Source organism: Nostoc sp. (assembly GCF_036917275.1).
Classification (GTDB): domain Bacteria; phylum Cyanobacteriota; class Cyanobacteriia; order Cyanobacteriales; family Nostocaceae; genus Nostoc.
This window is the reverse complement of sequence record NZ_JBALDF010000003.1, coordinates 1-51451: the sequence shown is the minus strand read 5'-3', so window position 1 is coordinate 51451 and position 51451 is coordinate 1. Positions and strand designations below refer to the sequence as shown.

The 51451-nt window shown below is 43.4% G+C and carries 44 protein-coding genes and 6 pseudogenes; 35 read left to right on the top strand and 15 right to left on the bottom strand.

Annotated features, from left to right (window positions below; genetic code table 11):
- Positions 1-470: pseudogene (locus V7K35_RS01025) on the top strand (hypothetical protein); the annotation flags it as partial.
- Positions 471-651: 181 nt separating this feature from the next.
- On the top strand, positions 652-1263 hold the full coding sequence (locus tag V7K35_RS01020) for a L,D-transpeptidase (RefSeq protein ID WP_335075626.1): 612 nt from the start codon (positions 652-654) through the stop codon (positions 1261-1263).
- Between the two features lie 501 nt (positions 1264-1764).
- On the opposite strand, the gene V7K35_RS01015 is transcribed toward V7K35_RS01020, so the two are convergent.
- From V7K35_RS01015 to folD, 3 genes are all read right to left on the bottom strand, one after another.
- Positions 1765-2220 (bottom strand): divergent PAP2 family protein, encoded by a 456-nt coding sequence (locus V7K35_RS01015; protein WP_298919701.1) that lies wholly within the window; start codon positions 2218-2220, stop codon positions 1765-1767.
- Between the two features lie 451 nt (positions 2221-2671).
- The gene (gene crtE / locus V7K35_RS01010) at positions 2672-3604 is read right to left on the bottom strand and encodes a geranylgeranyl diphosphate synthase CrtE (RefSeq protein ID WP_335075624.1); all 933 of its coding nucleotides are present in this window, start codon (positions 3602-3604) and stop codon (positions 2672-2674) included.
- 147 nt (positions 3605-3751) lie between these two features.
- The gene (folD, locus tag V7K35_RS01005) at positions 3752-4630 is read right to left on the bottom strand and encodes a bifunctional methylenetetrahydrofolate dehydrogenase/methenyltetrahydrofolate cyclohydrolase FolD (protein ID WP_334796688.1); all 879 of its coding nucleotides are present in this window, start codon (positions 4628-4630) and stop codon (positions 3752-3754) included.
- A 299-nt stretch (positions 4631-4929) separates the two neighbouring features.
- On the opposite strand from folD, the gene V7K35_RS01000 reads away from it, so the two are divergent.
- The 5 genes from V7K35_RS01000 to V7K35_RS00980 all read left to right on the top strand — a co-directional run bounded on the left by V7K35_RS01000 (position 4930) and on the right by V7K35_RS00980 (position 9418).
- Positions 4930-5400: a hypothetical protein gene (locus V7K35_RS01000; protein WP_335075622.1), complete on the top strand. Its 471-nt coding sequence runs from the start codon at positions 4930-4932 to the stop codon at positions 5398-5400.
- Between the two features lie 28 nt (positions 5401-5428).
- Complete coding sequence (locus tag V7K35_RS00995; RefSeq protein WP_335075620.1) at positions 5429-5866, top strand: NUDIX hydrolase; 438 nt, start codon at positions 5429-5431, stop codon at positions 5864-5866.
- A 101-nt stretch (positions 5867-5967) separates the two neighbouring features.
- Positions 5968-7071, top strand: a complete 1104-nt coding sequence (locus V7K35_RS00990; protein WP_334796692.1) for an AI-2E family transporter — start codon at positions 5968-5970, stop codon at positions 7069-7071.
- A gap of 333 nt (positions 7072-7404) precedes the next feature.
- Positions 7405-7947, top strand: coding sequence for a methanogen output domain 1-containing protein (locus V7K35_RS00985; protein ID WP_335075618.1), 543 nt, complete (start codon positions 7405-7407; stop codon positions 7945-7947).
- A 79-nt stretch (positions 7948-8026) separates the two neighbouring features.
- Positions 8027-9418 (top strand): ATP-binding protein, encoded by a 1392-nt coding sequence (locus tag V7K35_RS00980; protein WP_335075617.1) that lies wholly within the window; start codon positions 8027-8029, stop codon positions 9416-9418.
- A 306-nt stretch (positions 9419-9724) separates the two neighbouring features.
- Here V7K35_RS00980 and V7K35_RS00975 read toward each other — a convergent pair whose 3' ends face one another.
- Positions 9725-10891, bottom strand: a complete 1167-nt coding sequence (locus V7K35_RS00975; protein ID WP_335075615.1) for a transporter substrate-binding domain-containing protein — start codon at positions 10889-10891, stop codon at positions 9725-9727.
- Positions 10892-11115: 224 nt separating this feature from the next.
- Between V7K35_RS00975 and V7K35_RS00970 the strand changes: the two genes are divergently transcribed.
- From V7K35_RS00970 to V7K35_RS00950, 5 genes are all read left to right on the top strand, one after another.
- Positions 11116-11247, top strand: coding sequence for a hypothetical protein (locus tag V7K35_RS00970; RefSeq protein ID WP_334796695.1), 132 nt, complete (start codon positions 11116-11118; stop codon positions 11245-11247).
- Between the two features lie 342 nt (positions 11248-11589).
- A complete protein-coding gene (locus V7K35_RS00965) occupies positions 11590-12771 on the top strand; it encodes an RNA-guided endonuclease InsQ/TnpB family protein (RefSeq protein ID WP_335075613.1) in 1182 nt (393 codons plus the stop codon).
- Between the two features lie 53 nt (positions 12772-12824).
- Complete coding sequence (gene mutS, locus V7K35_RS00960; protein ID WP_335075612.1) at positions 12825-15419, top strand: DNA mismatch repair protein MutS; 2595 nt, start codon at positions 12825-12827, stop codon at positions 15417-15419.
- A gap of 202 nt (positions 15420-15621) precedes the next feature.
- Positions 15622-15774, top strand: a complete 153-nt coding sequence (locus V7K35_RS00955; RefSeq protein WP_335075610.1) for a hypothetical protein — start codon at positions 15622-15624, stop codon at positions 15772-15774.
- A gap of 234 nt (positions 15775-16008) precedes the next feature.
- Entirely contained in the window at positions 16009-16395 is a 387-nt protein-coding gene (locus V7K35_RS00950; RefSeq protein WP_334796701.1) for a hypothetical protein, read from the top strand.
- Positions 16396-16544: 149 nt separating this feature from the next.
- On the opposite strand, the gene V7K35_RS00945 is transcribed toward V7K35_RS00950, so the two are convergent.
- A complete protein-coding gene (locus tag V7K35_RS00945; protein ID WP_273763982.1) occupies positions 16545-17417 on the bottom strand; it encodes an FkbM family methyltransferase in 873 nt (290 codons plus the stop codon).
- Positions 17418-17992: 575 nt separating this feature from the next.
- Entirely contained in the window at positions 17993-19282 is a 1290-nt protein-coding gene (locus V7K35_RS00940; protein ID WP_335075608.1) for a lipid-A-disaccharide synthase, read from the bottom strand.
- A 102-nt stretch (positions 19283-19384) separates the two neighbouring features.
- Here V7K35_RS00940 and V7K35_RS00935 point away from each other — a divergent pair.
- The 6 genes and pseudogenes from V7K35_RS00935 to V7K35_RS00905 all read left to right on the top strand — a co-directional run bounded on the left by V7K35_RS00935 (position 19385) and on the right by V7K35_RS00905 (position 27825).
- Positions 19385-20179, top strand: a pseudogene (locus V7K35_RS00935) (Rpn family recombination-promoting nuclease/putative transposase).
- Between the two features lie 507 nt (positions 20180-20686).
- Positions 20687-21270 (top strand): annotated as a pseudogene (locus V7K35_RS00930) (hypothetical protein).
- 448 nt (positions 21271-21718) lie between these two features.
- Positions 21719-25702: a magnesium chelatase subunit H gene (locus V7K35_RS00925; protein ID WP_335075606.1), complete on the top strand. Its 3984-nt coding sequence runs from the start codon at positions 21719-21721 to the stop codon at positions 25700-25702.
- 55 nt (positions 25703-25757) lie between these two features.
- Complete coding sequence (locus V7K35_RS00920; RefSeq protein WP_335075604.1) at positions 25758-26333, top strand: Uma2 family endonuclease; 576 nt, start codon at positions 25758-25760, stop codon at positions 26331-26333.
- 11 nt (positions 26334-26344) lie between these two features.
- Positions 26345-26656 (top strand): HigA family addiction module antitoxin, encoded by a 312-nt coding sequence (locus tag V7K35_RS00915; RefSeq protein WP_335075602.1) that lies wholly within the window; start codon positions 26345-26347, stop codon positions 26654-26656.
- A 332-nt stretch (positions 26657-26988) separates the two neighbouring features.
- Positions 26989-27825, top strand: coding sequence for a HEPN domain-containing protein (locus V7K35_RS00905; RefSeq protein WP_335075630.1), 837 nt, complete (start codon positions 26989-26991; stop codon positions 27823-27825).
- Between the two features lie 180 nt (positions 27826-28005).
- On the opposite strand, the gene V7K35_RS00900 is transcribed toward V7K35_RS00905, so the two are convergent.
- Positions 28006-28128 (bottom strand): hypothetical protein, encoded by a 123-nt coding sequence (locus V7K35_RS00900; RefSeq protein WP_335075600.1) that lies wholly within the window; start codon positions 28126-28128, stop codon positions 28006-28008.
- 58 nt (positions 28129-28186) lie between these two features.
- On the opposite strand from V7K35_RS00900, the gene V7K35_RS00895 reads away from it, so the two are divergent.
- From V7K35_RS00895 to V7K35_RS00880, 4 genes are all read left to right on the top strand, one after another.
- Positions 28187-28411, top strand: coding sequence for an addiction module protein (locus V7K35_RS00895; RefSeq protein WP_162399555.1), 225 nt, complete (start codon positions 28187-28189; stop codon positions 28409-28411).
- Positions 28408-28704 carry a type II toxin-antitoxin system RelE/ParE family toxin gene (locus tag V7K35_RS00890; protein WP_335075597.1) on the top strand — a complete coding sequence of 99 codons (297 nt, stop codon included), beginning with the start codon at positions 28408-28410 and terminating at the stop codon, positions 28702-28704. The genes V7K35_RS00895 and V7K35_RS00890 overlap by 4 nt, the downstream gene beginning before the upstream one ends.
- A gap of 114 nt (positions 28705-28818) precedes the next feature.
- A complete protein-coding gene (locus V7K35_RS00885) occupies positions 28819-29037 on the top strand; it encodes a hypothetical protein (RefSeq protein WP_335075595.1) in 219 nt (72 codons plus the stop codon).
- Positions 29038-29039: 2 nt separating this feature from the next.
- Positions 29040-29351 (top strand): type II toxin-antitoxin system PemK/MazF family toxin, encoded by a 312-nt coding sequence (locus tag V7K35_RS00880; protein ID WP_335075593.1) that lies wholly within the window; start codon positions 29040-29042, stop codon positions 29349-29351.
- A 471-nt stretch (positions 29352-29822) separates the two neighbouring features.
- On the opposite strand, the gene V7K35_RS00875 is transcribed toward V7K35_RS00880, so the two are convergent.
- Positions 29823-31088, bottom strand: a complete 1266-nt coding sequence (locus tag V7K35_RS00875) for an HhoA/HhoB/HtrA family serine endopeptidase (protein WP_335075591.1) — start codon at positions 31086-31088, stop codon at positions 29823-29825.
- Between the two features lie 271 nt (positions 31089-31359).
- On the opposite strand from V7K35_RS00875, the gene V7K35_RS00870 reads away from it, so the two are divergent.
- The 3 genes and pseudogenes from V7K35_RS00870 to V7K35_RS29565 form a co-directional block, all read left to right on the top strand.
- Positions 31360-31551 carry a hypothetical protein gene (locus V7K35_RS00870; protein ID WP_335075589.1) on the top strand — a complete coding sequence of 64 codons (192 nt, stop codon included), beginning with the start codon at positions 31360-31362 and terminating at the stop codon, positions 31549-31551.
- 55 nt (positions 31552-31606) lie between these two features.
- Entirely contained in the window at positions 31607-32503 is an 897-nt protein-coding gene (locus V7K35_RS00865) for an ATP adenylyltransferase family protein (RefSeq protein ID WP_335075587.1), read from the top strand.
- Between the two features lie 108 nt (positions 32504-32611).
- Positions 32612-32920 (top strand): annotated as a pseudogene (locus V7K35_RS29565) (response regulator); the annotation flags it as partial.
- 24 nt (positions 32921-32944) lie between these two features.
- Here the strand turns inward: V7K35_RS29565 and V7K35_RS00860 are convergent.
- Entirely contained in the window at positions 32945-33148 is a 204-nt protein-coding gene (locus V7K35_RS00860; protein ID WP_335075632.1) for a hypothetical protein, read from the bottom strand.
- Here V7K35_RS00860 and V7K35_RS00855 point away from each other — a divergent pair.
- From V7K35_RS00855 to V7K35_RS00845, 3 genes and pseudogenes are all read left to right on the top strand, one after another.
- A pseudogene (locus tag V7K35_RS00855) lies at positions 33062-33499 on the top strand (PAS domain-containing protein); the annotation flags it as partial. The gene V7K35_RS00860 and the pseudogene V7K35_RS00855 overlap by 87 nt on opposite strands.
- A 441-nt stretch (positions 33500-33940) precedes the next feature.
- Positions 33941-37621: an ATP-binding protein gene (locus V7K35_RS00850; RefSeq protein ID WP_335075628.1), complete on the top strand. Its 3681-nt coding sequence runs from the start codon at positions 33941-33943 to the stop codon at positions 37619-37621.
- Positions 37618-40389, top strand: coding sequence for a response regulator (locus V7K35_RS00845; RefSeq protein WP_335075585.1), 2772 nt, complete (start codon positions 37618-37620; stop codon positions 40387-40389). Before V7K35_RS00850 ends, V7K35_RS00845 begins: the two co-directional genes overlap by 4 nt.
- Positions 40390-40931: 542 nt before the next feature.
- On the opposite strand, the gene V7K35_RS00840 is transcribed toward V7K35_RS00845, so the two are convergent.
- The 3 genes from V7K35_RS00840 to V7K35_RS00830 form a co-directional block, all read right to left on the bottom strand.
- Positions 40932-41678 (bottom strand): phycoerythrobilin:ferredoxin oxidoreductase, encoded by a 747-nt coding sequence (locus tag V7K35_RS00840; protein WP_335075583.1) that lies wholly within the window; start codon positions 41676-41678, stop codon positions 40932-40934.
- A 68-nt stretch (positions 41679-41746) separates the two neighbouring features.
- Positions 41747-42481 carry a 15,16-dihydrobiliverdin:ferredoxin oxidoreductase gene (locus V7K35_RS00835; protein WP_335075581.1) on the bottom strand — a complete coding sequence of 245 codons (735 nt, stop codon included), beginning with the start codon at positions 42479-42481 and terminating at the stop codon, positions 41747-41749.
- A gap of 248 nt (positions 42482-42729) precedes the next feature.
- On the bottom strand, positions 42730-43305 hold the full coding sequence (locus tag V7K35_RS00830) for a phycobiliprotein lyase (protein ID WP_335075580.1): 576 nt from the start codon (positions 43303-43305) through the stop codon (positions 42730-42732).
- Positions 43306-43481: 176 nt separating this feature from the next.
- Here V7K35_RS00830 and V7K35_RS00825 point away from each other — a divergent pair, with 176 nt between their 5' ends.
- Positions 43482-44306 carry a pentapeptide repeat-containing protein gene (locus V7K35_RS00825; protein ID WP_335075578.1) on the top strand — a complete coding sequence of 275 codons (825 nt, stop codon included), beginning with the start codon at positions 43482-43484 and terminating at the stop codon, positions 44304-44306.
- A gap of 96 nt (positions 44307-44402) precedes the next feature.
- On the opposite strand, the gene V7K35_RS00820 is transcribed toward V7K35_RS00825, so the two are convergent.
- Positions 44403-44603, bottom strand: a complete 201-nt coding sequence (locus V7K35_RS00820) for a hypothetical protein (protein ID WP_334785555.1) — start codon at positions 44601-44603, stop codon at positions 44403-44405.
- A gap of 140 nt (positions 44604-44743) precedes the next feature.
- Positions 44744-45406, bottom strand: a complete 663-nt coding sequence (locus V7K35_RS00815; RefSeq protein WP_335075576.1) for a HEAT repeat domain-containing protein — start codon at positions 45404-45406, stop codon at positions 44744-44746.
- Between the two features lie 81 nt (positions 45407-45487).
- Here V7K35_RS00815 and V7K35_RS00810 point away from each other — a divergent pair, with 81 nt between their 5' ends.
- The 6 genes and pseudogenes from V7K35_RS00810 to V7K35_RS00790 all read left to right on the top strand — a co-directional run bounded on the left by V7K35_RS00810 (position 45488) and on the right by V7K35_RS00790 (position 50500).
- Positions 45488-46087 carry a phycobilisome protein gene (locus tag V7K35_RS00810; RefSeq protein WP_335075574.1) on the top strand — a complete coding sequence of 200 codons (600 nt, stop codon included), beginning with the start codon at positions 45488-45490 and terminating at the stop codon, positions 46085-46087.
- Positions 46088-46597: 510 nt separating this feature from the next.
- Positions 46598-46741, top strand: a pseudogene (locus V7K35_RS29560) (phycobilisome rod-core linker polypeptide); the annotation flags it as partial.
- Between the two features lie 453 nt (positions 46742-47194).
- Positions 47195-47731 carry a phycobiliprotein lyase gene (locus tag V7K35_RS00805; RefSeq protein WP_335075572.1) on the top strand — a complete coding sequence of 179 codons (537 nt, stop codon included), beginning with the start codon at positions 47195-47197 and terminating at the stop codon, positions 47729-47731.
- A 242-nt stretch (positions 47732-47973) separates the two neighbouring features.
- Positions 47974-48603 carry a chromophore lyase CpcT/CpeT gene (locus V7K35_RS00800; protein WP_335075570.1) on the top strand — a complete coding sequence of 210 codons (630 nt, stop codon included), beginning with the start codon at positions 47974-47976 and terminating at the stop codon, positions 48601-48603.
- The gene (locus tag V7K35_RS00795) at positions 48597-48935 is read left to right on the top strand and encodes a CpeR family transcriptional regulator (RefSeq protein WP_335075568.1); all 339 of its coding nucleotides are present in this window, start codon (positions 48597-48599) and stop codon (positions 48933-48935) included. The genes V7K35_RS00800 and V7K35_RS00795 overlap by 7 nt, the downstream gene beginning before the upstream one ends.
- A 557-nt stretch (positions 48936-49492) precedes the next feature.
- A complete protein-coding gene (locus V7K35_RS00790; RefSeq protein WP_335075566.1) occupies positions 49493-50500 on the top strand; it encodes a phycobilisome rod-core linker polypeptide in 1008 nt (335 codons plus the stop codon).
- Between the two features lie 536 nt (positions 50501-51036).
- Here the strand turns inward: V7K35_RS00790 and V7K35_RS00785 are convergent.
- Positions 51037-51451: WD40 repeat domain-containing protein (locus tag V7K35_RS00785; RefSeq protein WP_442939659.1), on the bottom strand; the 415-nt coding region annotated here is incomplete at its 5' end.

Here is a 51451-nt window from a genome sequence, read left to right as displayed (position 1 = left end):
CGGCAACTCCAGACCAACCTCCGGCAACTCCAGACCAACCTCCGGCAACTCCAGACCAACCTCCGGCAACTCCAGACCAACCTCCGGCAACTCCACAGCCAACTCCGGCAACTCCACAGCGACCTCCCGCCGCAAAACCGAACGAAATCCCTGCAACTCAAGACCAACCTCCGGCAACTCCACAGCCAACTCCGGCAACTCCAGACCAACCTCCCGCTAAACCGGACGAAACCCCCGTAAAACCAAACCAACCCCCTACAAAACCAGACGAAACCCCCGTAAAACCAGACCAACCTTCAAATCCTAATTCAAATCCAGGTACAAGACCAAGACAAGAAACCCCAACTCCAACACAAGACTCAGGTGGAAGACGAAAACCAAGACAAAAAGCCCCAACTCCAACACAAGAACCAGGCTCAACTCCAAACTCCCAACCAGCACCTTCATCTCCTATAAGAGCACGAGGATAAAACTTTTTTGATTTGCGATATTTAGTAATTTGGAAATTCAGAATTCAGAATTCAGACTTCAAGCTAGTTGATATCTGAGTTCTGAATTCTTACTAATGACTAAAAGTAATTATAATATTAGTAATTAATACAACGAAAAATGATTTGTAGTATGTATTTTTGTAGAACTTTCAAGTTTAGTTTGACAACAATAGTAGCACTGATCTCGCTTCAATCATACGCCACTGCTCAGGTTACTAATAGTAGTCAACCAAACTTTTCTCAAGTTTCTCCTCAAGTTGAATCAAACCCTGTACCATTACGGTTAAATCTTTCTAACTACTCTGAGCGAAAGCGCCGATTATTACTCAAACTCCAGCATCCCATACAGCCAATAATTCCCAACACTTCTAAGCAAGAAATCCATTTGCTACTTAAACTTAATGAACGAAAAGTTTACGTTTATCGGGGTAACAGTTTACAAGCTAGTTACCCAGTAGCTATTGGTAAACCTGGATGGGAAACACCTACAGGCAAATTTAAAATTATTCACATGGTGCAAAACCCAGCTTGGGAAAACCCTTTCGTTCCTAATAGAGAAATTATTCCTCCAAGAAACTCAAATAATCCTCTAGGAGAACGTTGGATTGGATTTTGGACAGATGGAAAAGATGAAATTGGATTTCATGGTACTCCGAGTGTAAAATCTGTTGGGCAAGCAGTTTCTCATGGTTGCGTTCGGATGTATAATCATGATGTACGTAAACTCTATGAATTGGTGAAAATCGGAACACCTGTACTAGTGACTAAATAACGCAAAAGAAAGAGCTAATAAATTGATTTTCAAATTTTTAAACTTAATTTGGTTTATTATGGGAAACATTACAAAAATGATGGATTTTATCAGACATCAGCTGACATGAAGTGCTAACTAAACCATATAGTTTAAAACTTTGCATTTTGTGAGAGCTACGTTAAATCTGCCGCAATTAGATAGTCTGCGAGTATAACATTAGCGTTTGCATTTGTAGGTCGTAATTTTTAAGCATTACTGCTGGCATTTAAATAAAATTAAGTTTTCTGGAATACTGATGTGTACTATCAGGGTGGTAATTTGTCAACTGACCGAATCTTGAATTTTAAATTCAAAATTTAAAAAGGTTTTAAGTAAACATATTTGTGGAACAAATTCAAAATCCTCAAGTTATTAAATTTATTCATCGGGTAAATCTAAAATTCTAAATCCAAAATCGGTTGACGAATTACCAGTTACCAATCACAAATAGCTGCTCAAACAAAGATTCATTGACCGAGCTTAATAAGCAGACCTAGCTAACCAATAGATGGTTATACCCAAAGCCGACCCAGCTATTACCTGAACAGGTGTATGTCCGAGTAATTCTTTCAGACGGTCTTGGCTAAAGTCTGGTTTTTCATCAAATAATTCATCAATCATTTGATTAAGGATGCGAGCTTGTTTACCAGCCGCTTGGCGAACTCCAGCTGCATCATACATGACGATGATGGCAAAAATTGTAGCAACGGCAAAATCAGGAGATGCCCAACCAAGTGTTTGCCCTACACCAGCAGCTAAAGCTGTAACTAAAGCTGAATGGGCACTGGGCATACCTCCGGTTGTCACCAAAACACGCACATTCAGTTTGCGATGTTTAATGATTTCGATTACGAGCTTTAGTGCTTGAGCAATTAAACAAGCTACCAGAGCAACCAGCAGCACCCGGTTGTCTAAAATGTTGCCTATGTCCTGCATGGTATTTTGGTTAGGTTAGTAAATATTAGCAGCAGTTGTTGGTTGAGGAAACATTTAGATTCAACCTAAAATCCAAAATTAACTTAGTACATCACGGCGGAAACAGACCAATTATTCAAAATAGCCTAAAAGCTTATTTTATAAGCTTTTTGAATTTTGAATTCCGCTGGGCACAAGTAGTACAGCATGGTGTAAATAAACCACCCATTCCAAATCAATGAAACGCTTGCGGTAGAGGATTTCCGTTAGCGTAAGCGTAGTATTAGCAAGTCTTACCTACGGCACGCCAAGGGCAATGGCGTAGTGTAAAGCCTGCGGCATGGCAACTCTTAGAGACGCAAGCTACGCGTAGCTTGCTTCCCCGCAGGGGTACGCTTAGAGCGAGCCAGACGTTACGCACGGTCGCTATCGAGCATCACCAGCATCACATTCCGAATTCCGCAAAGCGGTACTAGTTATTGCGGCTGATAATAAAATGAGCGATCGCTTTGAGTGACTTGGCTCTCTCTCCAAATGGTTCTAATTCCGCACAAGCTGCTTTAACTAGCTCTTGGGCTTTTGAGCGCGATTCCTCAAGTCCCCAAATACTGGGATAGGTCACTTTCTTCGCTTTTTGGTCTTTACCAGCTGTTTTGCCTAATTGCTCTTGAGTAGCAGTGATATCTAGAATATCATCTATGATTTGGAATGCTAGCCCAATATTTTGAGCATAACGAGTCAATCGCTGCACATCTTCAGGTGATGCCTCAGTTATAATCCCGCCACAAACTACGCAAGCTTCCAAAAGGGCGGCTGTTTTGTGTTTATGAATGAAATTTAGGGTTTCTAGGGAAATATCTGATTTACCTTCCGACTCTAAATCGACAACTTGACCGCCGACCAAACCACCTGCCCCCAGGGCCCGACCAAGACGGGCAATTACCTGCAAGACTAGCTCTCTCTTAACGCTTTGAGGGGTTTGCATAGCAACAAACTCAAAAGCGAGAGCCAACAAGCCATCCCCAGCCAAAATCGCCACATCTTCGCCATAGACTTTATGATTCGTCAGCTTCCCGCGACGGTAATCGTCATTATCCATCGCCGGCAGGTCGTCATGAATCAACGACATTGTGTGGATCATTTCCACAGCACAAGCCGTTGGCATGGCCATTTCGATGGTTCCACCCATCATTTCACAGGTAGCAAGGCAAAGAATGGGACGTACACGCTTTCCTCCAGCTAATAACGAGTAGCGCATCGCCTCATAAATCTTTTCTGGATAAATGATGGGGATAGCCTGATCCAAAGCAGTATCACAAAGCTTTTGTCGCTCTTTTAGATAAGCTGCTAAGTTAAATGTGGCTTCCTCTGGTGGTGTCTTTTGAACGTTATCAGTTGCTACCATTCTTAAATTCCTGACATTTTGGGATTTTTGTCTTATACGTCACAATTTTAAGGTGCTGTGGCGCTGAAAAAATGAAGAGTTAGGAATTAGGAGTTAGGAGTTACCAATAAGAATTCTTAACTTTTAACTGATCACTCATCACTTTCTTTATTGTCTTACCGCCCTAGAATAGCTGGCAAATGTATTTTGCAACAATATGGCTACAGTCATAGGACCAACACCACCAGGAACAGGGGTAATAAATCCTGCTACAGCAGAGGTTGATTCAAAATGGACATCGCCAATTAAGCGACTGTTGCCACTAGCATCGGTGACGCGATTCATTCCCACATCTACCACAACAGCGCCCGGTTTCACCATATCAGCAGTGATCAGTCCGGGACGACCTACTGCTGCAATTAGAATATCAGCATTTTGGGTGATGGTTTTGAGGTCATGCGATCGCGAGTGAGCGATCGTGACTGTGGCATCAGCTTCTAGTAGCATCAGCGCCATCGGCTTACCCACCAAAATACTCCGTCCCACCACTACTGCCTGTTTTCCCTGCAAAGGAATGTCATATTCTTGTAAAAGGCGCATAACACCTGCTGGAGTGCAGCTGCGTAAACCGCTTTCTCCCCTAACTAGTCGCCCCAAGTTAACTGGGTGCAGTCCATCAGCATCTTTATCGGGATCAATTTGATGTAGCAGAGTTACAGCATCCAAGTGGTTAGGTAAGGGCAGCTGCACAAGAATGCCATCCACCCGTTCATCGTGGTTTAGTGCAGCTATCACCTCTTCTAACTCCCCAAGAGTAGTTTGGGCGGGAAAATGCTTACCAAAAGAGGCCATACCAACTTTAGCGCAGGCTTTTTCTTTATTACGTACATAAGCCGCCGACGCTGGATTATCGCCAACCATCAGCACTGCTAAACCAGGCGGGCGAACAATTTTTGGTTGTAATTGTCTAATGCCAACAGAAAGTTCTTGCTGAATTTTTGCAGCTATTGCTTTACCATCAAGGAGTTTGGCAGTTTTTGTTTCCATGAGAATTCTCAGCTATATTGCCTTTTGGTCAAAACTCAGCCGCTTCTAATCTAGGCGGAGTCAACAGTCCAAAATCCAGAGTGAAAATATTGATTTTTTACTCTGGACTTTTGACTATTATTATCTTCCTGTTTGATGTCGTAGCGTTTTCTCACAGTAAATCGATAATGTTTATTTTCTCAGATCAACGACGTTATCTGAAGAATAAAGAATTAAGGATGAAATTCAAAACATTTTTTTGCTCAGTTGAGAGGATGTTTCTGAAACCGCAGAGAATAGTATAAATGGGAACTGACCTGATGAAACTGGCGACAAAGCAAGCAGTGAAGCAAAAATTTGCTCAATCGGTGGCTTTCATGCAACAAAGGAGAAATTTGTCCCTTTCATTCTTGTATGGGCAGAGTATTGTTTCTTACCGCCTGGGGTTGATTTTTTTGGTGGTGGGACTTTGTAGTTGTGGTAGTTTAACCTCGTCTGGGTTGAATGGGACTAATTTTAAAATTGGTAGCAATGTCACCCCAATTCGAGAGATTAAACTAGAACAAGACAATCAGGCTACAGTTTACATTCAAGGTCAGGTGGAAAAGCAAGCTCCTCTGATCAAGCAGTGGGCTTATCAAATTAATGATTCAACTGGCAAAATTTGGGTTATTACCAATCAGAAGAATCTGGCCAAGGGAGCACAAGTGGTGATTAAGGGTAAAGTTCGTTACCGAAGTATCCCCTTAGCTGATAAAGAATTGGGGGAAGTTTATCTAGAAGAAGAATAATCAGCAATTAAAAATTAAAAATGAACATATGAATAATCAGCCGATACATGTGGCGATCGCAATTCTTTACCAAAAAAATAAATTTCTCATGCAACTGCGGGACAATATCCCCGGTATTCTCTATCCTGGTTACTGGGGACTCTTTGGCGGTCATATCGAACCTGGTGAAACGCCGGATATAGCAGTGAAGCGAGAAATTTTGGAAGAAATCGGCTATAATTTACAATCCTTTGTTGAATTTGGCTGTTATTTTAACGAAAGAGTAGTGCGTCATGTTTTTCATGCACCACTCTTGGTGGAATTAAATCAACTGGTTTTGAATGAAGGCTGGGATATGGGGTTATTGACCCTAGAAGATATTAACCAAGGTAACTGTTATTCGGAAAACGCTGGCGAAGTGCGACCTTTGGGGAATGTGCATCAGCGAATTATATTGGATTTTATCGAGACAAATCAACAGACTTAATTGGGCATAGGGTATGGGCATATAAGAAAACTTTTTTCTAGTCCCCAGTTCCAATCCCCAAAAGCCAAAATAAAGTTATAACTCTTGTGGAGTCATCACTAATGCAATCAGTAAACAAACTACCGCGATGGTTAACTATAGGATTGGCATTTCCGATTATTATTCTCAACGGCTGGCTATTACTCCAGGTTGTACAGTATTTTCAACCCTTGATTAGTATTATTGCTGCCGCCATCCTACTAGCTTTTGTATTGAACTATCCAATCCAGTTTCTTCAGGAACAAGGGGTAAAACGCAACCTAGCGATCGCAGGAGTGTTGCTTTTGACTGTGGTGGTTTTAGTGGGTTTAGGCATCACTTTGGTTCCCCTGATTATCCAACAGATCAACGAGCTAGCTAATATTTTGCCCAGTTGGATTGATTCTGGTACTGAACAACTGCAAGCTTTCCAGGATTGGGCGTTAAGTCAACAACAGCTTCCGATTAATTTAAGTGGTTTATTCACCCAAGTTCTCGATCGATTATCTAACCAACTTCAGTCCTTCACTGGGAGAATTCTCGGTTTTGCCGTCGATACCATTGGTATTGTCCTCAACGTTCTGCTGGCGGTAGTGCTGACTATCTACTTAATATTGAATGGCGAACGCCTTTGGGACGGAGTTTTTCAGTGGTTTCCCCGTAGCATTGGGTTAAAAGTACGGGAATTACTGCGAGAGGATTTCCACAATTACTTCATTGGTCAAGCAACATTGGGGGCTGTGTTAGGGGTGACAATTACACTGGTGTTTTTGGCGCTGCAAGTTCCCTTGGCTTTACTTTTTGGTATCGGTATTGGTTTGTTTTCTCTTTTCCCCTTTGGTACAGGAGTAGGTATCGCCATAGTAAGTTTGTTGGTGGCGTTGCAAAACTTTTGGCTAGGAGTTGAAGTCTTAGGTGTAGCTGTTGCAATCGACCAAGTTAATTCTAATTTTGTTGCACCTCGAATTCTTGGTAATTTGACTGGCTTAAATCCCGTCTGGGTAGTGATTTCTTTGTTGTTGGGAGCAAAGTTGGGAGGAGTGTTAGGTTTGTTAATTGCGATCCCTATTGCCAGTTTTATCAAGGATATAACAGACAGCTGGCGGGCTGGAGAGTTTAATAAGCTAAATGATATCGTGTCAGAACCTGTAAAAATCATTACTGAGAGAGCAGGAACTTATAGTTAAAATTCAAGATGTAAGTGAAGGAAAGCTGATAATGTTGACTATTTATAAAAATGTCTATCCTTTGCTTATTTAGAAGTTACGTTTAATTTTTTCTCAGATTCACCGTGACGAGAAAAATTTCTATTGCAGTGAAATAATTTTTATACTTTAGATGCGTTTGCCCTAATTTCTGCGTGGGGATAATAGGGACTTAAGCTAGAAGAGACTTTGCAAAACCGGGAATTGTCGCAACGACAAACTTTAATTTTTCTTAATAAAGACGATAAAAAGTTACTTGAAAGGCATTTAGGGGAACTCTATAACTGTAGTTCCAAGATTGTGTCTTCAAAATTTATGACCAATACACTTAACCACTCAATAGCTACACTTAATCTTTCTTTAGAACGCGATATATTTTTACGTACATTAATCAGAGAATTATCTGGCACATTGCAGGACGTAGTTGGCTTAGAAGAAGCCTCTGGATTTATCAGCGTAGTTGGTGAAAGGATGGGTAGGCAGATTAATCAAGATTACAAATCTGCCCTGGAAGTCTCCAACCTTTCTCGTAAGCAGGTAGTTGATGTCTTGATTGATTTAAAAAGACGAATCCAGGGCGATTTTTATATAATTGAGCAGAATGATGAAAAAATTGTCTTTGGCAATCGCGTCTGCCCATTTGGCGAAAAAGTGCTGAATCGCCCTGCCATGTGCATGATGACTTCAAATGTCTTTGGGACGATCGCAGCTAATAATCTGGGATATGCGAAAGTAGAATTGCAAGAGACCATAGCACAGGGTGCTTCTGGATGTAGAGTTATTGTTTACTTAAAACTTACAGAAGAGGCAGAAGATGCAGAAGGTCGAGAATACTTTAAAGGACCAGAATCGGTGTAAACCCTTCAGCACTGAACTAACTCTAGGATAAAAACTTAAGTGCAGATATGTAAAGTAAAGTTGAACCCCGAAAACCCCCATGACTCCTGAACAATTTCTTGAATTTGCCAGAGTTTTACCAGAGCCTTTACTTCTGGTGAGTGGAGAGGGTCAATTGTTAGCTACCAATCAACCAGTAGCAGAGATACTGGGTTTACGCCGTCAAGAACTGCGGGGGAGAATGCTCTTTGAATTTGTAACTGAGTCTACTAACGATGTTGTAAAGTACTTGCAAGCCTGTTCAAGTAGCAGAGCAATGGTTATTGGCTCTTTGACTTTACGAAAGAATGATGGACAAACGTTAATATGTCGTAGTCAAGGAGCCGTTATTCAACCTTGGTCTCCTGAATCTTCAGCTTTAATTCTTCTGCGTTTGGAAAAGAGAACTTTATCCAGCAGTAATTTCGTTCTCCTGAACCAGAAAATCGATGAGTTAGCAAAAGAAGTTCATAGACGTAAAGAAGCGGAAGAAGCACTCAAAAAAGCAAATCAAGAGTTAGAAATTCGGGTTGAGGAACGTACAACAGCTTTACAAGAAACACTAAGCGAACTAAAACTTACTCAAACTCAACTTATCCAAGCTGAGAAAATGTCTAGTTTAGGACAGATGATCGCTGGTATTGCCCATGAAATTAATAACCCCGTGAGTTTTATTTATGGAAACCTTCACCACGCCTATCAATACACCCAGGATTTACTGAAATTGGTGCAAATTTATCAACAACTTTGTCCCATTCCTCCCCCAGAAATCCAAGATGAAATACAAAAAATAGATTTGGATTTTTTGATTCAAGATATAATTAAACTCTTCCATTCAATGAAAGTAGGAACAGAACGAATTAAGGAAATTGTTAAATCTCTACGTAACTTTTCCAGACTTGATGAAGCAGAACTTAAGCAAGTTAATATCCATGAAGGAATCGATAATACTTTAATGATTTTAGAGCATCGCCTGCAAGCTAGGCATGATAAGTACCCAGAAATCAAAGTCATCAAAAAATACGGTCAACTGCCGAATGTAACTTGCTATGCTGGTCAACTCAACCAAGTATTTATGAATATTCTTGTTAATGCGATCGATGCGCTGGAGGCATCAGCGAACAATAGTCAGTGGTCAGCAGTAAATCCCCAAACAACTGACAATCAAAAACTGATAAATAATAATCCCCAAATTCAAATAAAAACTGAGTTAATCGATGAAAAATGGATAGCAATTAGTATTGCTGATAATGGTTTGGGGATAAATGAACAAGTTCGTTCAAAGCTATTTGATCCGTTTTTCACCACTAAAGCTGTGGGCAAAGGTACTGGACTAGGGCTATCTATAAGCTATCAGATTATAGTTGAAAAACATAAGGGAGAACTTAGGTGTTTTTCTACACCGGGAAAGGGTGCAGAATTTGTCATAAAGATACCTATTAGCTTAGTCTAATATAAATCCCCTGCATATGCTAATACGGTTCAGTTAAGGCTGAAAATCATGTAAATTAAGCATTGTTCCCAAACCTTAAAATTGAGTGTGGTGCATCTCAAAGATTTCGCGTTGGTGTGTCCTGATATAGAAAGTGCTGACCTACTTCTGATGAAAGCACACCTTGGGCTAAGTTCCGTGAGCAAATTATTCTTTGGGAAGAGGAAAAATTGAAATCCTAAGAACCACTTATAGGGCGAAGCAGCCGGAGAAAAGGATAAAAAATCATTGAGCGATCGCACCATAAACTAAAAGTGAACCTGTTGTTCAATTGGTGCTAAACCACTTTTGATAAAGCTTTTGATAAGTGCCGTTTTCTTGTAGTGTTAGTAGGGCTTTATTAACAGGCTTTCGATAGGGACTATTTGCCCCAAAGACAACGCCGTAGTTCTCCTTGCGAAAAACACTGCCAATAACTTTTACTTTTCCTTTGCCTTCACCAGACGCGTAGTAAAGGAGAACAGGCGCGTCAAAAACAACTGCATCTGCCTTTTCTTGTAAGAGTGCATCATAAGCTTGGGCAACCTTATTGAACTCTAGAACCTGAATGTTTTGTTCGTGCAGGTAAGTTGCCGATGTACTATTGATGACAGTAGCGACACGCTTGGACATCAGGTCATCTGGACCTTTAATATTTCCCTGTAGTTGATCCACCGTTAACGAAGTAGTAACTGTAGCCGTGAAGTAGGCAACAAAAACAACACTGGTAAACATCCAGACTACAGCTACTACCCGTCCGATTACACTCTTAGGCATTTCGTCAGCTTGGGTAGCCAAGGTTGCAGCTGCCCACCAGCAAGCTTTGAAAATACCAGGAAAGTAGGACAAAGTTGGAATCATTCCTTCAGAACGGTGGCGCTCAAAAAACCAGACAATGTGAGCTGGCACAAGAATAATTACCAAAATGATGCCAACAAGCTGTATTAGGGCAGGTGAGAAAATCACTGCTAATAAACTTGGTACTGATCTGACACCATTCTCATGATTTAGTACTAAAATTTGAAGTCCTGATTCAAACATCGGTTGAGAGAAATCAAAGTCTTTATCTCGCTCGGCGGTGATAGATATATTGCCAATTCCTACGTCTGCCTTACCAGACTTAATAGCAGACAGCAAATCTTGAGTAGTTGGATTGACAAATATCTCGGACTTAACATTCATCTCCTCAGTGATACTATGCCAAAGATCAATGCTAAATCCAGTGATTTGACCGTTTTTCTCAAAGACGAAGGGTGTGGCTAATCCCGTCGCCACACGTAGAGGTTTCGTTGGTTTTTGGGCTGACACCTGACTCGGCATTAGCACCAACACCAAAAATCCAACTCCCAACAACTTCCAGCAATTCAGGATCAGGGACTTACTGGTTTGGTTTTTTGTGTTCTTTCTTCCACACTTACGATCTGACAGATTTAAGGAAAAGATTACTACACTCATTCAACTATCCGAATTAAGCTTTTATTAAAGGCGCTTTCCCATCAATTGTCTACTAAAACAACCACAAAAAAAACCGATCTGCCTTATAGTAAATTGATCGCTTTTCTTGAATCCTACACCATGCTATCTCCAATTGATTCCACTGCTACACCTTGGGAACATCTGAGAAATAGAACAGAAGATCATCTTTGGATTTTAGATGCTGTGAATTTTGAAGATAAGCGGTGCCACTTGATGGTGCAAATAATGGAAGCGTAGTTTATGCTGATATTGATATTTTAAGAGAATTTTATAGGGAAGATGGAATTGAGCGTTTGATGGCACAATATCAGAATATAGAGCAAATTTATAAGTAAACTTTGTATATCTAGTTAAAGACAGCTACCCGTCATTCAAAAAATGGCAAGTATGAAAAAAGAACTAAAAGGACACACGCTCTAAAGCTTTTAACGTTGTTGAATGTAACTAAGGTTCGTCAAGCTTCGCCATACTGCGTTCGCCTGTTTACTACACTAGCTGCAACAAGGGGTAGATCAGCAAGGTAATATGACGAAGGGTAAAAAATCCTTGAGCGATCGCTCCTCAACTTTCACGAAACACCTCGCGCCGTGGAAGCCCCTGCTTTCAAGCATGGGGGTAAGGCGCAGGCGAATTTATTGCCGTGAAAAACATTTGTCACATGTGATATAATTTAATGTATGGAACAAGTGTTGACATTGGTTTGCAAGCTTAACCCCACCCCTGAACAAGTTGCCCAAATAGAGGCAACTTTGAAGGCGTTTGCAGGTGCTTGCAACTATACCAACGAGCAAGTCAAACCCCAGGTAACGAGCAAAACAACTATTCAGAACTTGGTCTATCAAGACTTGCGCTCGTTGTTTGGGTTGTCTGCTAATTTGGCAGTCAGAGCTTGTGCCAGAGTGGGGGCAAATCGCAAAACCGCCAAGCAGAAAAATAAGTCGGTTAAATTCTTTAAGCCAACTAGTGCCGACTACGACGCTAGAATTTTTGCTTTTAGAGAGAAAGACTGGACTGTTAGCCTTACTTTGTCCAAAGGCAGGGAGCATATCAAATTGGATGTGGGTAACTACCAGCGAGGTAAGCTCAAAGGTACAAAACCGACATCGGCGCAGTTGTGTAAGCATCGGGATGGTTTATACTACATTCATATTCAAATCAAAGATAAAGTGCCCCAACCACTTAAACCAAATAATGTGATTGGTGTGGATTTTGGGCGTAGGGATATCGCTGTAACTAGTAATGGAGACAAGTGGGACGGCAAACAAATAAATGAGGTTTGGGATAGATACGCCAAAATTAGAGCTTCTCTCCAACAAAAGGCTACGAAAGGCACAAGGTCTACTCGCCGTAGGGCAAGGCAGATTTTCCAACGGCTGTCGGGGCGTGAGAGAAGATTTCAACAGTGGCTCAACCATCAAATCACCCATCGAATTATTCAACAAGCCAAGTACACCGCATCTATTGTTGCTATTGAAAACCTGACTGGAATTAGGGAGCGCACCAATACTCAACCCAGAAGTAAAGTTGAGCGCAGACGATCTAATTCTTGGTCGTTTTATCAATTACGATATTTCCTTGAGTACAAGAGTATTAAAGAAGGCGTGGAAGTAATTGCTGTGCCACCTGCCTACACAAGCCAAACCTGCCACCAATGCTTGCACATTGGGTTGAGGTCTGATAAACGTTTCAAGTGTAGTAATTGTGGATGGCATGGTGATGCTGATTTGAATGGTGCAAAAATGATTTCTTTGTTGGGGCAATCTGTAAGCTTGCCTGGAGGTTCGGGTTATTTGTGTTGTAATCTAAACACTGATAGCTCAGGGCTACTACAAAGCCCTGCCCTAAAGGGCAGGGGTTAGCTTACGCTATCATCGAATATTGTGGGATTCCCGTGCGTAACTCAATAGCATCTATGACCGCTTCTCACTCTGAAACTCCATCTACCAAACCCGACGCGAGTACTTTTATTTCCGACCATCGACAGGTAGACCGCAGTAAGCTAAGTCAAATGTATCTGCACTATGTCGAGACGAAGGATAAATATCCTCACGCAGTATTGCTGTATCGGGTAGGAGATTTTTTTGAATGCTATTTCCAAGATGCTGTAAAACTAGCGCAAGAATTGGAATTAGTTCTCACTAGTAAGCAAGCTGGGGAACAGGGACGAGTGGCGATGTCTGGTGTTCCACACCACGCTTGGGAACGCTACACGACGATGCTGGTAGAAAAAGGTTATGCAGTGGTAATTTGCGACCAAGTAGAGGATGCTTCTGAAGCTGCTGGTAGATTGGTGCGGCGAGAAGTAACGCGCATCCTGACTCCTGGGACTTTGCTGGAAGAGGGAATGCTCAAATCAAGTCGCAATAACTACTTAGCAGCAGTAGTAATTGCCGCAAATCATTGGGGTTTAGCCTATGCAGACATCTCTACAGGGGAATTTCTTACGACTCAAGGTAGTGATTTAGAACATTTGACACAAGAATTAATGCGCTTGCAACCTTCAGAGGTGTTAGTTCCCACAAATGCGCCCGATTTGGGGAGTTTGCTGCGTCCAGGAGAAACTTCGCCACATCTCCCACAGTGTTTGCCACCATCATTTTGCTATAGTTTGCGATCGCAAGTTCCCTTTTCGCAAGCCGAAGCTAGACCTAGATTATTGCAGAAATTTAAGGTGCGATCGCTCGAAGGACTCGGTTGTGATCATCTTCCCCTCGCCGTCCGCGCAGCTGGTGGTCTTCTGGAATATCTGGAAGATACCCAAAAGGAAAACCCAATTTCCCTCCAGAAACTTCGGACTTACACAGACAAAGACTATCTAATTGTTGACAATCAAACCCGGCGTAACCTAGAAATTACCCAAACTGTCCGGGATGGCACTTTTCACGGTTCTCTACTCTGGGCACTAGATAGAACTAGTACAGCAATGGGTGGGCGGGCTTTACGGCGGTGGTTATTGCAGCCACTACTCGATATTAAAGGCATTCGAGCACGTCTTGATACCATCCAAGAATTGATGGAAAATACGCCCCTGCGTCAAGATTTGCGGCAGTTGTTACGCCAAATTTATGACCTGGAACGACTCACAGGAAGGGCGGGTTCTGGTACAGCTAATGCTAGAGATTTAGTAGCTTTGGCAGATTCTCTCTCCCGCTTACCAGAATTATCCCACTTAGTAACTGAGGCGCGTTCTCCTTTCCTCAAAGCTTTGCAGAAAGTCCCAAGTGTGTTGGAAGAATTAGCAGAAAAGTTACACGCGCATCTTGTAGAGTCGCCACCCATACTAATCAAAGAAGGTGGATTGATTCGCCCTAGCGTAAATTCCCTATTAGATGAAAGAAAAGCGACTGTAGAAGCAGACCAGCAATGGATTGCCAATTTAGAAGTTGATGAGAGGACTAATACGGGAATTTCGACACTGAAGGTAGGATTTAACAAAACTTTTGGTTATTATATCAGTATTTCCCGCACCAAAGCTGATCAAGTACCTGCTAATTACATCCGCAAGCAAACCCTGACGAATGAAGAACGCTATATCACCCCAGATTTGAAAGAACGAGAAGCCCGGATTCTCACGGCGCGGGATGATTTAAATCAGTTGGAATATGAGATTTTTACGGCGTTGCGGGAAGAGGTAGCGCAAGAAGCGGAGGTAATTCGCAATCTCTCTCGGGCTGTGGCGGCGGCGGATGTGTTGTGTGGTTTGGCTGAGTTGGCGGTGCATCAAGGTTACTGTCGTCCAGAAATGTTGTCAGGAAGGGAGATAAACATTGTTGATGGCCGTCATCCAGTAGTGGAACAGTCTTTACCTGCTGGTTTCTTTGTGCCGAATTCGACTCAACTAGGGAGTGGGGAATTGGGAGAAGAAATTAGTGAAGAAGAAATTTCCCCACTTCCTGATTTGATTATCCTCACGGGGCCAAACGCGAGTGGCAAAAGTTGTTATTTGCGTCAGGTGGGATTAATTCAGTTAATGGCACAGATTGGTAGTTTTGTGCCAGCTAAGTTTGCCAGATTGGGAATATGCGATCGCATTTTCACTCGTGTAGGTGCAGTAGATGATTTAGCAACTGGTCAATCTACGTTCATGGTGGAGATGAATGAAACCGCAAATATTCTCAATCATGCCACATCTAGGTCGCTGGTGTTGTTAGATGAAATTGGTCGGGGAACGGCAACTTTTGATGGTCTTTCCATAGCTTGGGCGGTGGCAGAATATATAGCAGTGGATATTCGGGCGCGAACGATTTTTGCGACTCACTATCACGAGTTAAATGAACTAGCTAGTATTTTGCCGAATGTGGCTAATTATCAAGTCACGGTGAAAGAATTACCCGACCAAATTATCTTTTTGCATCAAGTCCAACCGGGAGGCGCTGATAAGTCTTATGGAATTGAAGCGGGAAGATTGGCGGGTTTACCAGCAGTGGTGATTCAACGAGCAAAACAAGTTATGGGACAAATTGAGAAACACAGTAAGATTGCGATGGGGCTGCAAAATCTGGATTGATGTCTTACCGTATTTCCTTAACATTGTAGTCCGATGCATTAACAATGCGGTCGGCGCATTAACATTGTAAGCCGACGCATTAACAATAGACCTCTTGCAAAAATCCTTGAATCACCCCTCCCCAACCCTCCCCTTATGAAGGGGAGGGGGCAAGATTTAAAGTTTCCCCCCTTTATAAGGGGGGTCTATTCGAGGCTTGAAGATGAGCAACTCCTACAGCATTTGTCTTACCAAAATTGGTAACAGTGCAGCGTTTAGGCTACCAACTGAGTTTTATCAAGAGCATCTTCAGTTTGCCGATGTAGAAGGTTGGACAGAGGTAAATAAGTTGGCACAATCAAACCTAACTGTGTGAAGAAAAGTAAACAAGGCTTAAACCCTTTTTTCCTTCTGCTAGAAAGCCCCCTGCTTTATTCCAACAAGAATTATTTACGCCGACCTACTTAGATGTTGATATCCTAGTTTAAAGGAGCGGAGTAATTGCCAAGTAGTTGAAATCTTGTCAACCTTTATGCTTAAAATTGCACAAGAGGTTTATTTAGCATCTACTGACAGCTAAAGTCAACCCTTTGCAGTACTCCCATAAGCCATGCTGACTGAAATTTTCCCTTTCCGTTTTGAATTAGATCCGATCGCGATCGCAGGAGCGAGTTTGTGGTCATTGGCGCTATATCTAGCTTTCAACCCAGTCAGTGAATGGGTAATCGAGCAACTTAACCGCTGGTTTAACTTTGCAGAGCGATCGCTTTACACCAGTCAGTCAGAATTTGAAAGGACTCGTAAAGCCAGAGAATCCCAAAACGCTTTTTACGCTTCACTGTTTAGCATTGTGCCTTTTCTAGTCATTGGCGCTTTATTCAGCTGGGGTGTGGAAATCAGTTTAGGTCGCAGTTGGGCAATTAGCACAGGCATACTAGCCTGTATTGGTTGCGGCATTTATGAACTAGGGCGAAGAGATGGACAGTCTTCGGATTAGCAATAGTAATACAAAGCGACAGCTCCGGTGAAGTAAGCTGTCGCCTCTATAAACTAGGGTTTAGGTGTGGTCAAAGCCATCAGCAAACCTTAACCTCAGCTAAATTTATCCCTTTTTTCCGATTACCTATTGACAGATGTGCAATTATCTTAACCTGTCACTAAATCATCTTTATGAATTGCTAGAATATTTCCTCGCTGACCTTCAGGAGATTCAAAACTGAACAGTTCGCCTGTATTTTTAACTTTGAAAAACTGGTAACCAAGTTCCTTAAGAAAATTGAAGGCTCCATCAGCTGACAAATTAAGTCTTGCGCTTGTCTGAGAACTGATCTCAAATATAACTTTGGGTTTCATCCGGCTAAATAATGAAGTTGCACCCCGAAAAACAAGTTCCTCTGCTCCCTCTACATCCATCTTGATAAAATCCACTCGCTCAATCTCTTCATGAGCCAACACATGATCGAGAGTAGTGATCGGAACCTCTTCAAAACTTATCTCTTCACTTTTATCTGATCCCAAAGAATAACTCGTAGGAGCATTTTCAATATGATACAACTTAGCTGTACCTTCTTCTTCAGAAAGTGCTGATTTGAATAACTTGACGTTAGTCACGCTGTTGATTTCTAGATTATGCTCAATACTTTTTAAAGATTCTACTCCTGGTTCAAAGGAAAGAACTAATCCAGAATCTCCGACTAATTTGCTAGCCAACAAGGTATAAATACCACAGTTGGCTCCTGCATCTATGAACACTTCACCTGATGAAAGGGTGCGCTCAATATAACCTAATTCAGGCTCATAAGTATCACGGAAAACAAAGAGACTAGTATTCCCTGTTCTATAAAAAGCAGGCGGTAAAAAAAAGCGAACATTCCACTTTTTAACTAAAATCGTTTGTGGAATAGAAAGCTGACAAACTATCCACCAATATATTAAACGGAAAGTAACTTTCAGAGGGGACTCTTTAAAAGCCCTATGATTTGTGAAATAATTAAATTTCCTTCGTAAACTTGATATCATAGTAAGTCTTATACCTCCCTATCTATACTTCAAAAACTTTTCATGAAAGCGGCTTATGGCATAGGAAAGCATTGGTAACACATCTCATGCCCCATCGCCCCTTATCCCCAGAGGGGGTATCAAGTTTCCCATGCCCTGTTACTGCATTCTCAATTCCAGAAGATGGTATGATTGTACCTATTTCCCAGTAAGTGACCTGGATCACATTATTTATGTGCTCAAATTCACTTACTGACAAATATTTTTATAGTATAGTACCTATTGCACAAATATTTAATGAATTAAATTTGTGACTGGATGAACCAGATTTTTGAAGTTAAATCACATATTTAGCCTACGTAGGCAGGCTAAATATGTGAGCCAGTGACTTTGAATTTCAGGGGATAATCTGATTTATGCAACAGGTCTATTAAAAAGTACACATATGAAGGCCTTAGTACGTTACGGCGTAAATAGAGCAACCATTTTAAATCCCTAAAAAGCTTATTCCATAATACTTTTGACTTTTGACTTTTGATTTTTGACTTCCGCCTTGCGGTATTAGTGCCTCTGCACCCTTTGGTTGTGTCCAACCCCTACTTGCCAATTTCCTCACAAACAATCTGTGCTATCCTTTGTGCTGCGCCGTTTTCGCCACGAACGCTATGTAGTTTGCTTCGCATCTCATCCAATTTTTCTGGATGAACTAATAAGTCTAGTACCATTTCCCCAACTTCTTGCGGTTCGATTTTACCCATAAGTTCAGGCACTATCTCTTCCTGTGCCCAGATATTTGGCCACGCTAATAAACCTTTATTTTTCACGAGTCTCAGGAATAGCCAATTAATCACCTTCGCAAAGGTGGTACCTACCCCCGGCAGATTTGCCAACAACCCAGGTAAACCATCCCAAGAACGCATAGCATCAAGTTGCTGCGTTGGTAGCAAAACAATCATCGGCACTCCTAAAGCACCGAGTTCAGCAGTGTTTGCCCCTACAGTAGTCAAGCAGATGCAACACTGGGATAATAAGTCATAGGCAGGGTTTTCTTGCCAAAGTTCCACAGTTAAGCCCCTTGCTGTTTTGAAAAATGCCTTGCCTCTAGCGTCTTTTGGAACAATTAAGTCAGCACCACCAAAGCTAAAAATTTCAGCAATAGAGTTCTTTTGGGGATCAGCAAAACGAGCTAACATTTGTAAATCCAAAGTCGGCGCTACAGGAATCACAAACTTGGTTTGGGGCCTTTTTGCGTGAACGTATTCAGCAATGCCTAAAGTTAATGGCACTCCTTGGGCTAATTTTGCCGCTTTTGACCCAGGCAATAAACCAATCAATTCAGTTTTGAATGATGAAGTGATAGGCAGAGGGGAATTTGAATTAAGGCTTTCCCCAGCTTCACCTGCTGCTTCTAGCATCAAATCACCGACAACGGTGAATTTGTGAGCATATTTCTGGGGGACACGGGCAGCAACTTCGGGTTTCATCACGCCAAAGCGATCAATCCAGTTATGCCAACGGGCTTCCCATTCAGCGTAAATCACTGTGCGATATCCGAGCTTTTTGCCTATGACTACGGGAAAAATTTGATCGCCACCGAGGAAAACAACTACACCGTGACTTCTCCAGTCCCAATTTTCAAATGTTTTGCCCCGAAGCAAAAATTGCCAAAAATGCTCTGCTTCTTGTACTCTGTCTACTTCTGGGTAAGAAAGTGCGATCGCAGCTTCTTTTCCACTAGCATTTGAGCAAGGCGATAATACCACAGAAATCCTCACCACAGAAGGGTCATTCCCTAGTTCTTGTCGCAACGCCTTCACTACTGGACGCACCCAGGTTGTTACCTCACCTGGGCCATTTGATAGGATGAGAATATCTACTTGAGTCATTAGTTAATGGTCAGGAGTTAGGGGTCATTAGTGAAGAGGGAAATATTACTTAATTCGTTCCTAAATTCTAGAGGCACAATATTACCGATATAATTGCAGGTTATGTTCGATAACGTCTGCAAGTTTCTCGCAGAGTCATTTTCAGCCGACTTTGCAACATGGTTATTCGGTGAACCAATTACACTTACCGAACTTAGTCCATCTGAATTATCCCTCGAACCCATCCGCGCCGATGCACTAATTTTATTGCAGTCGGATGACGTTGTTCTCCATCTTGAATTCCAAACTGTACCCAAAGCCGATATTCCCTTTCGGATGAGTGATTATCGTTTGTGAGTGTATCGAAAATTTCCTTATAAACGAATGCGTCAGGTAGTTATTTACCTGAAACCAAGCGATTCTGAGCTAGTTTACCAAACGGAATTTGTTTTAGAAAATAGCCTGCACAGATTTGAAGTAATTCGACTTTGGGAACAGCCAACCGAAGTATTTTTCAGTTCTCCAGGTTTGCTACCGTTTGCAGCTTTAAGTCAAACCGAAGATAAAACACGAACTTTAGAAGAAGCTGCCCAAGTTATTGAAGCACTAAACGACACTCGAATCCGTAGTAATGTTGCTGCATCAACAGCAGTATTAGCTGGGCTAGTATTAGATAAAGAATTGATTAAAAGAATTTTGCGGAGTAACATTATGCGCGAATCTGTGATTTATCAAGATATTTTGCAAGAAGGGCTTGAACAAGGATTAGAACAAGGGCTTGAACAAGGTATTGAACAAGGTATTGAACAAAAAGCTCAAGAAATTGCCATCAAAATGATTAACAAAGGTATCGATATTGAAACAATAGTAGATGTCACAGGTCTAACTATTGAACAAGTTCAACAATTACAGGTTTAAACTCTCGGTAATCAAGCCGAGTGATATTATGCGCGAATCTGCGATTTATCAAGATATTTTGCAACAAGGGCTTGAACAGAGTATTGAACAAAAAGCTCAATAAATTGCCGTAAATATGAGCAATAAAGGAGTAGCGATGCCATCGCATTAATTGTCAGCGTTACTGATTGAAATATTCAGCTTTATAGAACTTACGCACACTCTAGGAATTCTTGGCGTTCTTGGCACGGCAGTTGCTTCAAGTCGGCAGAGCCGCCCAACGCACTGCCTCGTCTTGGCGGTTCGACAAATTAAGCTTTTGGGCGATTTTCGCGTAAGTCCTACTTTAGCAATTGCGAACTAAAACAGATGATGATCAAGCTCAGTGACATCATCCACGAATCGGTGATTTATCCTAAATTTTATATTTTGCAAGTTGGCGATCGCTCTTGTTGATCCCATTCCCAAAAAAACACCTATAAACACGATAGCATCATACTCAGAGATTAATATTTAATCATATTGATAATGTTTTATAGCGACTTTTCGCTCTCAAAAGTGAAACGCGACTTTAACTTAACTACGGTTGAAAGTGGACGGTTTTTACCTGAAACGCAGTCCGTAGAACCTAGTTTTTACCTCAAAGAAGCACTAAGCGAAGGACTACCACTAGCAACAGCAACTGGTTCAGAAAAAGCTCGCTCCGAGTTAATTATTAGTCCTATCCTTGTAGAAGTTCGGAAAATTCTTGAACGCAAAGTCAGCTTTTTTTCGGGTGAAGATTTTACCGTCGCATCAGAGCTTGGCTTAAGTGGAGTGTGTGATTTTTTAATTAGCCGCTCACCCGAACAAATATTTATCGAAGCTCCTGTAATCGTGATTATTGAAGCAAAAAAAGTGATTTAAAACCGGGTTTAGGGCAATGTGCAGCAGAAATGATTGCCGCACAAAAATTCAATGAAATTAATAATATACCAATTAAGACAATTTATGGTAGCGTCAGCAGTGGTATGGCTTGGCGATTTTTGAAATTAGAAAGGCAAACACTGAGTATTGATTTGAACGATTATACTGTTCCTCCAGTGGAAATACTATTGGGAATGTTGGTTTAGATGGTACGAGAAGGTTAGATATTTTTATCTTTGTACCGTAGTGTCTTTGATTAAAACAGGATCGCTTCAAAGGTAAGAAAAGCTGTACCGTCAGATACCTGATTTATCAAACAGAATAGAGGCGTCAGTCGTCAGAATTCAGCAATGTTTTCTGTACGATAAGAGCGGATGAATAAACTAATATCTTTAAATAACTATTTAGCGATTAAGGTACAAATATATTACAAAAAATTTACAAATAAATGAGCAAATACTTTTACACACAGTCAACAAATACAAAGAAATATTTCGTTTTTTATATCGATTTGTGTCAGATAGACGATAAAATGCCCAGTGGGCAAGCGTTTTCTGATAAAAAACACATATTGCCAATAAGTAAGTTACCTGTGGCTGCTGATGCCGCTAGGAACTTGCAGTAGAGAACACGCATCAAAGGAGCCGAGGAAGCATGTTCACCCACGTCAAGTCCACCATTAGACACATTGCGCCTGATAATTTACGCGGACGTAATTTAATCAAGGTGGTCTATGTCGTGCTTGAGTCCCAGTACCAGAGTGCATTGTCGCAAGCGGTTCGCACGATTAACGCGAGCAATCCTAACTTGGCGATTGAAATCAGCGGGTACTTGATTGAGGAACTCCGCGACCCAGAGAACTACCAGGAGTTCAAACGAGAAATTGAGAGTGCGAATATCTTCATCGCTTCCCTCATTTTCATCGAAGACTTAGCACAGAAAGTAGTAGCAGCAGTAGAACCACACCGCGATCGCCTGGATGTTTCCGTTGTCTTTCCCTCCATGCCAGAAGTAATGCGCCTAAATAAAATGGGCACTTTTTCCTTGGCACAGTTGGGTCAGTCAAAAAGTGCGATCGCTCAATTCATGCGGAAACGTAAAGAAAAATCCGGTGCGGGATTCCAAGATGGGATGCTGAAGCTTTTGCGAACGCTGCCGCAAGTGCTAAAGTTCCTACCAATGGATAAGGCACAGGATGCCCGAAATTTCATGCTCAGTTTTCAGTATTGGCTAGGTGGTTCTCCAGAAAATCTGGAAAACTTTTTGCTGATGCTAGCTGATAAATACGTATTTAAAGGTTTAGAGAACCAAATTGCACCTTCGACGTATCAACAGCCGGTGGTTTATCCCGATTTAGGGATTTGGCATCCTTTGGCTAGCAGTATGTTTGAAGATGTCAGAGAGTACCTCAATTGGTATACAGCTCGTAAGGATATTTCTAGCGATCTAAAAGATCCCTTAGCTCCTTGTGTCGGGTTAGTATTGCAACGCACTCACCTAGTTACAGGGGATGATGCCCATTATGTAGCAATGGTGCAGGAGTTGGAAGCACTAGGCGCACGGGTATTACCTGTGTTTGCTGGTGGTTTGGATTTCTCTAAGCCTGTGGATGCCTACTTCTATGAACCAAATACCAACATCCAGTTAGTAGATGCAGTTATATCACTGACCGGTTTTGCTTTAGTGGGTGGCCCAGCTAGACAAGATCATCCCAAAGCAATTGAGTCACTCAAACGCTTAAACCGTCCTTACATGGTGGCGTTACCTTTAGTCTTCCAAACCACTGAAGAGTGGATGGATAGCGATTTAGGTTTGCATCCAATTCAAGTAGCTTTGCAAATTGCGATTCCTGAATTGGATGGGGCAATTGAGCCGATAATTTTATCGGGTAGGGATGGGACTACAGGGAAAGCGATCGCCCTGCGCGATCGGGTTGAAGCGGTAGCTGAACGCGCCTTAAAATGGGCTAGTCTTCGCCGGAAGCCGAAGCTTGATAAAAAAGTTGCGATCACCGTTTTCAGTTTCCCACCAGATAAAGGCAACGTCGGAACCGCCGCTTACTTGGATGTATTCGGCTCAATCTATGAGGTGATGAAAGCCCTCAAAAATAACGGTTACGACTTACCCGAATTACCAGAATCAGCCGAAGCGTTGATGCAAGAAGTCATCCATGACGCCCAAGCGCAGTACAACAGCCCAGAACTCAACATTGCTTACAAAATGTCGGTTCCTGAGTATGAGGCACTCACCCCCTACTCTCAACGCCTAGAAGAAAACTGGGGCCCACCTCCCGGACATCTCAACAGCGATGGGCAAAACCTGCTGATTTATGGTAAGCAATTCGGTAACGTCTTCATCGGTGTCCAACCTACATTTGGTTACGAAGGCGATCCGATGCGGCTGTTGTTCTCCCGTTCAGCTAGTCCTCACCACGGTTTTGCTGCCTACTACACTTACCTAGAGCAAGTTTGGAAAGCTGACGCTGTACTGCACTTTGGTACACACGGTTCCTTGGAATTCATGCCAGGTAAACAGATGGGGATGTCTGGTGATTGTTATCCAGATAACTTGATTGGCTCAATTCCGAACTTGTATTACTACGCAGCCAATAATCCGAGTGAGGCGACAATTGCCAAACGTCGGAGTTATGCCGAAACAATTTCCTACTTGACACCTCCGGCAGAAAATGCTGGTTTGTATAAAGGTTTAAAGGAACTCAGCGAGTTAATTGCTTCCTATCAAACCTTGAAAGATAGTGGGCGCGGTGTTTCCATTGTCAACAGCATCATGGATAAATGCCGGATCGTGAATCTGGATAAGGATATTAACCTGCCAGAAACCGATGCCAGAGACATGAGTACCGACGATCGCGATAATATCGTTGGCAACGTCTACCGCAAGTTGATGGAAATCGAATCACGGTTGCTGCCTTGTGGTTTACACGTGATTGGGAAACCACCAAGTGCAGAAGAAGCGATCGCAACTCTCGTCAATATCGCCAGCTTGGATCGTCAGGAAGAAGGACTTCAAGGCTTACCGGGAATTATCGCTAACAGCATTGGGCGTAATATTGACGATATTTACCAAAGTAATGACAGAGGCATTTTAGAAGATGTCCAATTACTGCAAGATATCACTTTGGCAACCCGTGCAGCAGTTACCGCCCTTGTCCAAGAGCAAATCGACGCCGAAGGACGAGTTTCTCTGGTTTCCCGGTTGAATTTCTTCAACATGGGCAAAAAAGAACCTTGGGTAGAAGCATTGCATAAAGCAGGTTATCCCAAAGTTGACACCGCCGCCCTAAAACCCCTACTTGAGTATTTGGAATTCTGCCTGCAACAAGTTTGTGCCGATAACGAACTAGGAGCATTACTCAGAGGCTTGGAAGGCGAGTACATTTTACCTGGCCCTGGTGGCGATCCCATCCGCAACCCCGATGTATTACCCACAGGTAAGAATATCCATGCACTAGATCCGCAATCCATCCCAACAACAGCAGCAGTACAATCAGCCAAAATCGTTGTAGATAGGCTTTTGGTACGTAACAAGGCGGAAAATGAAGGTAAATGGCCAGAAACCATCGCCTGCGTCCTTTGGGGAACCGATAACATCAAAACTTACGGTGAATCCCTAGCCCAAATTATGTGGATGGTGGGCGTGCGTCCGGTTCCCGATGCCTTGGGACGGGTGAACAAGTTGGAATTGATATCTTTAGAAGAGTTGGGAAGACCCAGAATTGATGTGGTAATCAACTGTTCTGGTGTATTCCGTGATTTGTTCATCAACCAAATGAACCTGCTAGATCAAGGCGTGAAGATGGCAGCTGAGGCGGATGAACCCTTAGAAATGAACTTTGTTCGCAAACATGCTTTGCAGCAAGCTGAGGATATGGGGATTAATCTGCGTCAAGCAGCGACGCGCGTTTTCTCCAATGCTTCTGGTTCTTACTCGTCAAATATCAACTTGGCGGTAGAAAACAGCACTTGGGACAGCGAAGCCGAGTTGCAGGAAATGTATCTCAACCGGAAATCCTTCTCCTTCAATTCCGATAACCCCGGAATCATGGACGAATCCCGGCAGATTTTTGAAAGTACTTTGAAAACTGCTGATGCAACTTTCCAAAATTTGGATTCTTCCGAGATTAGCTTGACAGATGTTTCCCACTACTTCGATTCAGATCCCACTAAGCTTGTGGCAAGTCTGCGGGGTGATGGTAAAAAACCAGCATCTTATATTGCAGATACAACCACAGCTAACGCCCAAGTGCGGACATTATCAGAAACCGTGCGCTTGGATGCGCGTACCAAATTGTTAAATCCCAAATGGTACGAGGGGATGCTGTCTCACGGTTACGAAGGTGTGCGTGAACTCTCCAAGCGGTTGGTGAATACAACAGGTTGGAGTGCGACAGCCGGCGCTGTGGACAACTGGATTTATGAGGATACTAACGAAACCTTCATTAAAGATGAAGAAATGCAGAAACGGTTGCTGAACCTTAATCCCCATTCTTTCCGTAAGATTGTATCAACTTTGTTGGAAGTGAATGGACGCGGTTATTGGGAGACTAGCGAGGATAATTTAGATCGTCTGCGCGAGTTGTACCAAGAAGTTGAAGACCGGATTGAAGGGATAGAATAGAACTAAAGGGGCAGGCGTGATGCCTGCCTTAATCTTTCAAATCCGGGATACCATTATGAATGCTTTAACCGTTAATCTTAAACCAGCATTGGAACTGACAGATGAGCAATTTTTTCAGATATGTCAGGCAAACCGGGACTTGAAATTTGAACGCGCCGCAAGCGGAGAACTAATAATTATGCCACCAACGGGGGGAGAAACAGGAAATAAAAATGCAAGAATCACTCAACAATTAATGAATTGGACTGATACTGATGGTACTGGCATCGCTTTTGATTCTTCTACTTGTTTTAAATTACCTAATGGTGCAGATCGTTCCCCTGATGCTGCTTGGATAAAATTGGAAAGATGGGATGCTTTAACTGGTGAGCAAAAAGAAAAATTTCCCCCTATTTGTCCTGATTTTGTAATTGAGTTACTTTCCCCAAGTGATAGTTTGAAGATTGCACAAGACAAGATGAGGGAATATTTAGATCATGGTGTGCCTTTAGGTTTCTTAATTAATCGTAAATCTCGACAAGTTGAGATTTATAGACAAGGCCAAAAGGTTGAGGTGTTAGATTCTCCTGCTACGTTATCAGGAGAAGATGTTTTAAAGGGTTTTGTATTGAATTTGGGCATGATTTGGTAAGATTTACAATTATGGATAATTGGCAAGATATTACTGATGATAGATTAGTAAGACCAATACATCCTGGCGAAGTAATTGCAGATATTTTAGATAATTTAGATATTAATACCGTAAATTTTGCAGAAATTTTAGGAGTATCTAATCAAATAATTCAGGAAATTATTAATGGTAACAGATCAATTACAGTAGATATAGCAATACGTCTTGGTAAAGCTTTAGCAAATGGGCCAAGACTTTGGCTTAATCTTCAGCAAAAAGTTGATCTTTGGGATGCTTTGCAAAGCCATAAAGAAGAATATGAGCAAGTCACGACATTGGTTTAGCAGAAATTGTGAAGAATTATTTTTTGGCAAGTGGAGATTTATCAGCAAGGACAAGAGGTTGAAGTGTTGAAAGCGCCTGTTACTTTATCAGGAGAAGATGTTTTACAGGCGTTTATTTTAAATATTGAAGCGATTTGCTAACTAAATAACAAAGCAAGATTAATGACAAATTTAGACCCACGAGCAATATAAATTATTGATGAATTGCTTGCCAATACTGGTTATGATGTAGCTTCAGACTTAATGAATGATGATACAATAACAGGTCTAATATCTATTAGTGGTTCAATAAATTGGGGACTTGATACCACGGAAATGTTGAGGCTTGGTTTATAGAACCAAAAAAAATCAGTTTTTCTGCTGATATTTATTTAGATGCTACACCAGATGAGGAAACATCAATTTTAGGAACTTCTATTTTAGCAGAAATCCACGGCAAAGCTGTTCAAAAAGACGAAAATTGGGAGATATTTGAATATGAAATACTAGAAGCTGACTTTTACCCACCTAATGAATATGATGAATACTATTCTTCAATAATTCTATCAAATACTAATTTTCATAGAACTTTCCAAGAAGATTTAGAAACAATTGAAGCTTTACTTTCTGCTGAAATAACTGCTAACAAGCAACAACCTTTACATCAGCTTATAATACTCGATAAGGATAAAGTACAACAATATTTGTTTAGATTGCTTCATATTAATGTGATTACCGCTTTAGAGACTTTTTTATCAGATGCTTTTATTAATACGGTTCTAAAGGATCGTAGATTGATTAGAAAATTTGTTGAGTCGAATTCGGAGTTTAAAAAACATAATTTTTCTTTAAATGAGTTATTTGTTAAGATTGATAAAATTGATGATGAAGTTAAGAAATATCTATCATCACAAATGTGGCATAACCTGAAAAAGGTTAGACCAATGTACAAAGACACTTTTAATATAGAATTTCCAGAAGATTTGAAGGAACTTTTTAAAGCAATAGAGAAGAGACACTATTTTGTGCATCGTAACGGTAAGTCAAAGGACGGAGAAGAAATAACACTTACTCAGAAGGATATAGAAGAATTAGTGGCAGAGGCTCGAAAGCTCGTAGACTATATTGATGAGCAATTTGTAAACAACAATATAATTGAAAACAACAATATAAATGGTTTTGATTTCTAAAACATAGAATAAGCGGTCTAACAATTCAGTTGCAGCGGACGGTTAAAAGCCGCGAGTAAGCTACGCTAACGCACTACTCTTCCACAACAGGCGATATCTAACCACAAGCCGCTACGCGTCTACGCTTTATTTTTAAGGTTTTCTGCAAGGCGATACCTACGGTGAGCTTCGCTAATGCACTCACTCTTCCACAACAAGCGATCGCATTATTTTTGAGGTTTTCTGCAAGGCGTAGGCGTAGCCCGTCGTAGACATCGCTCTATTAGGCAGCAAAGCAGATGCAGCGTTTGATTTGATGGACAAAATCTTGTCCGCTATATTTAAGGTGTACCAGTTGCTTCCTCACTCCAAGTTAATCAGTATGGATATCACAGCTACTTTGAACGAAATCGCAACTCTTAGTGTTGAAGATAGAATCCGTATTGTGCAGGCAATTTGGGATAGCATCGCAGCAGAGCAAGTTTACCCTGATTTAACTGATGCACAAAAGCAAGAACTCGATCGTCGAACTGCTGACTATGATTCAAATCCAGATAATGTGCTGACTTGGGAGGAAATCAAAGCATCAATTAAGGGGCAGCAATGAATTATGTCCTGGTGTTTCGCCCAGAGGTTCGAGAAGAACTTAATGATGCACACAGTTGGTACGAGAGCCAGAAACCCGGTCTCGGTGACCAGTTTTTAGACTGTGTAGACGAAACGGTGAATCGAATTTCTCAGATGCCAGAATCCTATGTAATTGTCTACGCTGATATTCGACGAGCAGTAGTGCGACGATTTCCCTATGCTGTGTACTATCGGATTGTGTCGAGCCGAGTAATAGTGACGGCAATTTTTCATGGTCGCAGAGATCCAAAATCGTGGCAGACGCGAACCTAATACTATAATTACGGGCGATGTCTAACGACAAGCCGCTACGCATCTACGCCTTGTTTTTGAGGTTTTCTGTAAGGCGATCGCTCCTCATAAACTATCGAAGCATAAAATTAAAGCATGACTGTTCATAAAACAGATATGCTAAAAACACTTTGGGCTACTGTTCGGCATGGAAAAATCGAATTGCTGGAGTCAGAGGAATTACCGGAAGGGACAAGAGTGCTAGTGACGCTGCTTCCTGATGATGAAACTGAATTTTGGTTTCAAACCAGTCAAACATCACTTTCATCAGTTTGGGATAACGCTGAGGATGATGTCTATGCCCAATTACTCTAAAAATGACATCATTTTGGTTCAGTATCCCTTTTCTGAATTTGTCCAGTTCCAAAGTTAGATCTGCTGTTGTTGTAAGTGCGCCGCATATTTCTCAAGACATCCTAATTACACCCTTGACGAGCAAAACTGGAGCATTGCTAGAAGGTGAGTTTGTCTTGTCTGAATGGGCAGCAGCAGGGCTAAACGTGGCTACAGCAGTCAAGAGAGGATTATACACAGTGCATAAAAGCTTAGTTGTCAAAGTAATTGGCAAGTTAACTGATGCTGATGCTGAACTGTTAGAGCAATCTTTGCGGTGTTGGTTGGGGTTGTGATAGTATTGGCAACTTTGCAAAATTGAGAATTAAATCCCTAGATAAAGCGATATCTTCTCTTCGAGACGTTACGCGAACGGTAAGCTCCGCTAACGCTCACTCTTGCACAGCAGGCGTACGCATTTGCTATTTCGGCGTACGCATTTGTTATTTCGGCGTACGCATTTGTTACTTCAGCGATCGCATTTGCTATTTCGGCGTACGCATTTGTTATTTCAGCGTACGCATTTGTTATTTCGGCGTACGCATTTGTTATTTCAGCGTACGCATTTGTTATTTCGGCGTACGCATTTGTTATTTCAGCGTACGCTTATGGTGCTTCACCAGAGTAAAGGGCTTACTGACTTGGGGATACTGTTCAAACAGTGTTTATGTACTACTGTCACCCAGATATTACCAAGTCAGAAGCCCCAGATTTTTAAGACTACTTATTTACTACTCAAAATCGCTCAAAACGTTTTAGGAAAGCGATTATTGTACTTGTTGTATGGGAAAAGCACCAGGTTGTACAGCTACGTTAAGATTCTGTCCATTGCGACGTAATTCCATCCGTAAATCGCCCCCGACTTGGCTATTTTCTACTGCCTTTTGGACACTGCTGGCATCTGTGACTGATTGTCCGCCAAGCTTTTGGATCACATCACCAGCACGTATTCCTGCTTTAGCAGCTGGCGAATTTGGCATAACTTTTATAACTAATACACCTTTATCTTCATTTACACTCAAACCGCTATTGGGATCTGAATTTATATTTTGTTTTAACTGAGGCGTTAACCCTACCATCTGAATTCCCAGGTAAGGATGTTCTACTTTGCCTGTAGCTATCAGTTGACTGGAAACGTGTTGTGCTGTGTTGATAGGAATAGCAAAACCTAATCCTTGTGCGCCCTGGATAATGGCTGTATTCATCGCAATCACCTCACCACGGTAATTTAGCAGGGGGCCGCCAGAGTTACCGGGATTAATAGCTGCGTCAGTTTGAATATACTCTACTCGCTTATCGGGAGCACCAATTAGATTGCTACTGCGTCCTGTAGCACTGATGATTCCAGTAGTTACTGTATTATCTAGGCCAAGAGGATTACCGATCGCGATCGCCCATTCTCCTGCTTGCAGTTTATCTGAGTTACCCAATGCTACTAACGGTAGATTGTCTGCCTGAATCTTGACAACAGCAACATCGGTCAACTCGTCTTTTCCTAATACCTTGCCTTTAAAGCTACGTCCATCCTTGAGTGTTACTGTTACCGTATCAGCACCATCTACTACGTGGGCATTGGTGAGAATACGACCATCAGCACTAATAATAAAACCTGAACCAGTACCCCGTTCTACCCGATTCTGTTGTTGTGGTAGTTGAGAACCAAAGAAGCGTTGAAAAAATGGATCGTTAAATTCATCTGGTATCTGGGTTTTTACGGTTCGGGAAGAGTCAATTCGCACTACAGCTGGCCCGACCTTTTTTACCACCTCTATAACAAAGTTAGGATCTGTGGCGGCTGGTAATGGAGGAGCAGCATTTACTCGACTCACTGCCAAATTAGATGCACTTTCAGACACCTGCTGAGGATGTCCAGCCATATAGCCACCTGCCAATGTCATACCTGATCCCAGCAGCACCAACGATAGAGAGGCAGCAGCCTTTTTCCAGGGCGCTCGATTATGGTATTTGGCATCAGCAGTGTTATGTGAAATACTATTTAATGGGTGTTCTCTGTCGCGAGATTCGTTTTGCATTGCTGTCTGGAAGGATATTTAAATGTATTACTAATGTAGATATGATTTGTGACAGTTTTGTTGCAGAAATATTGCGTTGTTGTGAAAGGTTTGGTATTTTACTTATCGCATCTTACAGCAGGTTTCATGTATTTGAACCACATCTGTCGTTGGGGCGCAAGGTCTTGCGCTCCAACCACGTGGTCTATTTAACCTGAAAATAGCTGTAACAACTGTATTGGAATACAGTCATTCGTAGGGGTGCAAAGATGTGCATTGGTATCAACTTCAGATGAAAGTCTGCCTAGAACAAGCTTTTAGAGATTGTCTCGTTCCCAGTCTCCGACTGGGAATGCCTAATGTGGGGGCTGCCGCCTCCCTTACTCGCGGCAGAGCCGCAATTGAAGAGCATTTCCAGCCTCTGGCTGGAAACGAGGTTTTAAATAGCTGTAACTCAACTGGATTGGAATATAGTCATTCGTAGGGACGCACAGATGTGCGTCCCACTTGCGTATTAACTCAATATTTAAAGGAATAAAATGGCACAGGGTAAAATCTTACTTAAGCCTGGCACTTTATGGACAAGTGTGAAAGAACAGACTGAACATGCTTTACAATGTGGGGCGTTGCTGTCGATACCGACGGAATTTGAATTTATCGAACAGGATAACGTGCGCTTTTTAGTGCGGATTTTGTCTAACCTGAATCGCAAAAAAGCAGCTAAGGAGAAACAGGAAAAACAATCTGCCACCTCTAGTCAAGAATTTAATCCTTTTTTGCCCTACGAAGAGGATTTATTTGTAGCGGATATCTCCGATACCCATGTATCTATTTTAAATAAATTCAATGTTGTTGATTATCATTTGCTAATTATCACCCGTGCTTTCGAGGAACAGGAAAGCTTACTTACCCTGGAAGATTTTGCGGCTATGTGGGCTTGTTTAGCTGATTTCAATGGTTTAGCATTTTACAATAGTAGTAAAACCGCAGGTGCAAGTCAGCGACACAAGCACTTGCAATTAATGCCGCTACCACTTGCACCTTCAGGGCCACAGATACCTATTGAACCTCTGCTAACATCAGCACAATTTCAGAACTCGAACACAACTTTACCAAAACTTCCTTTTGTACATGCTTTCGCACCCCTAAATTCCAATTGGGTGCAATCCCCATTCGTAGGGGGCCAAGCAATAGAGCAACTTTATCGGACTTTGCTACATGCTGTGGGTTTGGATGCAAGGCAATCTGGTGCTTATAATCTGCTAGCGACACGAGAATGGATGTTAATCGTACCGCGATCGCAGGAGCATTTCCAATCTATTTCTGTAAATTCATTAGGATTCGCTGGTGCTTTGCTAGTGCGGAATCCAGCAGAAATGGAAATTCTCAAAGCCCAAGGGCCGATGACTATCCTGAAGAATGTTGCTATATCCTAATTAAGTTGGTGCGATGTCACATTTTCTGACGAGGGAGTGCCAAGAGAAGAAACCGCCCAGCCCACGCACTTGTCACTAGGTACTACCAAAACAGCAGAAGGAATAATAATGTCAGCATTTCAGTTTCTCTTGCTCGAAGCTAATCTAACTGATGCAGAAGTGGTGCAAGCCACGCTATTTGAGGGCGGTATTAACTGTGAAATACTGCGAGTAGAGACTCACGCTGACTTTATTAGAACACTGGAAACCGAGGAAATCGACTTGATTTTGGCAGACTATGCCTTGTCTAGTTTTGATGGGATTGCGGCACTACCGATCGCCCGTCGCCTACGTCCTGAGATACCGTTTATTTTCATCTCTGGCAGTTTGGGCGAAGAATTGGCGATTGAAGCGATCAAACAGGGCGCGACAGATTATGTACTCAAGCAACGCTTAGGGCGGTTAGTGCCATCGGTACAACGGGCATTGCAGGAAGCGCCGGAACTTGACAAAGATACCATCGATCGCAAACAAGCCGAAGCCGCCCTGCACCAGACCCAGACTGAACTGGTCGATCGCATGGTTGAACTGCAACAGGCAACGCCCGGCGACCTGGCGCTTGCCGAAATCGTCACGCAGTCCGCCGCCGTGATCATCAACAGTCACTTCGAGGCTCAGGAACGCGCCCGCGCCGAAGCAGCCTTGCGCGAATCCCAAGCGCGGTTGCAGTCGATTGCCAACCTCGTCCCCGACCTGCTTTGGGAGAGCGAACCAGACGGCTCAACCAACTGGTACAACCAGCGCTGGATGGAATACACGGGGCAAACCTTCGAGCAGGCGATCGGCTGGAGCTGGACGCAGTGGATTCATCCCGACGACAAGGCAGCGTCCGTCCGCCGTTACCGTGAAGCAGTAAAACAGGGCGTGCTGCTTCAACAGGAACATCGCATCCGCGGACACGATGGAGAGTATCGCTGGTTCGTTGTGAACGCATTCCCGTTGAAGGATGAAAGCGGTAAGGTCATTAAGATGTACGGCGCGGCAACCGATATTCACGAAGCGCGCATCGCACTGGAAGCTCTGCGAAAATCGGAACAAAAGTATCGATCGCTATTCGACTCGATCGACGCAGGTTTCTGTATCTTCGAGATGCTCTACAACGATGCAGGCGAGGCGATCGATTTTTGCTACATCGAGACCAATCCAGGCTTTGAGCGGCAAAGTGGGCGCAGACCGCAGCCAGGGCAGACAATGCGGGAACTCTTCCCGGAAGCCGAGGATATGTGGCTGAAGGACTACGCGGAGGTTGCCCGCACCGGACAGGCGAAGCGGTTCATCGACTTCCACGCAGACCTTGATCGCTGGTTTGATGTCTTTGTCTTTCCGACAAGCAACGGCAAAAACCAGCTCGCGGCACTCTTCAGCGATGTCACAGACAAGAAGCGGGCGGAAGCCGCGTTGCGCGAGAGCGAGGAGAAATACGCCGCACTGTTGGCGGCATCGCCGGTTCCGTTCATGGTGCTGGAACCGAACCCACCGGATTTTACCATCACCGCCGCGAACGAAGCCTATTTCGCCGCCACCCTGACCACGCCCGAGGGACTCATTGGACGCAGGCTTTTTGATGTCTTCACCGACGACCCGAACCGCCCAGGCGATCATGGGTCGGAGGCGCTCGCACTCTCCCTGGATCGCGTCCTGACATCCCGACGACCGGACGCGATGGCTCGCACGCGATGTGACATTGTGACTCCTGACGGCGGGTTCGAGCCGCATTGGTGGCTGGCGATCAACGCGCCGTTGCTCAATGCCTCCGGCGAGGTCACCGCCATCATTCACCAGGTCACTAGGGTGACCGAGCTGCACCTCGCCCAGGAGGCGGAGCGGAAGAACCAGGAGCGGCAGGTGTTTCTACTGCAAATGAGCGATGCAATGCGATCGCTTGCCGATCCGCTTGAGATTCAGGAAACGGTCACCCGAACTGCCATGAATCACTTTGGGGCAGATCGGTGCTACTACTGCGAAATTGAGGACGGCAATGCCATCATTTGGCGGGACGCAACTCGTGAAGGGTTGCCGACCGTTGCTGGGGTGTATCCATTGAGCAGCTTTGCCATCTTGCAAGCAGCGATCAATTCAGGTCATCCTTTTGTGGTTCAGGATGTCTATACGACCGATAGAGTAGACGAAGATATCAGGCAGCTTTGCATCCAGTTGCAGGTCATTTCCTTTATCGATGTGCCGGTGATTAAAGATGGCAAGCCAGTCGGTATACTCTGTTTGGTTCAAAGCACACCCAGAGACTGGACTGATCTGGAAGTAGAACTGACGGTAGAAACCGCCGAACGCACCTGGGCAGCGGTCGAACGCGCCCACGCCGAAGCAGCCTTGCGCGGATCGGAAGCGAAATATCGCACGTTATTCGAGTCAATCAACGATGGCTTTTGCACCATTGAGGTGATTTTTGATCAAAACGAGAAACCGATTGACTATCGCTTTTTGGAAATTAGCCCCTCCTTTGAACGACAAACAGGACTGGCAGACGCGCTTGGTAAACGGGTGCGCGAACTGGCTCCAAACCACGAAGAGTATTGGTTTGAAATTTATGGCAATGTTGCTTTGAGCGGTCAATCCGTTCGCTTTGAGAACTATGCCAGAGAGTTGCAGCGCTGGTTTGAGGTTTATGCATTCTCCGTTGGAGAACTCGAAGACCGACAGGTTGCCGTTGTTCTCAGTGTCATCAACGATCGCAAACAGGCCCAAGCCAATCAAATCCAACTGATTCGAGAACAAGCTGCCCGTGAACAAGAACGCCAACGCGCCGAGACTCTTGCAGAACTCGATCGCGCTAAAACCCTCTTCTTCAGCAACGTTTCTCACGAATTCCGCACGCCACTAACTCTGTCACTCGCTCCCCTGCAAGATGCCCTGAGCGATTCTGCCAATCCCTTACCTCCCGCACAACAAGAACGGCTCCAACTCGCCCACAGCAACAGCTTGCGTTTGCTGAAATTAGTCAATACCCTACTCGACTTCTCCCGCATCGAAGCCAACCGCCTGAATGCAAACTACGAACCCACCGACTTATCCACTTACACGGCTGAACTGGCAAGTGTTTTTCGCTCGGCGATTGAGAATGCCAATTTAGAGTTAGTTGTAGATTGTCCCCCCCTACCCGATCCCATTTACGTAGATCGCGAGATGTGGGAAAAGATTGTGTTGAATCTACTCTCCAATGCCTTAAAATTTACCTTCGAGGGGATCATTTCTGTCTCGCTCCAACCCAAAGCAAACACAGTTGAATTGATAGTCAGCGACACGGGCGTAGGTATTTCCGCTTCGGAACTGCCTTACCTCTTTGAGAGGTTCTATCAAGTCAAAGGCGCGAAGGGGCGCAGCTATGAAGGCTCAGGCATTGGCTTGTTTCTGGTGCAGGAACTCGTCAAGCGGCATGGCGGCGCGATCGCAGTTACGAGCGCAGTAGACCAAGGTACAATCTTCACCGTCACTATCCCCACCGGAATCGCCCATCTACCCGCCGACCAAATTTGGGTTGCCTCGACACTGGCATCATCGGCTGTAACGGCGAATGCTTTTGTTGAAGAAGCCTTACATTGGCTACCTGAAGAAAGCACAGAATTTCAGAACTCGGAGGTTCAAGCTCAGAACTCGGAAGTTCACGCTCAGAACTCGCAAGTTCAAGCTCAAAGCTCGGAAGTTCACGCTCAGAACTCGGAAGTTCACGCTCAGAACTCGCAAGTTCATGCTCAGAACTCGGAAGTTCAAGCTCAGAACTCGCAAGTTCATGCTCAGAACTCGGAAGTTCATGCTCAGAACTCGCAAGTTCAAGCTCAGAACTCGCAAGTTCAAGCTCAGAACTCGGAAGTTCATGCTCAGAACTCGGAAGTTCATGCTCAGAACTCGGAAGTTCAAGTTCAGAACTCGGAAGTTCATGCTCCAAGCTCCAAAAGAGCGCGTATTCTCCTGGTGGATGACAACGCCGACATGCGCGGCTATCTCAAGCGGTTGTTAAACCAGTACTACGAGGTGGAAACTGTAAATGATGGGTTAGCCGCACTGACTGCGATCCTGCGTGGTGGAAGTGCCATCTATGACTTGGTGTTAGCAGATGTGATGATGCCGAGAATGGATGGCTTTGAGTTGCTGCGATCGCTACGGGCTTCACCAAATACCCAGACAATCCCGATTATTTTGCTCTCTGCTCGTGCTGGTGAAGAATCACGGGTGGAGGGTTTAGAAACTGGGGCAGATGACTATTTAATTAAACCCTTCTCGGCACGAGAATTGTTAGCGCGAGTCAATGCCAACCTTCAACTGGCACAACTGCGACGCGAAGCGGTTTACCGCGAACAGGTGATGCAAGCAGTACAAACACTCAATGAGCGCTTGGAGCAACAGGTGAAAGCTCGCACGGCTCAACTAGAAGCCATCAACCAAGAACTGGAGGCGTTTTCTTCCTCGATATCCCACGACTTGCAAATACCGCTACGCTACATCAGCAGCTTTGCCGAACAGTTGCAAGCCAAGCTCAATGCAACCCTTGTCGATGCATCCAGTTTGCAGATTCTCAACATTATCACGCAATCAACTCTTCAGGCAGAAAAAATGGTAGACGACTTGCTGGAATTTTCCCGCCTGGGACAGACAAAAATGTATTTGACTACTGTTAATATCACTCAATTGGTGCAACAGGTGCGAGAACAATTGCAGCTAGAACTGGTGGGGCGATCGCTTCACTGGGAAATTGAGCCATTGTTAACCGCAAAAGGCGATTCGGCACTGCTGCGGCTAGTACTACAAAATTTGTTGTCGAATGCCGTCAAGTACACCCACAATAACAGCGAAGCTGCCATCAAAATTGGTAGGATCGAACAGGAGCAGGAAGTGATTTTCTTTGTCAAAGATAATGGTGCAGGGTTCGACATGAAATACTGCGATCAACTATTTAGCATATTTCAACGCTTGCATTCCCAGGAGGAGTTTCCTGGCACGGGAGTCGGGCTTGCCACTGTACGGCGGATCATTCATCGACATGGCGGACGCATCTGGGCAGAAGGCGCAATCGACCAGGGCGCAACGTTCTACTTTTCGCTGCCGAAACGTGAGGCGCAATTATGACAGCACTGCGGTTTCTTTTGCTGGAAGACAACCCCCTTGATGCAGAGGTGATATATGTCACCCTGACCGATGGCAGCGCTAATTTTGAACTGCTCCGGGTAGAAACTCGCGCTGAGTTTGTGAAGGCATTAGAAGCCAATGCCTTTGACTTGATTTTGGCAGACTATGCCTTGCCCGGTTTTGATGGCATTTCCGCCTTGAAAATTGCCCAGAAGCTTTGTCCTGACACGCCCTTTATTTTCGTCTCTGGCAGTATGGGCGAAGAACTGGTGATTGAAGCGCTGAAACTGGGAGCCACCGACTATGTGCTAAAGCGCAACTTACGGCGGTTGGTACCTTGTGTCCAACGGGCGCTGCGAGAAGCCCAAGAAAAGCGCGATCGCCAACTTGCCGAAGCCCGCTTGCGTCAAGTCGCCGCTAAACTACCTCATGGCGCTGTGTTCATTGTGGATCGAGATTTGCGCTACCAGCTTGCAGAAGGCGAAGCGCTGGAGTGGGTCGGCATGACTACTGAAAACTTTGTCGGCAAAACACTCTGGGAAGCCCTCGAACCCGCCCTGGCAGCCAGCTACGAACCCTACTTGCGTCAAGCTCTCAATGGCGAATCGTTTGCCTTAGAACACAACAGCCACGATCGCTACTATATTTCTCATGGCACACCCTTACGCAACGATCGCGGTGAAGTTGATGCTGTGCTGGCAATGTCCTACGACATTACCGATCGCAAAAAAATCGAAATTGCCCTCAAACAAAGTGAAGCTCGTTTTCGGTTAATGGTGGCAAGTGCAAAAGAATATGCCATTTTAACCGTTGATCTCAACGGTATAATCACCAGTTGGAGTGCTGGTGCTGAAGAATTGTTCAAGTATTCAGAAGCAGAAATAATTGGCCATGACTCTCACCCCCTTTATTCCTATGAAGACAACCTAGAAGACCGCGTTGGCTGGGAATTGCAGACCGCCCAAACTCAAGGACAGGCAGAAAATGAGTGCTGGCATATCCGAAAGGACGGTAGCCGCTTTTGGGGTAGTGGCTTTGTGATGCCCATACGCGATGAAGCCGACGAGGTGCAAGGATTTATTAAAATCATGCGCGATGTCACTTCAGAGCGGCAAGCCGATGAACGCTTGCGGTTGCTCTATGACATCACCAGCGATCTCCTGAAGGTCGAGCAACCGATGACGCTAATGCACAACCTATTTGGCAAACTCGCACCCCAGCTAGAGTTAGACTTTTACTACAGCTACATCGTCGAGTCAAAAGACAACCGCCCCATCCTACATTTGAAAAACCATCAGGGCATTACTCAAGAGATCCTAGAGGCGATCGAGTGGCTTGAGTTCGGTGAAGACCTCTGTGGATTGGTGGCTCAAGAACGCCAGCAAATCGTTCTCGATTGCGCCCAAATTGCTACTGATCCTCGTGCCCACACCGTCCGCGACCTGAGTGGCACCACTTATGTCGGTCAACCGTTAATTATCCAAGAACGGTTATTGGGAACCATCTGCTTTGGTAGCCGCACTCGCACTTACTTTACCTTAGAAGAAATCGATTTGCTGCAATTGATTTCTGAACAGATAGCGATCGCCCTAGACCGAGCAAACCTAATTGTCTCGATTCAGCAACACGCAGAACAGTTGCAACGAGCTAACCAGGTTAAAGACGAGTTTTTAGCGGTGCTGTCTCATGAGTTGCGATCGCCCCTCAACCCCATCTTGGGCTGGACACAACTGTTGCAAAAAGGTAAGCTCAATGCCGCCCGTCAACGCGAAGCACTGCTAACTATTGAGCGCAACGCTAAACTGCAATCACAATTAATTGAAGACTTACTCGACATTTCGCGGATTATGCAGGGCAAGCTGTCCTTAACAATGGCTCCCCTTAATTTAATCTCTGTGATTTCTGCTGCCCTGGAAACAGTGCGTTTAGCAGCAGAAGCAAAGAATATTAACTTACGGATTGATCTTGACCCGACTGCACCTATCTCTGGTGACACTGCGCGCTTGCAGCAAGTGGTGTGGAACTTGCTTACCAATGCCGTCAAATTTACACCAGATGATGGACAAGTAATCATTGAATTAAGGCAAATTGCAAAGCAAGCTCAAATCCGGGTGATCGATACTGGCATTGGCATTCAACCGAAATTTCTACCAGATGTGTTTGATTATTTCCGACAAGAGGATAGCTCGACGACACGCAGATTTGGTGGCTTGGGTTTGGGCCTGGCGATCGTCCGCCAAATTGTAGAACTGCACGGTGGCACAGTCAAGGCAGAAAGCTTGGGTGAGAATCAGGGCGCAACCTTTACAGTTCAAATACCGATCTTGAATCATTCAGCAATTGTACTTGAGTCAGATCAGGCTAATGCAGAAAGCGCAGAGACTCCCTTAAGCAACCTGCAAATTTTGCTCGTGGATGATGATACTGATACGCGCGAGTTTGAAGCATTTTTGCTAGAACAAAATGGCGCAAAAGTGACAGCCGTAGCGTCTGGGCTAGAAGCATTACAAGTACTTGATAGTTTCATTCCTAATCTAATTGTGAGTGATATCGGCATGGCTGATATGGATGGCTACACGCTGATTAAGCAGATTCGTTTGCGCCCACCCAATCAGGGAGGAACGATTCTGGCGATCGCGCTTACCGCTTATGCCGCAGATATTGACCAGCAAAAAGCACTGACTGCCGGGTTTCAAGCTCACATTACCAAGCCATTAGAATCAGAGGAATTACTGAGAAAGATTCTAAACCTGCTAGAACACAATTAATATCAATTCAAAATTTAAAATAAAGAATCAAGATATAGCAATAGACTAAGACTAGCCCTTTCAAGGTGGGTAAAAATGTTAGTCGAAAAACCTCTTTTTAACTTCTTATACCAATTTAATGTGAAGCTGCACTAAATAAGTAACTCTCTATTCTTGGCGCTCTTGGCGTACTTGGCGGTTCGTTTAATATTCTGTGCATCTTCAGACAAAATTGGTATTACCTCTGTGTCGCGCCAGTTGCTTCTCAAGACAGGAGACGCTGCGCGAACAAGTCGGGGAACCGCAAGGGCGCACTGGCAACTCTTTGCCTCTGTGGTTAAATAAATTACTTTTAAACCGCAGAGTCACAGAGAGCGCTGAGAAAAAATAAGAGATTGTACGAGTCACCTTGAAAGGGCTAGTCGAATAGACCCCCCTTTATCCCCCCTTATAAAGGGGGGAAACTTGAAATCTTGCCCCCTCCCCAATACATCGGGGAGGGTTGGGGAGGGGTGATTCAAAGATTTTTGCAAGAGGTCTAATGACTTCCTGCACAAGAGCCTCTATTTGATGGGTGTTAATTTTCTCTCTAGATCAAATAAGAAGCCGTGAATATATTCCTCAGTCCATTCCGCACCATAAAAGCGTTTGAACATCCCTCGTGCTGGGTCTTTTTCAGCCCGATATCGCAGATATCGCAGTTGGGCTTGCTCAATGGCTGCTAAATCTTGGGAATCTGTTACAGCTTCTGCCTGCTCTACAAAATCCAAATAAGCTTTTAAATAGTCTTTGAAAGCGGCAAACACCTGAGTTTCTACTATAGCCGTTTCTTGGGGACGAGTCCACAGAAAAGCCGGAGAGAAAAATGGTCGTGCTTCTTCTGGAAAATCTCCTCCCCAAGATAGATGCTGTTGATGGGCGTGGAAAATGGGCAGAATTGGTTCAGTATATTTTGCCTGATATGCTGGATCATCCCGGAATAGCGGCTGCATATCCAAAGCAATTAAATGTCCTCCTGGCAATGTCACCAGATCCGCTCCAAAAAAGGGTAAATCGTAGTTGAGGTGGGGGAAAATCACAAAATTCAGCACTTGTAGCGAATTGCCACCCTGTACATGAGCTGCACGAATTTGGCGCAATTTTGCCGTTTGAAAACCATAACTGGTGGTGACAACCTCTTCTTCGTTTTTTCCCTTGCCTACAACAGCACTCTTAGACTCAAACCCGGTGGGGATAGGATAGGGTTGTAAATCCAAGCGCGATCGCATGTAGGCGATCGCATAATCGAGAAACGGTTGATAGAGTGTCACGTCGCTTTGCTCCGAATTCAAAATTCAAAATTCAAAATTAATAATCCCCAATGCCCATTTTCATTCAGTCATCTTTTACTGCCACTAACTGCTAGGGGAACAGCATCTTCAAATAAGAATTCATGCAGAAAGCGCTCTGCCCATTCATGACCAAAGTAACTGCTAAACAAACCAGATGCTGGATCGCGGTCTGCACTATATTGGTCATAATCTTTTTGGGCTTTGACAATCCGCTGGATATCTTCAGGGTCTTGGAGCGGTTGGGCATCTGCTAGCATTTGCCAATATAAGTTTAAATAATCCTGAAAAGCTTCAAATACTCGCGTTGCCACTGTTTGAGGATCTGTTTTAGCAAACAATAAATATTTAGAAAAATACTGATTGGCATCGTAAAACTTCATTTCTAAATTTTGCGCCAAATCTGGATATTTATCATGGAGAGATTTTAGCGGAACTATATATTTTTTTTGATAATCTTCATCTTGAAATAATGGCTGAAAGTCAAGCACAATCAAGTTTTTAACTTTACCAAAAGATAAAAAATCAATCCCTAATAGCGGTAGATCGTAGTGATGACTAGGATAAATTACGCTGTTAAAAATTTGGGCGCTTTCCCCGGCATCAATGTATGTATAGCGAATCTTCCGCAACTCTTGACATTGGTAACACCAACTGCGGATAGTTGCTGGGTTTCTGCCGCGATCGCTAACTTTGAATTCCAAACCAGGGAGAATAACCCTACTTTGTAAATCAAACCGCTGAAATAGCTCTTTTTCTAAAAATTCCAGGAAAGGCTTATACATGGAGCATGATTTGTTAACCCTTGAATGAAAATAATGGATGTCAATCATGCACGTCTCATTTATGAGAAACTAAGCAACATTCCTTAATGGGGCACTTGTGCCGAGTTTAGCCTGAGCGAGGTCGTAAAGCCTGCGGCATAGCTACGCCCTAAGCGCCAGCCTCTCCAAGAGTTGTATTGGGCATGGGGCATGGGCATGAATTATTCTCCTTGTCCCCCTCATCCCCCTTGTCCCCGACTCTCTATTCCCTACCTAGCATGATTCCAACTGATCATTTGTTCCAAGACTTCTTGGGAAACACAGCGACGCTCAGAACAATAAGTCATCAAGTTGACTCCGTTCATCATTCGCACCGTACTAACCCTGACGCGAAAATCATCCGTAACAAACCAACAACGTTCCTGACCTTGGTTATTGTCATAATCAGTATCAATCGTCAAGACTCCATCATCAGCAAACTGATACCGACTCACAACCGGAATACTCTCGACATAGCCTTGGTTGCGGATCAGTTTTCCAGAACGCCTCGTTTCGTCGGGTACATCAACTAAAATAGCGGCATTATCGGTATTCGGTAACCTGGTGTCTAGGTTAGCCTGCCATGCAAAACTAGCACCGCTTGTTGCTTTAGTAGGGTCTATCCCTTGGGCTGTGCAGACTTCTTGGACTTTAGGATCATCCTTTTTCATAACTTTAATGATCAAATTCGACTCCCCCGACTCATCCGCCGCCGAGTCAAAATGATGAACGGAGCGTTCCGTAAACCATGTCCCCTCACTTTTACGGAAGAAGTCGATCATAGTCAAGGGTGGTATTAGATGCATGTGTTTTGAAACCTCGTTTTTTAATTAGGAGTTTTGAGCAAAGCCAGAGACGTTTCCATTGCTCCGGTGAGGAACTAGGAATCAAATTTTGGCGTTACTGAATACTGAGTCAGAAGATGAAGTCTAGATATAGCTAAAGTGTAGAATAACTCCAAAAGTCATATTTAAATCAGCTGATGACAAATAGTGAAATTCAACTTATTACAAGCGTTCGCCCCAGTCCAACTCCTGAAATCTTAACAGCCCTGAAAGCCGGAATCGCTCTGGATGGGGTAGATTTGTACCAATTCGATTTGAAGGAAGTCGATTTACAACAAGCTAATTTGAGTAAAGCCAAGCTATTAGGAGCTGATCTGAGTGAGGTAATCTTGAGTGATGCAAATCTAAGTGGGGCAGATTTGCGAGGCGCTAATCTGCGAGGAGCCGATTTGAGTGGAGCTAATTTGCAGGGAGCCTATTTAAACCGTGCTGATCTCCAGCAAGCGAATCTCAGTGGCGCAAATTTGGAGGGAGCCAAACTCCAAGTAGCGCGTTATGATACACAAACGAAATGGCCCCAAGAATATAACTACAAAGCTTCTGGAGCGGTGGGGCCAGGTGCTAATCTTAATGGTGCTTTTCTCAATACAGCTTCTTTACGAAACGCAGATTTACAAGGTGCTAATCTGCGTGGAGCCTACCTGAGTGGTGCTGATTTGACAGGAGCCAATTTGCAAGGTGCAGCTTTAAGTGGCGCTGACCTGACGAAAGCTTATTTAACAGGGGCTTGCTTGCGGAATGCTCGATTGACTGGAGCCAATTTGCATGATACAGACCTGCGAGCAACTGACCTCAGTGATGCAGAGATGGAGCATCTTCAAAGTATCGCTGGGGCAGATTTTACTCTTGCCCAAGGACTTACAGAAGCAACTAAAGCTATGCTTTCTAACCGTCCACATTCAGAACTCGACGTTTGGAACGCTTACACCCGCACAACAACTCGTGAGAGTTTGAGTCCTTGACCAGGCCAATTTTAGATTTTAGGTGCAAGCCGCGCTCTTTGTGGGCGAAATAAATCCAAAATCCAAAATTGTTTGACCAGTTGTTCTGTAGTGAGTTTACAACAGCTGCCAGTTCTTTTTCAGGAGCGCTAAAAATGTAGCGTATCCTTCGGAAAAACCGGGCGGATCAGGTAGAACATATTGTGGAAATTCTTTATACGATCGCCAAGGTTCCGAAGCATTATGCCGCAAATGTAAGGCAGATTCTGAGGAACCTGGTAATCGCCAAGTCATTTGACCAGTTGGAATATCAGTCACAAATGTCTCCTCATCTCGAAAAAGTTAATTTTTTATTCCAGATTTTGGCAGATTAACCGGATATTTGTGGTAAATTTAAGGTATAATTAAGATATATGCTATACAAGTTTTCTGACAATATTACGAACAAAACCATACCGCTATTGTGGCAACAAGTCTTCTAAAGCAGCTCCGACAACTCGGTGATTCTCATCCTGTCTGAGTTGGTTCAGGGCTGCTTTTGCTTGGGGCTGGTCAAATCGTTTCAGGGCATAGCTAACTCGCACGCGCATCCGCCAAGATTGATCATTCACCAACGTTAGTATTTGGGATAATGCCGCAGTCTGTTGGCTAGAATCAGCTAGTAAGCCGAGTCCATCAACAGAGGATTCCTGAACTGTGAAATCTTCATCTTTTAGACCCTGAACGCAGATATCAAATAGTTCTTCAGGGCAATCCATTTCGGCGATCGCTGCCAAAATGCTCCGCTTAACTAGCCAGTGGTCATCCTGATAAAATGCCAGAACTAAATGAGAAACTGCGACTCTACCAAATAGCGATAAAGAATTTGCCCCCTCAGCTCGCACATTGGGCGTATCGTCGAATTTCATAATTTGCATCAAAGCAGCAAAAGATTCCGCTGATTGTTGATTACCCAAACCCCTTGCCACAAAAGTACGCACCAAAAATTCTGAGTCATGAAGTTTACTAGTTAACAGAGGAACTGCAACTTCTGATTCATAATTATTCAGGGCAGCGATCGCCTTCAGACGATAGTGAAAATCTGGGTTCTTTAGTTCATCTTGGATTTTATCGATTTCCATAGGTGCATTTGGTAGAGCTATTCTTTACTTTATTTTACAGATGTCACCAAATGGCGATCGCATTCTAAGAAGATTGAATGAATGCCCCATGCCCTATCCCCTAAACCAATGACTCAATTAAGCCAAACCGTTAAGGAATTAATAGCCAAAGCTAGAATTATCAGCTTTGCTGAGTGGGAATCCCATCCAAAAGCAGCGATTATTTTATTCAAAGCTGCGGACGATGCTTTTCGGTATCTGAGCGACGAAGATTTCTTGCAGATTAAAACCTTCTCACCTGATAATTCGGCATTGATTCCTGTTGCTCAATTGTTACGCGATCGCGCCGCCGAAATTGTTGATGAAGCTAGAGAGCAGGTTTTGACGACTGATCCCGAAATTATCCAGCCTGGAGGAGGTCTTTATCCGCCGGAACGCGCCCAAGCTTGCTGGCGAGATTTTTGGCATTTTCTCCGCTGTATTACCTATGGCATAGCAGGCGGTCACACTGAGTATACTAGTCCCACAGGATTGCACTATATGAATTTGCTCTATCAGGAATTACAAGTTCCAATAGATGCAATGGTCTTAGGCTTAAAAAGTATCAAGGTTGCTAGTTTAAAGCGGTGTCAAGCCAATCAGCAAGAAATTGCTCCCTATTTTGACCATTTAATTACCCAACTGGCTACTTTCCAAATTTAGTAGTCCTAAGTAAAAAGTTCTGAGCCAAATGTGTATCCCAGTGTGGTGCTTGCTGGCTCAAACCAAGCCTTTACAAATTATGCGGATGCGACCAATGAACTAATGACTCAGCACTGTTAATGCTCCCAGTCAGAAGATTACTACAATACCATTACCTGTACCCCAATCGCCAATCAAATACTAAAATAAAGCTGAAATTTTTCAAAGCATTATTTACTTAACAAATTTTAATAGATATGGCTTCAACATCGTATCAGAATGTGTAAAGGCACAACGATGTAAAAATTTCAATCATCAAAAGTAATAAAGATTTAAAGTCTCTATGGACTCTCCTTGATTACAACGATGTAAAATTTTTTAACATCTGTTGAATATCCTTCTCATAAATAAAATTTAGTTGTTAACTGGGAGATAGTTTGAATCGCTTTTGGATCAGCATTAAGATTAAGGGCCGCTCTATTTGAAGATGCCTCTTTTATTGTTCTGTAATAAAGTCGCTCTAATGAGGAAGTTGAAACCGTAATTAAAACTGTTTACAAGCAAGTTCTAAGCAGCGTTTTAATAGAGAGTGAACGGCAAGCCGTTCCTGAATCTCAACTCAAACGGGGTGAAATCAACGTCCGCAACTTTGTGCGAGTCGTTGCTGAATCTTAGATTTACTGGGTGCGGTTTTTTGAAACCATTGCTCCCTATCGGTTCATTTAACGTCTTCACTCACTAATCATCAGTGTTGATCATTCATCAAAAGTTAGCTAAAGCGATCGCTGATCTGGGGTTGCTCAATTACACCGTCAGTTGTCATACACGAACGATATTTAACACACTTTCACAAACTAAAGTTTTACAGAAGCTAGTTAATAGCAAAAATAACAGACAACTGATACGCGGACGGCAAAATCATCAGTATTACTAAAGTTGCTTAGATTTGTCTAAGTAGAGATGAAAAAGGGGCTGGATGCTAAGGATTGGGTGGAATAACTCCTAACTCAACACTTAGCACCCTTAAATGCAGTTGTGGTCAACGAGGCTAACATATGGACTAGGAAAATAACATTTTAGTCAAGATATCTCTTGGATTGTAAGCTACTTTTTAAAATCATTTTTTTAATGGAAATTACTGAATTCTTTGAACTTTCAATTGGACAATGGCGATCGCAGCGGAGCGGTCATCATTTAGTATTCGCCCACTTTGAACAAGTGCTGTCTACCATTGACATTGAGTCGCTATCCCTCAATGATCCGGCGGTGATAGCAATCTGTCAATTGTACGAGACTGACCCCGCCAGTATCACCCACCCCTTTCGGATGACTTGGGAGGGTGAGTCAGACTGGGACGATAAACTAATCTCTGGTACTACTGTGCTAGTGCCAATTCCCAATGTCGAAAATCCTTCTAGAGGCAAACTTCTGCGAGATCAGGGATACGCCGAAACAATCCCAGCAGTGGCTAAATATCACTTGAGTGAAGATGGTATTTTTACCCTACTGACAGAGTATGAACTCGCTGCTGCTGAGGAACGAATTTGGTTTGCTAATCCAAATCTCCGATTTCGGGTAGCGACGATTAAAACCAGTGATGGTAAAGGTGTGACAACAGCTTCCTTTTCTTCAGAGATTCGCTCTTTGTCAAGTTCAACCAGTTAGCAATATCAAGTTAAAACATATAGCAATTCTCAATTGCGTGAAATACAGACCTAACAAGAACAGCCCCTTCCCTACTAGCGTTGGGGAGTAAGCCTCAAAGCCTCTCTCCTTTTAGGAGAGAGGAATGGAAGTGAGGTCAAAATGTATTGCATCCAAACGAGAAGCGCTATAAAAGGATACAAACTCCTAAATTTATTTATGGGGATTGTTAATTTTAAATTTTGAATTCGGAGCGAAGCGACGTGATAATAGCGCCCAGTGAATCTAGCAGCAACGCTAGCGATTTGCTCACTTTAGCTTGTTGGATGGCAGGAGATTTTAGCAACTACAAGCAATCTTTTGCAAATCCGCAACTTTACGCCCACATTCGGATTTTCTTTCGTCCTTTACCGATTGAATTTTTTTCTGCGATCGGTTTTTATTCAGAACAAGTATATGACCACGATTTATGGACACCCTATCGCCAGGGAGTACATAGATTAGTGGATTGGGGCGATCGCATTTATATCGAAAATTACAGCTTAAAAGACCCGATGCTTTATGCAGGTGCTGCTCGTGAATTAGATATTCTTAAAACGATCACCCCAGAAAGTATTGAACGGCGTTATCACTGTTCAATGGTTTTCCAACGAGAAGGTGAAATGTTTCGAGGTAGTGTAGAACCGGGAAATCAATGTCTGATTAAGCGCAATGGATGCCAGACATATCTTGTCAGCGAAGTAGAAGTAACTGAGCGTACTTGGTTAAGTCTAGATCAAGGTATGGATATTGAAACCCACGAGCAAATATGGGGATCAACCGCCGGCCCTTTACGATTTGAAAAACGGGAAAGTTTTGCTGATGAATTACGTGCGATCAGCGCATTATGTTGATTCAGCTTGAATTTGTTAAAACCAACATGTTACCTCCAATAGCTGAAAAAAAAATGCGCTGCTGGATTCGCAGTCGCCACTTGATTTGTTCGGGTAGCTTTTTTATATTCGAGACATTAGAATATACAACGATTGAAAGATTCTCTGAATGTGTAGCTTCTTTAGGAGGGACAGTAATATGCGTTGACCCGATTAATAAAGTTTGGATGGGTGAGCATCGCCAAGTAATTTTATATCAGGCAAAAGCCAGTTTACATACGCCTCATCACACTTTGAAACAATACTGGATTAAATACGGTGGTTTCTACAGTAGATTTGATGAGCGTGTTTAAGATAGGACTTACGCACACTCTACGAACTCTTGGCGTTCTTGGCGTCTTGGCGGTTCGACAGATTAAGCTTTTGGGCGATTTTTGCGTAAGTCCTATAAGAGTTACTATCCTGCGGAAATCCTTCTCACAGGTGTCTACACTCCAATTCAAAATTAAGTTTTGAATTTTAAATACTCCCTAAGGGGGTTGACGGCTAATTGTTAATGTTTAATTGCTAATTGTTTACTATGATTAGCTGTTACTTATTAACAGTTAGCCGTCTAAGTTTGTTAGAAAATGTAACTAAAACACTCCCCAAAACTTGATAAATTAATCCTGACTGTAAAGGGAATTAAAATTTGTTAGTGCTTATAGGGTTTAACTACAAGGTTAATCCAGAATAATTTGCTTAAACCCCAAGTTGTACCAAGCTTGGTTTTGTGCAGTTTCACAAAGAATTGGTATTAGTTGTACCACCTAACCACTAACAAATACTTAGCTCCCATTACCTTTAAAAATATAGATTTTTAGCAAACGTCCTCAAAGCCATTAGTCACTCCTACCCACACTAACCAAGTATGCAAATCTTCTTAGACGAAGAAACTAGACGCCGCCAATATCAAGCATTTCCCCAAACAGAACCCATTGAACTGTGGACTAATGCTTCAGTTGAAGACATTGAAATTGTAATTCGGGCAGTTTATCGGCAAGTGTTGGGTAATGCCTACATTATGGAAAGTGAGCGGCTCATCGTTCCCGAATCCCAACTCAAGCAAGGTATAATCGATGTCCGTGAGTTTGTGCGTCAGGTTGCCAAATCAGAGTTGTATCGCTCCAGATTTTTTGATAAGGTTTACCGCTACCGGGCGATTGAACTGAACTTCAAGCACCTGTTAGGTCGCGCTCCCGATGACTACTCCGAGACGAAACATCACAGCAACATTTTAGATGAGAAGGGTTTTGAGGCGGATATTGATTCTTATCTCGATAGCGACGAGTATCTAGATGCCTTTGGAGATAACATAGTACCATATTACCGGGGTTATAAAACTCAAACGGGCAAAAAGATATTGGAATTTACCAATATGCTGCAACTGGTGCGGAGCAATTCTAGCAGTGACAAGAACTTAGCAACAAATAATGAACCTCAGCTGGTGCGATCGCTAATTACCAACACTCCTTATGGTAGGCAGAAACCCACGGATATTAGTGCTTTACTTGCTGAAGTATTCAAGCGAAAGCCAGAAACTACTCCTCCAGTTAATCCGTTTATAGTAGCTCAGACAGCAGCTGAACAAGCCTTGCGGCAAAAGATTAAAGAGCAAGAAAGCCAGATTGCAACTTTGCAACAACAACTAGCAGACTTAAGACCATTTGCCAGCATCGGTACAACAAAATTCACTAGTAGTTTGCAGTCTTCTAGTTCCGTTAGCAGCACAAAGGAATATACATCTTTGCAACAGCAAGTTGACGCCCAAGAAAAACAGATTGCAGCTTTACAAGAGCAAGTTGCTGATGCCCGACGGTCTGCCACAATTGGAGAAGCCCGATTGAATAAGTGGCGCAGTCGCGTTTTTAATGGCTAATTTCTCTACTGTTTAACTTTGTAGGGTGCGTTACGCCAAAGGCTAACGCACCGCTTTTGCAAAAGTTAAAAATGTAGCGTAGTTTACCGCACTTCTCTACGAGACGCTGCGCGTAGCTTGCTTCCCCGTAGGGGTACGACAGGCTCAGTGACCACCGTAGGCATCGCCTGCAATAATTCTAAAAAGTGCGATCGGGTAACGTCTCCTCTGGAGAATCGCCGAGCTTTTGCCAACCATTTATATCATGTTCCTTGGAGTAATCATAATATCCGCATTATCCCACCCCGCCAAAGCTGCGCTTTTGCTCCTCTCCCTTTGCCAAGGCTACAGTGTACATACATCTTGGTCATCAAGCCCAAACCCTGGATTTACCCCCCTTAGTCCCCCCTTGTCAAGGGGGGAAATATCCGGTTCTCCCCCTTTCTAAGGGGGAGTTAGAGGGGGTAAAGAAGACTTGTGTATAAACCGTAGCCCTTGGCAAGGGAAGGGGTTGGGAGTGGAGTCCTTTTATTACAGGCAATTTAACAGACATCATATTACTTGATATCATCACAGAGATGCTTGTCGCTCTCGCTCAAATTCGGGTTATTCTGCAAATAATCATGCAGCCAATTGCAACCCCGCACCAGCAATTGGTCTAAATTCTCCACAGGCCACAACCGCGCTGTCTTGTCATTTGATGCCGTGGCGATGGTTTTGCCGTCCGGGCTGAAACTCACACTTCTGACCCAATCTTGATGCCCTTTGAATTCTTGCAGCAGTTGCCCGTTGAGCGTCCACAACCGCGCACTCTTGTCATCTGATGCCGTGGCGATGGTTTTGCCGTCCGGGCTGAAACTCACACTTAAGACTATGCCTTGATGCCCTTTGAATTCTTGCAGCAGTTGCCCGTTGAGCGTCCACAACCGCGCACTCTTGTCATCTGATGCCGTGGCGATGGTTTTGCCGTCC

Bases quoted from the DNA above. Each gene is read 5' to 3' on its own strand.
- V7K35_RS01015 (WP_298919701.1), bottom strand. From the start codon at position 2,220: ATGCAGGACATAGGCAACATTTTAGACAACCGGGTGCTGCTGGTTGCT.
- crtE (WP_335075624.1), bottom strand. From the start codon at position 3,604: ATGGTAGCAACTGATAACGTTCAAAAGACACCACCAGAGGAAGCCACA.
- folD (WP_334796688.1), bottom strand. From the start codon at position 4,630: ATGGAAACAAAAACTGCCAAACTCCTTGATGGTAAAGCAATAGCTGCA.
- V7K35_RS01000 (WP_335075622.1), top strand. From the start codon at position 4,930: ATGAAACTGGCGACAAAGCAAGCAGTGAAGCAAAAATTTGCTCAATCG.
- V7K35_RS00995 (WP_335075620.1), top strand. From the start codon at position 5,429: ATGAATAATCAGCCGATACATGTGGCGATCGCAATTCTTTACCAAAAA.
- V7K35_RS00990 (WP_334796692.1), top strand. From the start codon at position 5,968: ATGCAATCAGTAAACAAACTACCGCGATGGTTAACTATAGGATTGGCA.
- V7K35_RS00985 (WP_335075618.1), top strand. From the start codon at position 7,405: ATGACCAATACACTTAACCACTCAATAGCTACACTTAATCTTTCTTTA.
- V7K35_RS00980 (WP_335075617.1), top strand. From the start codon at position 8,027: ATGACTCCTGAACAATTTCTTGAATTTGCCAGAGTTTTACCAGAGCCT.
- V7K35_RS00975 (WP_335075615.1), bottom strand. From the start codon at position 10,891: ATGAGTGTAGTAATCTTTTCCTTAAATCTGTCAGATCGTAAGTGTGGA.
- V7K35_RS00965 (WP_335075613.1), top strand. From the start codon at position 11,590: ATGGAACAAGTGTTGACATTGGTTTGCAAGCTTAACCCCACCCCTGAA.
- mutS (WP_335075612.1), top strand. From the start codon at position 12,825: ATGACCGCTTCTCACTCTGAAACTCCATCTACCAAACCCGACGCGAGT.
- V7K35_RS00955 (WP_335075610.1), top strand. From the start codon at position 15,622: ATGAGCAACTCCTACAGCATTTGTCTTACCAAAATTGGTAACAGTGCA.
- V7K35_RS00950 (WP_334796701.1), top strand. From the start codon at position 16,009: ATGCTGACTGAAATTTTCCCTTTCCGTTTTGAATTAGATCCGATCGCG.
- V7K35_RS00945 (WP_273763982.1), bottom strand. From the start codon at position 17,417: ATGATATCAAGTTTACGAAGGAAATTTAATTATTTCACAAATCATAGG.
- V7K35_RS00940 (WP_335075608.1), bottom strand. From the start codon at position 19,282: ATGACTCAAGTAGATATTCTCATCCTATCAAATGGCCCAGGTGAGGTA.
- V7K35_RS00925 (WP_335075606.1), top strand. From the start codon at position 21,719: ATGTTCACCCACGTCAAGTCCACCATTAGACACATTGCGCCTGATAAT.
- V7K35_RS00920 (WP_335075604.1), top strand. From the start codon at position 25,758: ATGAATGCTTTAACCGTTAATCTTAAACCAGCATTGGAACTGACAGAT.
- V7K35_RS00915 (WP_335075602.1), top strand. From the start codon at position 26,345: ATGGATAATTGGCAAGATATTACTGATGATAGATTAGTAAGACCAATA.
- V7K35_RS00895 (WP_162399555.1), top strand. From the start codon at position 28,187: ATGGATATCACAGCTACTTTGAACGAAATCGCAACTCTTAGTGTTGAA.
- V7K35_RS00890 (WP_335075597.1), top strand. From the start codon at position 28,408: ATGAATTATGTCCTGGTGTTTCGCCCAGAGGTTCGAGAAGAACTTAAT.
- V7K35_RS00885 (WP_335075595.1), top strand. From the start codon at position 28,819: ATGACTGTTCATAAAACAGATATGCTAAAAACACTTTGGGCTACTGTT.
- V7K35_RS00880 (WP_335075593.1), top strand. From the start codon at position 29,040: ATGACATCATTTTGGTTCAGTATCCCTTTTCTGAATTTGTCCAGTTCC.
- V7K35_RS00875 (WP_335075591.1), bottom strand. From the start codon at position 31,088: ATGCAAAACGAATCTCGCGACAGAGAACACCCATTAAATAGTATTTCA.
- V7K35_RS00870 (WP_335075589.1), top strand. From the start codon at position 31,360: ATGAAAGTCTGCCTAGAACAAGCTTTTAGAGATTGTCTCGTTCCCAGT.
- V7K35_RS00865 (WP_335075587.1), top strand. From the start codon at position 31,607: ATGGCACAGGGTAAAATCTTACTTAAGCCTGGCACTTTATGGACAAGT.
- V7K35_RS00845 (WP_335075585.1), top strand. From the start codon at position 37,618: ATGACAGCACTGCGGTTTCTTTTGCTGGAAGACAACCCCCTTGATGCA.
- V7K35_RS00835 (WP_335075581.1), bottom strand. From the start codon at position 42,481: ATGTATAAGCCTTTCCTGGAATTTTTAGAAAAAGAGCTATTTCAGCGG.
- V7K35_RS00830 (WP_335075580.1), bottom strand. From the start codon at position 43,305: ATGCATCTAATACCACCCTTGACTATGATCGACTTCTTCCGTAAAAGT.
- V7K35_RS00825 (WP_335075578.1), top strand. From the start codon at position 43,482: ATGACAAATAGTGAAATTCAACTTATTACAAGCGTTCGCCCCAGTCCA.
- V7K35_RS00815 (WP_335075576.1), bottom strand. From the start codon at position 45,406: ATGGAAATCGATAAAATCCAAGATGAACTAAAGAACCCAGATTTTCAC.
- V7K35_RS00810 (WP_335075574.1), top strand. From the start codon at position 45,488: ATGCCCCATGCCCTATCCCCTAAACCAATGACTCAATTAAGCCAAACC.
- V7K35_RS00805 (WP_335075572.1), top strand. From the start codon at position 47,195: ATGGAAATTACTGAATTCTTTGAACTTTCAATTGGACAATGGCGATCG.
- V7K35_RS00795 (WP_335075568.1), top strand. From the start codon at position 48,597: ATGTTGATTCAGCTTGAATTTGTTAAAACCAACATGTTACCTCCAATA.
- V7K35_RS00790 (WP_335075566.1), top strand. From the start codon at position 49,493: ATGCAAATCTTCTTAGACGAAGAAACTAGACGCCGCCAATATCAAGCA.